57 protein-coding genes, 1 tRNA gene and 1 pseudogene (2 of these 59 cut by a window edge) are annotated in these 57,671 nt (G+C 42.9%); 21 read left to right on the forward strand and 38 right to left on the reverse strand.

The genetic code is table 11. The features are described from left to right. Window positions 1-253 carry the 5' portion of a Mut7-C RNAse domain-containing protein gene (locus tag BROSI_RS04430; RefSeq protein ID WP_052562550.1) on the reverse strand. It extends 215 nt beyond the left edge of the window, so only the first 253 of its 468 coding nucleotides appear in the window; the start codon lies at window positions 251-253; the stop codon falls past the left edge of the window. A 287-nt stretch (window positions 254-540) separates the two neighbouring features. Between BROSI_RS04430 and ribH the strand changes: the two genes are divergently transcribed. From ribH to BROSI_RS04455, 6 genes are all read left to right on the forward strand, one after another. Next, on the forward strand, window positions 541-1,035 hold the full coding sequence (ribH, locus tag BROSI_RS04435) for a 6,7-dimethyl-8-ribityllumazine synthase (protein WP_052562552.1): 495 nt from the start codon (window positions 541-543) through the stop codon (window positions 1,033-1,035). Window positions 1,036-1,128: 93 nt separating this feature from the next. After that, the gene (gene nusB, locus BROSI_RS04440; protein WP_052562554.1) at window positions 1,129-2,409 is read left to right on the forward strand and encodes a transcription antitermination factor NusB; all 1,281 of its coding nucleotides are present in this window, start codon (window positions 1,129-1,131) and stop codon (window positions 2,407-2,409) included. Between the two features lie 123 nt (window positions 2,410-2,532). Then, window positions 2,533-3,873: a signal recognition particle-docking protein FtsY gene (ftsY, locus tag BROSI_RS04445; protein WP_157842377.1), complete on the forward strand. Its 1,341-nt coding sequence runs from the start codon at window positions 2,533-2,535 to the stop codon at window positions 3,871-3,873. A gap of 59 nt (window positions 3,874-3,932) precedes the next feature. After that, entirely contained in the window at window positions 3,933-4,652 is a 720-nt protein-coding gene (locus tag BROSI_RS04450) for a succinate dehydrogenase iron-sulfur subunit (RefSeq protein WP_082059028.1), read from the forward strand. Between the two features lie 33 nt (window positions 4,653-4,685). Further along, window positions 4,686-4,856: a hypothetical protein gene (locus BROSI_RS19680; protein ID WP_157842378.1), complete on the forward strand. Its 171-nt coding sequence runs from the start codon at window positions 4,686-4,688 to the stop codon at window positions 4,854-4,856. Window positions 4,857-4,863: 7 nt separating this feature from the next. Then, a complete protein-coding gene (locus BROSI_RS04455; RefSeq protein ID WP_200891681.1) occupies window positions 4,864-5,466 on the forward strand; it encodes an LOG family protein in 603 nt (200 codons plus the stop codon). Window positions 5,467-5,613: 147 nt separating this feature from the next. Here BROSI_RS04455 and BROSI_RS04460 read toward each other — a convergent pair whose 3' ends face one another. Then, on the reverse strand, window positions 5,614-6,261 hold the full coding sequence (locus BROSI_RS04460; protein WP_285442669.1) for a thioredoxin family protein: 648 nt from the start codon (window positions 6,259-6,261) through the stop codon (window positions 5,614-5,616). Between the two features lie 297 nt (window positions 6,262-6,558). On the opposite strand from BROSI_RS04460, the gene BROSI_RS04470 reads away from it, so the two are divergent. The 8 genes from BROSI_RS04470 to BROSI_RS04490 all read left to right on the forward strand — a co-directional run bounded on the left by BROSI_RS04470 (window position 6,559) and on the right by BROSI_RS04490 (window position 12,565). Next, window positions 6,559-7,482, forward strand: a complete 924-nt coding sequence (locus tag BROSI_RS04470; RefSeq protein WP_052562562.1) for a 2-oxoacid:acceptor oxidoreductase family protein — start codon at window positions 6,559-6,561, stop codon at window positions 7,480-7,482. A 525-nt stretch (window positions 7,483-8,007) separates the two neighbouring features. Then, a complete protein-coding gene (locus BROSI_RS19685; RefSeq protein WP_157842379.1) occupies window positions 8,008-8,184 on the forward strand; it encodes a hypothetical protein in 177 nt (58 codons plus the stop codon). 173 nt (window positions 8,185-8,357) lie between these two features. Next, window positions 8,358-8,507, forward strand: coding sequence for a type II toxin-antitoxin system Phd/YefM family antitoxin (locus BROSI_RS18905; RefSeq protein WP_157842380.1), 150 nt, complete (start codon window positions 8,358-8,360; stop codon window positions 8,505-8,507). Then, window positions 8,482-8,640: a hypothetical protein gene (locus BROSI_RS19690; RefSeq protein ID WP_157842381.1), complete on the forward strand. Its 159-nt coding sequence runs from the start codon at window positions 8,482-8,484 to the stop codon at window positions 8,638-8,640. The genes BROSI_RS18905 and BROSI_RS19690 overlap by 26 nt, the downstream gene beginning before the upstream one ends. Next, the gene (locus BROSI_RS04475) at window positions 8,641-9,078 is read left to right on the forward strand and encodes a type II toxin-antitoxin system VapC family toxin (RefSeq protein ID WP_052562564.1); all 438 of its coding nucleotides are present in this window, start codon (window positions 8,641-8,643) and stop codon (window positions 9,076-9,078) included. A gap of 727 nt (window positions 9,079-9,805) precedes the next feature. Next, window positions 9,806-10,513 (forward strand): SatD family protein, encoded by a 708-nt coding sequence (locus BROSI_RS04480; protein WP_052562566.1) that lies wholly within the window; start codon window positions 9,806-9,808, stop codon window positions 10,511-10,513. Continuing rightward, the gene (locus BROSI_RS04485; RefSeq protein ID WP_082059030.1) at window positions 10,513-11,319 is read left to right on the forward strand and encodes a DUF3307 domain-containing protein; all 807 of its coding nucleotides are present in this window, start codon (window positions 10,513-10,515) and stop codon (window positions 11,317-11,319) included. Before BROSI_RS04480 ends, BROSI_RS04485 begins: the two co-directional genes overlap by 1 nt. 19 nt (window positions 11,320-11,338) lie before the next feature. After that, on the forward strand, window positions 11,339-12,565 hold the full coding sequence (locus BROSI_RS04490) for a pyruvate synthase (RefSeq protein ID WP_082059031.1): 1,227 nt from the start codon (window positions 11,339-11,341) through the stop codon (window positions 12,563-12,565). Window positions 12,566-13,031: 466 nt separating this feature from the next. Here BROSI_RS04490 and ltrA read toward each other — a convergent pair whose 3' ends face one another. Continuing rightward, window positions 13,032-14,393, reverse strand: a complete 1,362-nt coding sequence (ltrA, locus tag BROSI_RS04495; RefSeq protein ID WP_200891682.1) for a group II intron reverse transcriptase/maturase — start codon at window positions 14,391-14,393, stop codon at window positions 13,032-13,034. Window positions 14,394-14,647: 254 nt separating this feature from the next. Between ltrA and BROSI_RS20360 the strand changes: the two genes are divergently transcribed. Together BROSI_RS20360 and BROSI_RS19695 are read left to right on the forward strand one after the other, a co-directional pair. Beyond that, window positions 14,648-15,082 carry a group II intron maturase-specific domain-containing protein gene (locus tag BROSI_RS20360; RefSeq protein WP_052562568.1) on the forward strand — a complete coding sequence of 145 codons (435 nt, stop codon included), beginning with the start codon at window positions 14,648-14,650 and terminating at the stop codon, window positions 15,080-15,082. Further along, on the forward strand, window positions 15,069-15,326 hold the full coding sequence (locus BROSI_RS19695) for a hypothetical protein (RefSeq protein WP_157842382.1): 258 nt from the start codon (window positions 15,069-15,071) through the stop codon (window positions 15,324-15,326). The genes BROSI_RS20360 and BROSI_RS19695 overlap by 14 nt, the downstream gene beginning before the upstream one ends. 125 nt (window positions 15,327-15,451) lie before the next feature. Here BROSI_RS19695 and BROSI_RS04505 read toward each other — a convergent pair whose 3' ends face one another. From BROSI_RS04505 to glnA, 32 genes are all read right to left on the reverse strand, one after another. Then, window positions 15,452-17,407, reverse strand: coding sequence for an ABC-F family ATP-binding cassette domain-containing protein (locus tag BROSI_RS04505; RefSeq protein ID WP_052562570.1), 1,956 nt, complete (start codon window positions 17,405-17,407; stop codon window positions 15,452-15,454). Continuing rightward, window positions 17,404-18,144, reverse strand: coding sequence for a class I SAM-dependent methyltransferase (locus BROSI_RS04510; RefSeq protein WP_157842383.1), 741 nt, complete (start codon window positions 18,142-18,144; stop codon window positions 17,404-17,406). The genes BROSI_RS04505 and BROSI_RS04510 overlap by 4 nt, the downstream gene beginning before the upstream one ends. A 115-nt stretch (window positions 18,145-18,259) precedes the next feature. Next, window positions 18,260-18,892, reverse strand: coding sequence for an XTP/dITP diphosphatase (locus BROSI_RS04515; protein ID WP_052562574.1), 633 nt, complete (start codon window positions 18,890-18,892; stop codon window positions 18,260-18,262). Between the two features lie 142 nt (window positions 18,893-19,034). Then, on the reverse strand, window positions 19,035-19,754 hold the full coding sequence (rph, locus tag BROSI_RS04520; RefSeq protein ID WP_052562576.1) for a ribonuclease PH: 720 nt from the start codon (window positions 19,752-19,754) through the stop codon (window positions 19,035-19,037). 4 nt (window positions 19,755-19,758) lie between these two features. Next, the gene (argF, locus tag BROSI_RS04525; protein ID WP_052562577.1) at window positions 19,759-20,688 is read right to left on the reverse strand and encodes an ornithine carbamoyltransferase; all 930 of its coding nucleotides are present in this window, start codon (window positions 20,686-20,688) and stop codon (window positions 19,759-19,761) included. 12 nt (window positions 20,689-20,700) lie between these two features. After that, a complete protein-coding gene (locus tag BROSI_RS04530; RefSeq protein WP_052562578.1) occupies window positions 20,701-21,882 on the reverse strand; it encodes an aspartate aminotransferase family protein in 1,182 nt (393 codons plus the stop codon). Window positions 21,883-21,979: 97 nt separating this feature from the next. Then, window positions 21,980-22,867: an acetylglutamate kinase gene (gene argB / locus BROSI_RS04535; RefSeq protein ID WP_052562579.1), complete on the reverse strand. Its 888-nt coding sequence runs from the start codon at window positions 22,865-22,867 to the stop codon at window positions 21,980-21,982. 215 nt (window positions 22,868-23,082) lie between these two features. Beyond that, window positions 23,083-25,032, reverse strand: a complete 1,950-nt coding sequence (locus BROSI_RS04540) for a sigma-54-dependent Fis family transcriptional regulator (RefSeq protein ID WP_052562581.1) — start codon at window positions 25,030-25,032, stop codon at window positions 23,083-23,085. A gap of 31 nt (window positions 25,033-25,063) precedes the next feature. After that, complete coding sequence (gene rseP / locus BROSI_RS04545; protein WP_052562583.1) at window positions 25,064-26,875, reverse strand: RIP metalloprotease RseP; 1,812 nt, start codon at window positions 26,873-26,875, stop codon at window positions 25,064-25,066. Further along, a complete protein-coding gene (locus BROSI_RS04550; protein WP_052562585.1) occupies window positions 26,863-28,005 on the reverse strand; it encodes a 1-deoxy-D-xylulose-5-phosphate reductoisomerase in 1,143 nt (380 codons plus the stop codon). Before BROSI_RS04550 ends, rseP begins: the two co-directional genes overlap by 13 nt. A 3-nt stretch (window positions 28,006-28,008) precedes the next feature. Further along, on the reverse strand, window positions 28,009-29,061 hold the full coding sequence (gene ispG, locus BROSI_RS04555) for a flavodoxin-dependent (E)-4-hydroxy-3-methylbut-2-enyl-diphosphate synthase (RefSeq protein WP_052565643.1): 1,053 nt from the start codon (window positions 29,059-29,061) through the stop codon (window positions 28,009-28,011). A 325-nt stretch (window positions 29,062-29,386) separates the two neighbouring features. Then, entirely contained in the window at window positions 29,387-30,115 is a 729-nt protein-coding gene (locus BROSI_RS04560; RefSeq protein ID WP_052562586.1) for a carboxypeptidase regulatory-like domain-containing protein, read from the reverse strand. Between the two features lie 99 nt (window positions 30,116-30,214). After that, window positions 30,215-33,664 (reverse strand): molybdopterin-dependent oxidoreductase, encoded by a 3,450-nt coding sequence (locus BROSI_RS04565; protein WP_052562588.1) that lies wholly within the window; start codon window positions 33,662-33,664, stop codon window positions 30,215-30,217. A gap of 66 nt (window positions 33,665-33,730) precedes the next feature. Then, on the reverse strand, window positions 33,731-34,684 hold the full coding sequence (locus tag BROSI_RS04570; RefSeq protein ID WP_052562590.1) for a hypothetical protein: 954 nt from the start codon (window positions 34,682-34,684) through the stop codon (window positions 33,731-33,733). A 2-nt stretch (window positions 34,685-34,686) separates the two neighbouring features. After that, window positions 34,687-35,478, reverse strand: coding sequence for a TorD/DmsD family molecular chaperone (locus BROSI_RS04575; protein ID WP_082059033.1), 792 nt, complete (start codon window positions 35,476-35,478; stop codon window positions 34,687-34,689). 14 nt (window positions 35,479-35,492) lie between these two features. After that, entirely contained in the window at window positions 35,493-36,704 is a 1,212-nt protein-coding gene (locus tag BROSI_RS04580) for a 4Fe-4S dicluster domain-containing protein (RefSeq protein ID WP_082059034.1), read from the reverse strand. Window positions 36,705-36,743: 39 nt separating this feature from the next. Then, window positions 36,744-37,718 carry an ethylbenzene dehydrogenase-related protein gene (locus tag BROSI_RS04585; protein ID WP_052562593.1) on the reverse strand — a complete coding sequence of 325 codons (975 nt, stop codon included), beginning with the start codon at window positions 37,716-37,718 and terminating at the stop codon, window positions 36,744-36,746. A 500-nt stretch (window positions 37,719-38,218) separates the two neighbouring features. Continuing rightward, window positions 38,219-39,547 carry a universal stress protein gene (locus tag BROSI_RS04590; RefSeq protein WP_052562595.1) on the reverse strand — a complete coding sequence of 443 codons (1,329 nt, stop codon included), beginning with the start codon at window positions 39,545-39,547 and terminating at the stop codon, window positions 38,219-38,221. A gap of 21 nt (window positions 39,548-39,568) precedes the next feature. Beyond that, the gene (locus tag BROSI_RS04595; protein ID WP_052562596.1) at window positions 39,569-40,138 is read right to left on the reverse strand and encodes a c-type cytochrome; all 570 of its coding nucleotides are present in this window, start codon (window positions 40,136-40,138) and stop codon (window positions 39,569-39,571) included. Next, complete coding sequence (locus BROSI_RS04600; protein WP_052562597.1) at window positions 40,138-41,619, reverse strand: c-type cytochrome; 1,482 nt, start codon at window positions 41,617-41,619, stop codon at window positions 40,138-40,140. Before BROSI_RS04600 ends, BROSI_RS04595 begins: the two co-directional genes overlap by 1 nt. Window positions 41,620-41,643: 24 nt before the next feature. Further along, entirely contained in the window at window positions 41,644-43,239 is a 1,596-nt protein-coding gene (locus BROSI_RS04605) for an ethylbenzene dehydrogenase-related protein (protein ID WP_052562598.1), read from the reverse strand. A gap of 85 nt (window positions 43,240-43,324) precedes the next feature. After that, on the reverse strand, window positions 43,325-44,095 hold the full coding sequence (locus tag BROSI_RS04610) for a c-type cytochrome (RefSeq protein WP_052562599.1): 771 nt from the start codon (window positions 44,093-44,095) through the stop codon (window positions 43,325-43,327). Between the two features lie 45 nt (window positions 44,096-44,140). Next, on the reverse strand, window positions 44,141-45,091 hold the full coding sequence (locus BROSI_RS04615) for a c-type cytochrome (RefSeq protein WP_052562600.1): 951 nt from the start codon (window positions 45,089-45,091) through the stop codon (window positions 44,141-44,143). A gap of 178 nt (window positions 45,092-45,269) precedes the next feature. Continuing rightward, on the reverse strand, window positions 45,270-47,435 hold the full coding sequence (locus BROSI_RS04620; protein WP_052562601.1) for a cytochrome ubiquinol oxidase subunit I: 2,166 nt from the start codon (window positions 47,433-47,435) through the stop codon (window positions 45,270-45,272). A gap of 58 nt (window positions 47,436-47,493) precedes the next feature. Next, complete coding sequence (locus BROSI_RS04625) at window positions 47,494-48,246, reverse strand: carboxypeptidase regulatory-like domain-containing protein (protein WP_157842384.1); 753 nt, start codon at window positions 48,244-48,246, stop codon at window positions 47,494-47,496. Window positions 48,247-48,663: 417 nt separating this feature from the next. Then, on the reverse strand, window positions 48,664-49,317 hold the full coding sequence (locus BROSI_RS04630) for a carboxypeptidase-like regulatory domain-containing protein (protein WP_052562603.1): 654 nt from the start codon (window positions 49,315-49,317) through the stop codon (window positions 48,664-48,666). After that, complete coding sequence (locus BROSI_RS04635) at window positions 49,278-49,763, reverse strand: hypothetical protein (RefSeq protein ID WP_052562604.1); 486 nt, start codon at window positions 49,761-49,763, stop codon at window positions 49,278-49,280. Before BROSI_RS04635 ends, BROSI_RS04630 begins: the two co-directional genes overlap by 40 nt. A 747-nt stretch (window positions 49,764-50,510) precedes the next feature. Beyond that, the gene (locus BROSI_RS04640; RefSeq protein ID WP_052562605.1) at window positions 50,511-50,735 is read right to left on the reverse strand and encodes a hypothetical protein; all 225 of its coding nucleotides are present in this window, start codon (window positions 50,733-50,735) and stop codon (window positions 50,511-50,513) included. Window positions 50,736-50,760: 25 nt separating this feature from the next. Continuing rightward, complete coding sequence (locus BROSI_RS04645) at window positions 50,761-51,177, reverse strand: CBS domain-containing protein (protein ID WP_052562606.1); 417 nt, start codon at window positions 51,175-51,177, stop codon at window positions 50,761-50,763. Continuing rightward, on the reverse strand, window positions 51,128-51,943 hold the full coding sequence (locus BROSI_RS04650; protein WP_052562607.1) for a hypothetical protein: 816 nt from the start codon (window positions 51,941-51,943) through the stop codon (window positions 51,128-51,130). The genes BROSI_RS04645 and BROSI_RS04650 overlap by 50 nt, the downstream gene beginning before the upstream one ends. A gap of 6 nt (window positions 51,944-51,949) precedes the next feature. Further along, window positions 51,950-52,741, reverse strand: a complete 792-nt coding sequence (locus BROSI_RS04655) for a carbonic anhydrase (RefSeq protein WP_052562608.1) — start codon at window positions 52,739-52,741, stop codon at window positions 51,950-51,952. A gap of 162 nt (window positions 52,742-52,903) precedes the next feature. Then, window positions 52,904-54,250: a type I glutamate--ammonia ligase gene (gene glnA, locus BROSI_RS04660; RefSeq protein WP_052562609.1), complete on the reverse strand. Its 1,347-nt coding sequence runs from the start codon at window positions 54,248-54,250 to the stop codon at window positions 52,904-52,906. A 310-nt stretch (window positions 54,251-54,560) separates the two neighbouring features. Between glnA and BROSI_RS04665 the strand changes: the two genes are divergently transcribed. From BROSI_RS04665 to BROSI_RS19700, 3 genes are all read left to right on the forward strand, one after another. Next, on the forward strand, window positions 54,561-55,016 hold the full coding sequence (locus tag BROSI_RS04665; RefSeq protein ID WP_052562610.1) for an MOSC domain-containing protein: 456 nt from the start codon (window positions 54,561-54,563) through the stop codon (window positions 55,014-55,016). Beyond that, on the forward strand, window positions 55,013-55,513 hold the full coding sequence (locus BROSI_RS04670) for a MogA/MoaB family molybdenum cofactor biosynthesis protein (protein ID WP_052562611.1): 501 nt from the start codon (window positions 55,013-55,015) through the stop codon (window positions 55,511-55,513). The genes BROSI_RS04665 and BROSI_RS04670 overlap by 4 nt, the downstream gene beginning before the upstream one ends. 97 nt (window positions 55,514-55,610) lie before the next feature. Next, the gene (locus tag BROSI_RS19700) at window positions 55,611-55,781 is read left to right on the forward strand and encodes a hypothetical protein (protein ID WP_157842385.1); all 171 of its coding nucleotides are present in this window, start codon (window positions 55,611-55,613) and stop codon (window positions 55,779-55,781) included. A 132-nt stretch (window positions 55,782-55,913) separates the two neighbouring features. On the opposite strand, the gene BROSI_RS19705 is transcribed toward BROSI_RS19700, so the two are convergent. Both BROSI_RS19705 and BROSI_RS04675 read right to left on the reverse strand, forming a co-directional pair. Further along, window positions 55,914-56,075 carry a hypothetical protein gene (locus tag BROSI_RS19705; RefSeq protein WP_157842386.1) on the reverse strand — a complete coding sequence of 54 codons (162 nt, stop codon included), beginning with the start codon at window positions 56,073-56,075 and terminating at the stop codon, window positions 55,914-55,916. 234 nt (window positions 56,076-56,309) lie between these two features. Continuing rightward, on the reverse strand, window positions 56,310-56,666 hold the full coding sequence (locus BROSI_RS04675) for a hypothetical protein (RefSeq protein WP_052562612.1): 357 nt from the start codon (window positions 56,664-56,666) through the stop codon (window positions 56,310-56,312). A 107-nt stretch (window positions 56,667-56,773) separates the two neighbouring features. Between BROSI_RS04675 and BROSI_RS20980 the strand changes: the two are divergent. Then, window positions 56,774-57,061: pseudogene (locus tag BROSI_RS20980) on the forward strand (tyrosine-type recombinase/integrase); the annotation flags it as partial. A 20-nt stretch (window positions 57,062-57,081) separates the two neighbouring features. Here the strand turns inward: BROSI_RS20980 and BROSI_RS04680 are convergent. After that, window positions 57,082-57,158, reverse strand: a tRNA-Met gene (locus tag BROSI_RS04680). A 212-nt stretch (window positions 57,159-57,370) separates the two neighbouring features. Here BROSI_RS04680 and purD point away from each other — a divergent pair. Continuing rightward, window positions 57,371-57,671, forward strand: partial view of a phosphoribosylamine--glycine ligase gene (gene purD / locus BROSI_RS04685; protein WP_052562613.1) — the start only. The gene runs 980 nt beyond the window's last position; only the first 301 of its 1,281 coding nucleotides appear in the window; its start codon is at window positions 57,371-57,373; its stop codon lies off the right edge, out of view.

Raw genomic sequence — 57,671 nt, forward strand, 5'->3', positions numbered from 1 at the left:
AATGGTTGATAACTTGCCTGAGCTGTTCTGTATAATACGGGCTCTTGATAAGCAGGGAGTTTTTTGCGGATTCACGTTCAGTTAGCTTCCTATCCATCGTTAAGATAACGCGGTGTTCACGAATGGCCCTTGCAATAAGGTCATCATCAGAAATAGAAGATTCATACACAACATCATATCCGATTATGCGCAACCATCGTGCAAGCTTGCCAAGCATGGCATCAGCAATAAACTTGAAAGGTTCCGTAGTCATAGAGAAATAGCATTGTCTTTGGACTCATCCTTTTGGACACGTATCAATCAAAAAGCAGGCCGCACGAACACTGTTCCGAATAGCAATTCCATCAGAAGAGCAAAGAGAAAAGCCTTGAAAGATTTACAGGCATATGCTAGTATTATCATCTTATCGGAGGGAAATTTCCATAGTATATTCGTTCAAACCCCAAAAATGAATGGTTTTTGTATAAAGATCTCTAAAAACTCTCTAGGTTAAAGTAAAAATTGTATCCTGTTGGTAAAACCCGGAAAGGGACTTATGTTATGGGCGTTGAATTTCAGGGTAATTTAATTGGTGCGGGAAAGGTTTTTGGAATTATCATTAGCCGATACAATAATTTTATCACAAAACGTTTATTGGATGGTGCAATCGATGGACTTATTCGGCACGGTGTAAAAGAAGAGGATGTTGATATTTTTTGGGTACCCGGCGCCTGTGAGATACCAGCCGCCGCCCTTAAGGTTGCGCAAAGCGGTAAATACGATGCAGTAATTTGTTTAGGCGCAATCCTCCGTGGCGAAACACCTCATTTTGACTATGTCGCAAACGAATCTGCCAAAGGTATTGCACATGTTGGATTATCTACAGGAATTCCAACCATTTATGGTGTGATTACAACAGAGACCCTGGAACAGGCCATTGACCGTGCTGGCGCAAAGACCGGAAATAAAGGCGCAGAGGCTGCCATATCAGCCATAGAGATGGTAAATCTTTTTGAACAGATGCAATCCGGTATAAAAACAATCAAAAGGCAGTAACCCGCTATCGGCATTTTACCCTTCTTTTTTCGTAATCAGTTATTTCAATTGTAGATTTATTTAAAGTTGCTCTTATTAAAAACCAAATATTCCATGCGCAACAGAACGATTGCCCGCGAACTCGCCCTTCAATCCCTTTACCAACTTGATCTGCGCGGTGATGAAATTATCAATGAGATTAATACCTTTTGCAAAAACAGCACGGAAAAGGAGGATATCTATCAGTTTGCCATAGCACTCGTCAACGGTTGCCGGTCACGGATAAAAGAAATCGACGAAAAAATCTCCAGTGTTACAGAGCACTGGGAATTACGCCGCATGGCTATTATTGATAAAAATATCCTGCGTTTAGGGGTTTATGAATTACTGTACAGAAATGATATCCCGCCAAAGGTATCAATCAACGAGGCCATAGAACTTGCAAAAAAATTCAGCACGAAAAATTCAGGGACGTTTGTAAACGGAATTTTAGACAAAATTTATACCCAGTTTGGAAATGGGAAATTGAAAGACAGCAGGTATACTTCCATTCTCCAGAATGTGGCAGAAATAGATTACGGAAATGCAGACCTGCACGTACACACGAACTACTCCGATGGGACGATGGCGCCAGAAGAGGTTGTGGATGAGGCTATCCGACTCGGTGTTTCAACTATTGCAATTACGGACCATGACACTATTGACGGTGTTACAATAGCCTATGGTTACGGTAAGGGCAAAAATATCCATATCATACCTGGCATAGAATTCTCTTCATATCTCAGCCCATCGGAAATTCACATCCTGGGATATTTTATTGATGTGAATAACAATTTTTTACAAAAAGTAATAAAACAATCCCGCGAGGACCGCATAAACCGTATTTATGCTATGGTAGAAAAATTACGCAAGCTCCAGGTTGATATTAATCCACAGGAAATTTTGACGCTTGCCGGAAAAGGTTCCCCTGGACGTATGCATGTGGCAGAAATGCTATGGAAACACGGCTATTGTGATTCCATTGTAGAATCATTTTCAAAATATATAGGCGATAATAAGCCTGGATACGTTCCCAAAAAAACATTGACACCGCAACAGGCTATTGAGTTAATCAGAGATGCCGGGGGTGTGCCGGTTCTCGCTCATCCAGGACTAACCCAAAGAGATAATGTTATTGAAGATCTGGTAAAATACGGTCTGAAAGGGATTGAGGTATATTATCCGTCTCATACCCCACAGACAGTCGAGAAGTATCTCAAGATTGCAAAGAAACACAACCTGGCTGTAACCGGTGGCTCAGACTTCCACGGTGAACGAAAGATAGACAGTCCTATCGCTAAAGTAATGGTGCCGGGGGATCTTGTTAGGAAACTCAGGCAAAAATGTCCCACGTAATGGAAAGTTCATTTTATCAATTTATCAACACACTCATTGAACGACAGAACGTTCTCAAAGGTCAAAACAGATGTCCTTTGAGGATGGTCGATTTGTAGAAATCTGTCAGGAGATAATAACCTAATGGCACAGACTTCGAAGAAAGACACAAATACATCGGATGAAACGAGAATGGAAACACCGGAAGCCATTCGCAAAAAAGAAGACATGAAAAAGCAGTCTGAAGGATCATCTGAAAACCGGAAAAACGGCAGAGGAAAACCCAAGGGTAGTTTTTGGCACCGATTAAAAAATTTTACAGCAGAAGCGCCAAAGGCTGTCATTATAGAAGGTGATACGATACGGCTCGTTCCAATCTCACAGGAAACTGCAGTTATTGAAGAATTTCTTGAAAAAGAAACTTCTATCCTTTCAGAAATATCGGTTTCGGTCTTACCGGAAACTATTGCCGGTAAAGATGAAGCCGGAAGTCAGACCCTGGCCCCACCGGAAGAGATTGTTTCTGTTTTGCCGGAAACTGCTGTTGTTGAAGAACACATTGAAGAGGAAACTTCCGTTTCGTCAGAGAAACTCAAGAAGGGTTTAGAGAAAACGCGTAGTCGTTTCTGGGCCCGTCTGAAAAACCTCTTTTCTTTCAGGAGAAAAATCGACGAATCTGTACTTGAGGAATTGGAGGATATACTGATTGGTGCGGACATCGGTGTAAAGTCCGTCCAAAAATTAGTACACGAATTACACGAAGCATGGAAATCCAAAACAATAATTGAAACCTCACAGATATATGATTTTATAAAAGACAGACTCAAGGAAAGCCTGCGGTCTCTTCAAGTCGACATCAATTATGCCCCCACTCCCCCTACGGTTATTATGGTTGTGGGAGTAAATGGAGTTGGTAAGACCACGGCCATAGCAAAACTCGCTAACACTTTCATTAAGGATGGCAAAAAGGTCATGGTTGCAGCAGGCGATACCTTTCGGGCTGCTGCCGTTGATCAGCTGGATATTTGGAGCAAACGCATTGGGGCAGAGATTGTAAAACATCAAACCGGTTCTGACCCCGCAGCGGTAGCATACGATGCCCTGGAAGCAAGTATCGCAAGGGGCATCGATGTCGTCATTGTGGATACCGCAGGTCGTCTCCATACCCATGAAAATCTTATGAACGAACTGGGCAAGATGAAACGGGTTATTTCCAAAAGAATTTCCGGTGCTCCCCATGAGGTTCTGATGGTACTCGACGCCACAACCGGACAAAATGCCATCTCCCAGGCAAAGATGTTTAAGCAGGCTGTTGACATTTCAGGAATATTTTTGGCAAAGTTAGATGGTACGGCAAAGGGCGGTTTCGTTCTCGGCATGCGCAATGAAATAAACATTCCCGTAAAATATATCGGGTTGGGTGAAAAAGCAGATGATATAGAGAAATTTGACCCTGACGCCTTTGTGAATGCCTTGTTTGAATAGTATACTATTTTTCCTGCAGAGTACACCGAAAATGTAAAGGGAACCAAAAAAGAAAATACATGATGAGAGGCGATAAGGTTTTTTTTCATATTCTCCGTTTTAATCCAGATACTGATAAAAAGCCGTTTTTCCAGAAATTTGAAATCCCTTTTATCCGGAAAGACCTGACAGTGCTTGAGGGGCTCAATTATATCCAGCAGCGACTGGATAACTCCCTGGCCTTTCGGTCTTCTTGCAGGGAGGCTATTTGTGGTTCTTGTGCCATGCATATCAATGGAAAGTATCGCCTGGCCTGTAACACCCTGGTTTCAAAACTCAAATCAAATACCATTACGATCCGCCCGCTTGCCCACATGCACATACACAAAGACCTCTTCGTTGATATGAAACCCTTCTGGGAAAAGTACGAGCATATCAAACCATACCTGATGCCCGGAAAACCATTACCAGCAACGGGAGAACAGATACAGCGTCCGGAAGAAAGGGTGAAAATTGATACCCTGGCCGATTGCATCCTCTGCTCCTGCTGTCATTCCTCGTGTCCCATTACGGCATCACATGAAAAGTACCTTGGCCCCATGGCTTTCCTTACGGCAGACCGGTTTGTATCAGACAACCGGGATGGCGCAAAGGAGGAACGTCTGGCAATTATTAACGGTGAACATGGCGTGTGGCGTTGCCATACGGTGTTCAACTGTCAGGAGGTATGTCCCCGAGACCTGAATCCGAGTGGTTCTATTGCCCATTTGAAGATGGCAATTGTTAAAAACAAAATTTAGAAAAGAACTTTTATTTAAAGAAGGATGGCAAGTATGGAAGAAAAGAAAAAAATTATTGTCGTTGCAAGGACAGAGGGCATTGAGATTGTTGTGGAAGGTGAAAAAGATACCGACGATTATGAATTGTACCTCTCAAAGTCTCAGGCAACGGAACTCGCTATGAACATTCTGAATACCCTCTATAAAACAGGCGCAAAGATATAGGTAACACATGGTAGGTGATGACCCTATAAAACGCATCTGTGTGTTTTGTGGCTCCAATGCCGGCGCGCGTTCGGTGTATACAGACGTTGCTCAACAACTAGGTAAGGCCATTGTATCACATGGAATGGGGCTTGTCTATGGCGGAGGGAGTATTGGTCTGATGGGAATCATTGCAGATGCTGTTTTAAAAGAAAAGGGGCAGGTTATTGGTGTAATTCCACACGCCCTTGCTTCTAGAGAGTTTGCCCATCCTGGCCTGACAGAACTCCGAATGGTATCGAGTATGCACGAACGAAAGGCCATGATGGCGGAATTATCTGATGCCTTTATTGCAATGTCAGGTGGCTTTGGAACCCTTGATGAATTCTTCGAGATTCTTACCTGGGCACAACTGGGGCTGCACGCAAAACCAATTGGATTACTCAATGTACAAGGATATTTTGATTTATTACTGGCGTTTATAAATCATGCACGAGAAGATCGTTTTATACAAACAAAACATCACCGACTCATGATAACATCTCACGACCCCGAAGAACTCCTGTCGGAACTCATCCGCCGTAAACCCCTTTACAAGGTTCCCCAATTGATCGATTGGAAAGAGACGTAATATATAATCCTACTGCGGCCGTGACCGCAACCCAGAAAATGCAGCAGACAGTACGCAGTTGGCAATAGACAGAGAGGGATGAATTTCCATTACCGATTGCTTACTCAAATCAGTAAACTGAACCGTTATAAAAAACTTACAAAACAATCAATCCTTTACAAAAGAAACCTTCTTTGCCCAAATACTCCCGGGATAATCCTTCTTGATTTTCTTCCACGCGTTTAGTAATGCGTCCACGTTATGGACGGCCTTATATTCCGAAACACCAAACCAATATTGTGCTTCCGGAGCAACATTGCTCTTAGGATATCTATCCAACACCCACTTTAGTTGGACGCCGGCACTCTTGTAATCCTGTTTTTGCAGTGACATAAAGCCCAATCCGAACTGCAATTGTGGTATAAATTCGTCAGGAGGCAAAAACCCATAGAAGCGATAATATTCGGTTCCCAGGGAATCCAAAATAACGATGGTTGGTGTCCAAAATGCCCGGTATTTGTTGAGAATATCCGAACCGCTTTGAACGTTGATTTGCAGAGGAATGAATTTTTTACTGACGTAATCTACAACTATGGCATCAGGGTACGTCACGGTACCCAATGTTTTACAGCCTGTTCAGGTGGGTGCAAAGAAGTCTAACAAGACAGGCTTTCCCATTGTCTTTGCCTTTGTAATCGCATCTTCAAGGGTTTTTTCCCATACAATAGACGGCGGTATGTTTTTGGTTTCTGCGGCAAGTGATACTGCAAGGGGTGCTACGAATAAAATAAGACATGGCAAAACGTATTTTAACATGACCATCCTCCTTTTTCAAAATGTGGCAGGATAGATTAAAAATACATACAGAACCTATAACACAATATTTTTCCAGAGTCAACAAAAAATATTCTGTAGCATACTATGCATAAACAAACACGCATCCTTGTTTGGTGCCTACATACCAATTATACCACTAACAATTCAGGAGAACAATCCTTGCCTCTTCAGTATTTATTATAGTACAATATTTTTCGTTGTATCAGATTTATCTTTCCGAAATACCTTGAATCCTAAATGCAACGGTATAGAAAGATTCGATGAAAAGGAATTTTCATGGTCCGATTTGTAGCTTTCGGAGTTAAAAACATGTTCAGAGTGCGATTCCATGGCAGGGGCGGTCAGGGGGCAAAGGTGGCAAGCAGGGTACTCGGCACTGCCGCCTTTCTTGAAGGTTACTACGCTCAGGACTTCCCACTCTACGGTGCCGAGAGGAGGGGCGCACCGATAGCAGCCTTCACACGCATATCAAAAGAACCCATCCTGGAACGAGGTGTGATTTCCAAGCCGGACATTGTGATCGTAATGGATGAGACACTTCTGGATGATCCCCTGGCGAATCTATTATCGGGACTAAAAGAAGGCAGTGTTGTCTTTATAAATACCACCCACAGTCCGGCAGAGGCAAAGGACAAGTACAAAGTAACAGCACAGGTTATTACCCTGGACTTAACGAAGATCGGCCTTGATATACTGGGATTGCCTGTCCTAAGCACCTTAGCTGGTGGTGTTGCCTCAAGGATTGCCGGTCTCAAAGCGGATTCCTTAAGAAAGGCGGTTGAAAAGGAGACGTCTGAGATATTAACCGACAAAGGACTTCTTGCAAAAAACATAGAGGCTGCACTCTATTGTTTTCGTGCCATTCAGCCTGTAGAAGTAAAGACTACGGAAGCCATACAAAAAGGAAGTCCTGTCATTGATGTACCATTCGAACCTGCTGCGATTTCCAGTCCCACCATAAACACCACAGGGAATACCCCTCTACGAAAGACGGGTAACTGGCGGGTATTTAAGCCCGTCTGGAACTATGAAGCCTGTACCAAATGTATGACCTGTGTCGCCCGGTGTCCAGACGGTTGCATTGCTGTGAATGAAGACGGCTTTCCCTATACGGATTACGATAACTGCAAGGGCTGTATGATATGTGCTGAAGAGTGCCCTGTAAAAGCAATAGAGAAGGTGCGGGAGGTGCATGCATAGTAGGTCAAATGACACAGATAGAGAAACTTCCCGCCACATCGGCACATAGCCATAAGCAATTTTTAAAAAAGGTATTTAGAAGTAAGTTCAAGATTCATCCAAACGCTAACTAACGAATATAAAAACGGGGGATCCCTCTGTGTCCAATTATTATTGACACAGAGGGGAATTCGCCCCCTCAACCCCTTAACTCTTACATTAAAAGTAAGGGAAATTACAATAAGTGGTGGACTTACATGGATTTTTTTGTATCTTGATGTTTCGGCGTGCCCCCACACCGAAACCCATGCACGCCTATTTTGTTTCAGCGAGAGGACTCGCCAAACATCTGAAATATCTTCACGGTTTCAGGTATCGTTACATGGCTTACTGCCATAGCCTGGAGCTTCTTAAATATTCGTCATTTGCCAATATTCTCTCGTTTTATAAGTCCTAAGACTTATACACTGTACTTATAATGGTGAGGACTTATAATTTCAAAAGGTGCCTGGGAATATTTGTTAGAAAACCTCAATGAGAAGGCGCATGAAAAGTTACGGGTTAATTTACAGGATTGGACATCCTTTAGCCCGGCATATTATTGAACAATACAAAAGCTATTTTCACTACCAGACCAGTAACGATGCCCCCCCTTCTGATTGGATGAATGATGTTAAAGTTGCAAATGAACACACCCCCAATCCCCTCTCGAGAGGGGAGTAAAAAATCCCCTCCAGGGAGGGGCTTCAGGGGTGGGCTCTCGTGTTAAGAATCTTATAAATCAAATAGCCCAAAAACAGCAAGCTGAAATACCCCGGAGGTCTTTGAATACAAATTGACACAAAATGTATAAACAGATAAAATGTAGCAACGTAACTACAATTAGGAGGATGGATATGCTGCAAGTTGGATTAAGGGAAGCAAATATGCACTTTTCAAAATACCTGAAGCTAGTCAAAGAAGGGCAGGAGGTTGTTGTAACGGAGAGGGGAAAGCCCGTTGCCGTTATCAAGCCGCTGTATGAAAGAGGGGACGCCAGACGATAAGATCAAAAGTTTGGAAGATCATGGAATATTGCGAAGGGCTGTTAAAGGGAGGTTGCCGCTTGGCAGAGCTATTGCAATTACAGGAAAGCCTTTATCCGAAACCGTCATAGAGGGAAGGGAAGAAAGGTCTTAAATGAACCTGCCCTGGATATATATTGATACAAGCGCCTATTTGAAGATATTCCTGAAGGAAAAGAGTTCCAACAAGGTAAGGAAGCTGGTTAAAAAAAACAGACTCTTTGCTTCCGCTATTCTTACGAGCGAGTGTTTTTCAGCCTTCTCAAAGCGAAGGCAAGGGAAAGAGATAGATGATAAGACCTTTGACAGGTTGGTAAACCGCGTGAAAAAAGACTTGCCGTATATTGAAATAGTCAGGCTTACAGACGATGTATTAAGGAGGACCGAGGAAATTCTCTTGCATTCAGATGTGCAAACCCTTGATGCTGTCCACATAGCCTCGGCACTGCTATTTCAGGAATCAACAGGAATAGCTCTGACATTTGTGACCTCTGATAAAAGGCAGGCTGAATTTACCAATGGTAAAAGGTTAAAGACTGATTTTGTTGGTTGAACTGCTGACCAATGGAAGGAACAGAAAAGTCTTTCTGTATTTCCTGCAAGGGATAGTAGTCGAGCACTTAACCGGGGTCTTATAGACTTTCACGTAGAGGGAGAAAATCCTTTATCTAACTCAGATAAATGGAGAACGCTCCTTGGAGCGAGCGAAGAACTTTACGCGGATTATCCTGGTTTCAGACAGGCTATTCCCCTTGAATGGGTTCTTTTCAGGTTTTTATCTCATTACGTTCGCACGAATTCAACTCATATTCTTGCCGGTACAGGTGGAGAAGTACTCACAACAACTACTTTTAAGGACTACTTGGGTAGGGTAATTACTGATAATGAAGCTGAACAGATGTTGCGTGTTATACTCAGATCATGGGTCCGTGTTTTTCCAAGAGAAAATATAACATTGTATGAAATATATATTTCTACTGATATTCATAGTACTAAAAATCAAGCCAGCCGTCTTGATGTTTCGGTGTGGGAACACACCGAAAATACTGCACATTCTCACGCCGTTTTGTTTCGACGAGAGGACTCGCAGAAACATCTGAAATATTTTCCGCAGTCTCAGGTGCCTTTACCAAGATAGAGGCCCGATGTCTATAGTCGGAGATTCTTAAATTTTCAGCCGTTTGCCAATATTATCTTGTTTTATAATCCCTAAGGCTTATATACTATACATATAATCCTGAAGACTTATAATTTCGGAAAGGCGCCGGAGAATATGGGGTATGAAAAATAGTGGGCTTTATGCAGTGATAACAGGTGATATCGTTGGATCTTCAAAACTTACTGCCAGCCAGCGGAGCCATTTATTATCGGTCCTAAAATCCTCGTTCAAAACCATCAAAGATATCCTGCCTGACGGAATACGCGCACCTTTTGAAATACATCGTGGGGATAGTTTCCAGGGGGTGTTATCAAAACCAGAAGCGGCCCTCCGTATAGCTATTGTTATTCGTGCTGGTTTGCGACACGGTTTTGAAGCAAAACAGCGTCGCTATGCACTGGATGCACGGATTGCCGTGGGGGTTGGATCAATCGACTTCCTTCCAGCAGGTCGCGGGTCTGAAGGAGATGGCGAGGCATTCCGCCGTTCCGGACCGATTTTGGATAAGATGAAAGGAGATCAGCGATTACTCATCCGAACTCCCTGGCAAGACATTGATACAGAACTTGGCATAGAATGTGCTCTCCTCGATGCCCTGATAAACAGATGGTCTGCCGAACAGTCACAGGCAATACTTGGGCAAATCCGGGGTTTAACGCAAGAGAGGGCTGCGAAGGATTTCGGTATCTCCCAACCAGCCGTCCGCCAGCGTTTGAAAAGCGCTGGTGGCTGGGCCATCGAAGAGCTATGCCGCCGATATGAACAGCTCATTGCTGGAAATAAAGCACAGGGGCTTATAATGAAACAAAATAAGCACAGAGGCTTATAATGCACAGTTCATTGAATCAAAATGATTTGTTACCACTCCTCCGCCTTATTGTAGCCCACATGATTGCAGACTTTTTGTTTCAAAGGGATTCCTGGGCAGGGCAGCGATTCGGAGGAAAAAAGATACCCGGCTGGCTTTGTGCGCATGGGGCATTTGCCGGGATGCTCGCATATATTTTTGTAGGATTCTGGCATGCGCTTTGGCTCCCGCTCGTTATTTTTATTTCACACGTTTTGCGAGATGGTTTAAAATCGAAAGGAGATGACACCGTCCGGTCATTCCTGTTTGACCAATCAGGACATTTGATCATTATTTTGGGATGTTGGATATTACTGATACATGGTAATATATCAGGCATCGTTACATTCCTGGTCTCACGCACAGCAAATGTAAAATTTTGGGCAGTAATCTTGTCCTATATTGTGGTAATCTGGCCAGCAGGTGTTTGGATCGGCAGAATTACAAAACCGTGGCGAGAGGAAATAAGAGAAATGGCTTCCCAGGGTTTGGAGAAGGCTGGGCTATGGATTGGACGTTTGGAACGCTTCCTGATACTGACGTTTGTCCTGCTCGGACACTTTGAAGCCATCGGTTTCCTGATTGCAGCAAAATCGATCCTTCGGTTCGGCGAGATTCGAACCCCAAATTGCCGAAAAGAGGCAGAATACATATTAATCGGCACCATGATTAGTTTTGTTATAGCAATTATTTTGGGGGTATTCACGAGTTGGATACTGCAATACCCATTGGTACCGGAAAATAGTAATTCAGACCATGTCGACTCCTGGGGTCTATTTGAAATTTAGGATTTGAAAGGAAGATACTGTGGGAATAACAAGAGAGATGCTTACGGGTAATGCATCGGTTGCCTGGGGTGTGAGGCTGGCCAATGTCGATTATATACCGACATACCCCATAACACCACAGACAGAGATTATCGAGACACTAGCAAGGTGGATTTCTGACGGGGTTATGGACGCCAGCTTTGTCTCTTTAGATTCAGAACATTCCATGATTACTGCGGCAGGGGCCGCATCAGCAACGGGGGTAAGGGTTTTTACTGCGACGTCAAGTCAGGGGCTTTTGTATGGCTTTGAGATGCTCTATACCGTAGCTGGGTGGCGGGCGCCCCTTGTGATGGTAAACGTTTCAAGGGGCTTATCAGCCCCGATAACGCTGGAACCCGACCATAATGACATCCTTGCAGCCAGGGATTCGGGGTTTTTGCAAATTCACTGTGAAACATGCCAGGAGGTGCTGGACTCGATCCTGATGGCATACAGATTGGCAGAGGATGAGCGCGTCCTTCTCCCCATTTTTGTAAATATGGACGGATTTCATCTCTCCTTTACCAGGGAACCTGTAAATATACCGGATAGAGATGAAGTCCGGAGGTTTCTGCCACCTTACCAACCAAAACATGCATTTTTCAAGGCAAGCCAGCCAATGGCACAGGGCCTGGCAGTCATTGGAGGTTCCTCCTATTCGTATTTTAAATACCAGATGCATCTGGCCAGCATGAAGGCACTGGATATTTACAAAGAGGTTTCTCAGGAATTTGAAGAGATATTTGGCCGAAGATATAATACCATCGAAGGGTATATGATAGACGATGCCGAATATATCCTGATTATGTCCAATTCCTTTTCAACCCTGGGAAAGGCCGCTGTAGAAAAGGCACGGGAGAATGGCATGAAGGCAGGGCTTTTGAAGTTGAGGCTCTTGAGGCCATTTCCGGAGGCAGATATAAAGGAGGTGCTGAAAGGAAAGAAAGTCGTGGCTATCTTAGACCAGAATATCAGTGTAGGGAAGGGAGGTATTTTGTATTCGGAGATTGCCGGTGCACTGTTTAATGAAAAAGAAATGCCTCTTTTACTATCTTTTATTGGCGGACTTGGGGGGAAAAACATAAGCCCCCAGGAGTTTGAATTTATCTTCGATAGCATGATTAAGGCAGGAGGGACAAGAAAAGTTGAGGCGCCCCGGCTCCTTTATACAGAGGGGGAATGGAAGGATATGGAGAGATTAAAAACTATGGCTGGAAAGAAGTAAGAATTGTAAATTGAAGAAGTCGACTTATCACAATTGACAAAAGTTAAAATAAATGAGGAATAATCTTTGCATTTTTATATGTATTTTCACTAGTGAGCGAGGATAAAACCAATCTCACGAACTTCAAACAAGGCTTCAGGTTTCTCGGATACGATTTTTCTGGCAAATACAAGGGTATAAGCACGAAATCATTGGACAAACTCAAGAGCCTGTCCTGATGAAAAATCAGGAACACCATCAGAGACATCACCAGACGCACACAAGGCGTCAACCTGCAAGCCGGTAGAGTAAAACACTGGCGTAGTAGCTACAGGCTGAAGTTAGTGTTCCCCGTTTCTCTCCGTTTCCTTTGAGAGTGTCACAATATCTCAACCATACCCTATTTCCAGCATCTTCTCGTCAAACCGTACGTGAGGTTTTCCCTCATACGGCTTTCCTGTTCCCTTCTCAGCAAGGCATTATACACCTATCGACATGAAGCTGTTTTCGGGTGTAAGTATTGTATTCGATAATCATTATACAATCCCCATTCCTGATATATTACCTCCCTACTCCACCGCTTCCAGCCGAAGCCTTTGCGTTTCTTCCTCTTCGTGACAAACCGTCTCACCTTCTTCTCAGTATAATTCCTCACTTTACAGAAAGTACTGTTGCTATTGCCTATCCGAAAGTAATTCACCCAACCTCGTATTACTGCATTTACTGCCTGAATTACTTCTTTTAAAGGCTTGTTCCAGTTTGCCTTGAGCACTGCTCTTATTCTCTTGCCGATTTCAATGCACTTCTTCTTCCGCGGCGTCTTGCTGACATAGATCTTGCTTTTCCAATTGCGGTTCAGGCGTATATCAAATCCCAAAAAGCTGAAACTACCTCCCTTTTTGAGGTCTACTACCTTCGTCTTCTCCAGATTCATTTCAACCTCTAAGTTGTCCAGCTCTTCCTTGAGTCGTTTCTGTACTTTCTGGAGCAACCAGTCCTCTTTCGGATGCCCGTGCACGAGTATGACCATATCGTCCGCACTCCGTATAAAGCCAAGGTTATCATATCCTTTACGTCGGGTTACTTCCCGTGCCCGTTCCATCATCTCATCCACTTCGTTCAGGTAGATGTTCGATAGTAGCGGAGATATCACTCCACCCTGCGGCACTCCCTTCCGCCCGTTCGCATTGAGGATGAGTTTTAAAAGATGCAGAATGTCATCATCCTGCACCCTCCTGGCTATTTTTTCCAACAGTTTGTGATGCCTTATGTTGTCAAAATATCCGCTCAAGTCTACATCCACTACTCTGGTCAATCCGTGGAGTATGCCTTTTGTCACCCGATCTATCGCCTGATGTGCATGACGCTTCGGTCTGTACCCATAGGAACAGTCCTTGAAATCTGCCTCAAATATCGGCTCAAGTATGAGCTTCAGTGCCCCTTGGACTACCCGATCTCTTATCGTCGGTATTCCAAGGGTTCGGGTCTTGCCGTTGCCTTTCGGTATCTCTACCCGTCTGTTGGGCAACGGCCGGTACGTCCGTTCGAGGAGTTCCTGCCTTATCCCTTCCAGAAATCCTTCCAGTCCTTCCCTCTCGATGTCCTCAAAGTCCTTCCCATCGATTCCAGGTACTCCATCGTTGGCCTTTGCCAGTCGATAGGCTTCTCTCAGAAGTTCATCCTTGCTGATATGACAGTATAATCCCCAAAACCTCCCGTGCTTGTCGGTCTTCGCCTTGATGTATATCTTCCTCTCAGTTCCTGCAGACTTATGGAAGCATTTGTCATTCTTCCCTGCCTCACCTCTAAAGAAAGATTTAGATACAGCAGAGCCCCTTCGCTCCGGCAAGGTTATGCTGTCCTTGCCATCTTCACTACTACGGACTCATCCGCCACCCTCTTGTCTTTCTGCCCACTTCGCCTTTTAACTTATAAGGCATACATTTGCTCCTTACGTTTCCGCAAGGGACAAGGAGGGTTTCCCCAGTTGATAGCTCCTCTTTCCATCCGTGTCGCCGCTGCTACCCCGCCACCGCCTTTGTATCGTCACGCCAGTATCAATACATCGGTTCTGCCTTCACCTAAATTGAAGAGGTTCGGCCAGTGGATATCAATCTTTACGAGGCTACTTCTACGTTCACTCTCGTTACAACCCGGATAGTTGCTCATGCCGCCTTGCGACACTTTGTCGATGGGCTTCAAAAGGTAACGTTTCCATCACCCCATGCCATCCAAGCTACATGGCTTCCGGCTTTTGCCATGACGGGACTTGCACCCGTTAGTAGGCACTACCCTTCGTTGGGCACGCTCATTGATAGATTAAACCCTGTGATACGGGGACATGTCAATTACTTTCGGCTGGGCGATGTGAAGAAACTTGATCGCTCATTAGACTGTTGGGTACGAATGAGGCTTCGATGCTTCAAGTTCTCAAGAAAGTGGAGAACAGACAATAAACGTTTCCCTACTCACCGTTTCTTCAAATTGGGGTTACTCTCATTTGAACGAGAATTTCTTAAGGTATGTGCTAAATCATGATAGGGTACTTTTCTCTATTCGAGAGCAACGCTGTGGGGTCGCTAACTACGAGAAAGACGTATGGTTAAAAGGGAGCACTGCACGTTGTCCAGTGCTTCCGGCGACGATTGTGGGCTGGAGGCTAGCGCCTCCAGTCTACCAGCTTAAGGAAACGCTACAGTTGTTGTTGGAATACGGAGTAGATTGCGCCCAAGGATACCATATTGGCCTGCCGAGTGCAGTATCTGAAATACAGATAACGTGAAACAAGGTTGCCTTTGCGAAAACAGGAATCCATGATTTCCACTTACTTCCTGGATTCCCATTTTCGTGGGAATAACATTCAAATGGTAGAATGTCAATTTACTTGCGAAATTTACTATAGTTCTGTCATTCGCCACAATTATCGCTTACAGATTCTAATTCCGTGCGGGCTATCTCCCATCTGCTATAAAGGGTGTTCAATTCCTGAATAATCGTTCTGTGCTGCTTGTTAATTTCGACAGACTTTTCTTTGTTATTATAAAGTGTGGGATCTAAAAAAATATGGTCCAGTTCCTTCTTTTGTGTTTCCAATAAGGCAATCTTTGCCTCAATATTTTGAACTTCTTTTGCGAGTTTCCGTTTCCTGGCATTGTGCTCTTTTTTTAGCAAGTACTGTTTTTTTTGTGAACCGCTTTCTTCCACTTTCGACGGAGATGATGCCTTTGTCTTGACTTCTCCAGTTTCTCTATGTAAATCAGACGTCTTCTTTTCGAGAAAATCTTTAAAACTTCCCAGGTGGACGTGGATATTGCCATTTCTCAGTTCATAAACTTTGGAGACCAGACCATCCAGAAAATCTCTATCATGAGATACGATCAACAGACTTCCTGCATATTCCAATAAGGCATTCTTGAGAATCCTCTTGGTGGTAATATCAATATGGTTTGTGGGTTCGTCAAGGATTAAAAAATTCGTGGGCTTTAAAAGCATTTTGGCAAGGGACAGGCGAGACTTTTCTCCACCGCTCAGGACGCTGACGGTCTTGAAGACATCATCGCCGGAAAACAGGAAGGCCCCTAATATGTGTCTGACCTGAGGAATCATGGAAAATGGAGCGACCGATTCGACTTCCTGCAGCAACGTATTGCCACTATTTAATTTTTCAGCATGCTCCTGGGCAAAATAATCAAAGAGGACGTTATGCCCCATCTTGATAGTGCCTGAATGCGGCTGTTCCAGACCGGCAATGATACGCGACAGCGTGGACTTTCCCGACCCGTTTTGTCCTACGAGTGCCACTCTTTCCCCCCGTTCTATCGAAAGGCAAATATCGTGGAAGATCAACCGTCCGCCGTATTCATGAGAAACATCTTTTACATCAAGTACGGTTACGCCACTTTGTTTTGATGTGCGGAATTTAAATTTTACCTGTTCTGTGGTATTTTCAGGCAATTCCTCCTTTTCCATCTTTTCGAGCATAAGGATTCGGCTCTGCACCTGTGATGCCTTCGTATTCTTTGCCCGAAATCGTTCTATAAAGCGTTCCACTTCTTTAATTTTTTTCTGCTGGTTGACGTAGCGTGCCGTTTGCATTTCTGCCCGCTTTTCTTTTTCGGCCTCATAAAAGGAATAATTGCCATGGTATTCATAAATCTTTCCCTTTTCCAGTTCCCAGACCTTGGTAATGTTCCGGTCGAGAAATGTCCGATCGTGTGAGATGATAATCAATCCGCCTTTATACTCTTTGAGATACTCTTCCAACCAGAGTATTGAATCAATATCCAGATGATTTGTTGGCTCGTCTAAAAGGAGCAGATTGGGTTCCTGGAGCAACAACCTGGAAAGGGCCACCCGCATTTGCCACCCACCGCTAAATGTGCCTATGCTCTTTTCGAAATCTGATTCTTTAAACCCCATTCCTTTCAAAACCTTGCTTGTTTCTGCATCAACTTTAGCGCCGTTAATAACCTCCAACTGATGTTGCAGGTGCGCATACTGATCTAGGAGCAATTGATGGTCCTCGCCTCGTATGGAGAGATCGTCCAACCGGGTGTGAATCGTATCAATCTGACTTCTTAAGTGAAGAATGTCTTCAAATGCTGAACTGGCCTCTTCGAAGACGGTCTTTTTCTTGAAGACAAAACCTTCCTGAGGAAGATAGCCGATATTTGTATCTTTTGCACAAACAAGATCGCCTGCACTGGGTTCAATAAACTTACAAATGAGTTTGAATAGTGTGGATTTGCCTGTACCATTGGGACCGATCAAACCGATCCGGTCGTTTCTCCGTATGTGGAGAGAAATATTATCGAAAATCGCCTTGCTACCGAAGGCCAGACTAACATCATTCAAACGAATCATTTTATCCCGCCGTACACTGCTTCCCGATATTCCTTCCAAAAACACTCCGCAGTGCGGAATCCCGACTCTGCAAGGAGCTGAAGATCGTCCGCAAGGAATAAAAGATGATCGCCGTCCTTTTTCTCCTTATCTGTCAATTCTGATGAGATTTGGTCGAGGGTCTTCTCCTGGCGCTTGATCTTTCGCGTCCTCTCTTGTATCCCCTGATGATGTAAACGCCTGAACCTGGCCTCAAGCACGGCATCAGCAGTCTTAAAAACATCACAATTTACAAACCAACCGTGTGGCTTTAATTTTGAATGAATATACTGGAAAAGCCTGAGCTTTTCTTCTCTATACAAATGGTGGATGGCAAACGAAGAGACTACTGCATCCAAACCAGAAATAGTATTTATTTTATCAGGTAATTCCTGGAAAGTAGAGATTTGAAATGTGACTTGTCCGAGGCGGTCTTTGAGCCTTAATTTAGCCTTGTCCATCATGAGTTCGGCAGCATCCACGGCTACAATTTTTGCATGGGGAAACATTTCAATGATCTTCTGTGAGAGGTAACCGGTACCAACACCCAGGTCTAATATGCTTAATTTTTCTGCCCTATCAAACGGCAATACCTCACACACAATGGATGCCATTTTGACGCGGTTCGGATGCCAGACATCCATGTCTATGTCATAGGTCGCAACAGTATCCGTATTATTAAAGGCATAGACTGTCTCTCTCAGAGTATCTTTTTTCATATCAGCCACCGTACCGCTCATATGGTATCCTTAACATTAAATCAGGCTGCCTTCGGCAGCATTTTTCGCGTGTCATTGCTAGTTCCCAATCTCCGGATATGATTTTAAAAAACAACTAGATTTTTTGAACCAGGGGTCGTATTCGTTCCTTGAATTGCTTCAGGGCATTGGCACGATGGCTGATTCTGTTCTTAATTGAAGGTACTAATTCTGCAAAGGTTTGATGATACTCAGGTACAGAAAAAACAGGATCGTATCCAAAACCGCCTTTTCCACGGGGACCCTCGGTAATAAATCCTTCACAACGACCCTCGACAATAAAAAACAGTCCATAAGGATCAGCCAGGGCGATACTACAGATAAACCGGGCAGTGCGCCTTTCCTTCGGAACACCTTTTAGTTCTGACAATACTTTTTCTATATTTTTTTCATCAGTTGCATTCGGACCTGCATACCTGCATGAATAGATGCCAGGACGTCCATTCAGGGCATCGATTTCAAGCCCCGAATCATCTGCCATTGCCCATGTATTGCAGGCCTTAGCCAGAACGGTTGCCTTTTTTATAGCATTTTCCTGATAGGTATTTCCGTCTTCTTCCACCTCTGGTAGAAAAGGAAAATCATCAGGACCCCGAAGCAGGATCCCTGGCATATCCGCAAGGATTTCTTTTATTTCTGCCCTCTTTTTTTCATTTTGCGTAGCTACTAAAATGGTCTTTGCATGAATTGTATTTACGAATGAAGTCATATTTACTCTCCTCTTGTTTCTCGAAATATGAGCCGGCATAAGATCAGATTGTATTATCTCTTTGATATTTATCACTATGTCTTTTTAGCCACGGGGATATGGCCTCCGTCTCGGAATTTCATTGTATAGGAATTACATTTATTTATACAATTCCCAATGCCTTTTTTTGAATTTCAATAATCTCACGAATGCCTTTTTTTGCCACCTTCAACATCTCCGTTAATTGTTCGTCATCAAAAGTATATTCTTCCCCCGTACCTTGTAATTCAATAAATTTACCATCCCCGGTCATTACTATATTCATATCTACCTGTGCAGCTGCATCTTCTGCATAGCAGAGGTCTAGCAAAACAACACCATTCACAATCCCGGCACTTACGGCTGCAATACTATTAAGGACAGGGTTTTCTTTGATCATATCTTTATTCCTGAGCCATTGGATAGCATCCATCAATGCCACGTAACTACCTGTAATAGCGGCAGTGCGTGTACCGCCATCAGCCTGGATAACATCACAGTCAATCCAGATAGTCCGCTCCTTCAATAAGGAAAGATCAACAATGGAACGCAAGGAACGGCCAATGAGCCTCTGTATTTCGTGGGTTCTGCCTCCTACTTTCCCCCTGGTAGATTCTCTTGGAGCCCTCACAGGGGTGGAACTTGGCAGGAGAGAATATTCTGCCGTAATCCAACCTTCGCCGGTATTTTTGATATGAGGAGGAACACTTTCTTCTACCGAAGCGGTACAAATGACCTTGGTATTCCCGGTCTCAATAAGCACAGAGCCCGGGGCATATCTGGTAAAATGCCTTGTAATGATTAAAGGACGCAGCTCATCGTATGCGCGATCATCGACTCTCATAGTTTTATTTTCGTAATAAAAGTTTCAAAAGTGCTTTTTCTACATGGAGTCTATTTTCAGCCTGATCATATACGATAGAATGTGGACCATCAATAACTTCATCTGTGATTTCTTCTCCGCGATGAGCTGGGAGGCAGTGCATTACCTTTACATCATCCTTTGCTAATTTCAAAATATCGTTATTGATTTGAAACCCTGCGAAAGCTTGTTGGCGCACCTCTTTCTCTGCCTCCTGTCCCATGCTGACCCATGTGTCTGTATAAATAACCTGCGCATTTTCAGCTGCTTTTTTTGGGTCTTGATACAAATGTATTACCTCATTTCCATCTGTCATTTGTTTGGTCCTAGAAATAAAATCCGGTGTGAGTTCATAACCTTTTGGCGAAGCAATGTGGAAATGGACGTCCAGTTTTGCACAGATCTGAGCTAAAGACCGTGCAACATTATTTCCATCCCCTATAAAGACTATTTTTGCCTGCGTATAAGTGCCAAATTTTTCCTTAATGGTATACATATCGGTGAGCGCCTGGCAAGGATGAAGATAATCTGACAAGGCATTAATAACTGGCACAGTCGCATATCGGGACAGTTCCTGGATAGTCTCCTGGCCAAATGTGCGGATTACGATCCCGTCCACATAGCGTGACAGCACCCTGGCGCCGTCTTTTACCGCCTCTCTTTTGCCAAGGTTGATATCACTTTGGGTCAGGTAGATGGCGTGACCACCCATTTGTATCATTGCCACTTCGAAGGAAACTCGTGTGCGCATAGAACTCTTCTCGAAAATCATCCCCAGGATTTTCCCATTAAGACACTTTTCATCATATCCCTTGTTGTGCCATTCCTTGAGTTCTGTTGTAGCATGAAATATTTCCTCAATGTCAGCTTTCGAAAGATCTGCAATTGAAAGTAAATCTTTGCATTTCATAGGCATTCTCTCACAAATTTAAGGTTTAGAAAGGATGGATGTTAAAATATTCAGTCCTTCATCGATATGTTCTTTCTTAACATTAAGAGGGGGCATAAACCGAATAACTGTATCATGGGTACAATTGAGGAAAAGCCCTGCCCTGATGCAATTTTTGATGATTTCAGCCCCATTTACATTGAGTTCAATCCCGACCATGAGACCAACGCCACGCACCGCTTTTATAATTTTATGTGTTTTTTGGAGCAGTTTCAATTGCTCTATGGAATAACTACCCATTTTTTTAACATTATCCAGCAGACCTTCTTTTTCAATCGTTTCAAACACGGCTACTCCAGCAGCGCATGCTAAAGGATTTCCACCAAAAGTAGATGCATGGCTTCCGGGAATAAGGCTTTTTGCAATTTCTTTTTTTGCCGTCATAGCGCCAATGGCTACACCACCACCGAGGGCCTTTGCCAATGTCATAATATCAGGTTCTATATCATAGTGCTGATAAGCAAAATATTTTCCAGACCTCCCCATGCCACATTGAACCTCGTCCAGGATCATCAATAATCCTTTCTCATCGCATAGTCTTCTTATACCTTGCATGAATTCTCTGGAGGCAATATTAATACCACCTTCTCCCTGAATAGGTTCGAGCATGATGGCACAGGTCTTATCGTCTATCGATTTTTCTAACGCTTCCAGATCATTAAATGGAACATAGGAAAATCCTTCAACAAGCGGCGCAAATCCCTTGTGATATTTTGGTTGTGCAGTTGCAGTAACTGTGGCAATAGTCCGGCCATGGAACGAGTCGGAAAAAGTAATTATCTTGTATTTTCCGGTGTTTGAGTTATGGATACGGGCAAGTTTGATCGCTGCTTCATTGGCTTCAGCGCCGCTGTTACAAAAAAAACACTGCCCACCAAATGATTTTTCAGAGATATGTTTCGCCAGCAATCCTTGTGGTTCCGTAAAATAAATATTCGGTGCATGCTGAAGTTTCGCGGCCTGGCTTTGGATGGCGGCAACGACATTGGGATGGCAGTGTCCCAACAGGCTTACCGCCCAGCCAGAAAAGAGATCAAGGTATCGCTTTCCCTCAGCATCCCACACATCCACACCACTGCCTTTGACCAGTAAAATAGGATTCCGAATATAATTAGGGATAACATAGCGATCATAAATTTCTTTAATCTCTTTCGTATTCATGATTTTTGGTTCCTCAAAAATGAAAAAAGGGATTGAAATAACAAACCGATTTCAATCCCTGGATTATACAATATTCATTACCAGATACAATGATCTTCTACACGATAATCTGCGTTCCCACGCCTTTATCAGTAAAAATTTCCAATAAAAGTGCGTGAGGAATCAAGCCATTAATGATATGCGCCTTTTTCACCCCGGCTTTAACCGCAGTAATACATGCTAATGCCTTAGGAAGCATTCCCTCTCTGATTATCTTTTTATCGATGAGCGCATGAACCTCATCTTCATGCAACGTAGAGGCAAAAGATGTTTCGTCGTTTGGTTTCGTCATGATGCCGTGTGTGTTTGAAAGAAAAACGAGCTTCTCTGCGCCAAGTGACGTTGCAATAAATGCCGCAACATTATCCGCATTGACATTGTAGATATCTCCATTCGTGCCTTTTGCAATAGGAGGCACAATAGGGATTGTACAGGAAGTACACAATTTCAAAAACCTATCCCGATCAATAGAAGTAACTTTACCTACAAAACCAATGTCTAGTTTTTTTAACTCACCATAATCTGTCTTCGTTTCGACATAGTGTTTTTCTGCCTTTAATGGACAGTATCCATTTTCCCAAATGCAGGCCGCTTCATTACCCAACTCGGAAATTTTCTTTACTATAGAGGCACTGATTTGATTGATCAGGACATCTTTTGCTATCTCCAGAGTCTCACGGTCGGTAATTCTATGTCCCTCCACAAATCTCGGATCCAAGCCCCTCCTTGCCATCTCCTGGCTGATGTGAGGGCCTCCCCCGTGCACCAGGATGGGCATAATACCAACAGTCTTCATAAAAACAATATCCTGAAGCACACTTGTCAACACTTCATCGTTTGACATGGCCCCTCCGCCAAACTTGATTACAACCACCTTATTTCTAAATGATCGTATATAGGGAAGGGCTTCTATAAGGACGCTTGCCTTACGTATGGCATTTTCCATAAACTTAATTATGTATCTGTTCTATTACCGAAAATCATGATAAGAATAAAAGAAGTCAGAATTATAACAAAAGAGGTTCTTGTGTCAAGAGTAAACATGGTCTGGCAATCTAAAATCCAATGTGTAGTACCGTCGAACAAAAAGAATACTGAAAAGGGCTTAAGGAAAATAATCACATCTCCTGATTGAATAAATTTATGAATATTTGGAAAGCTTTACTCTGCTAAATTGTTATGAATTTTATAGGTTTCTATCTTCTCGTATAATACCTTCCTACTGATTCCGAGCAGTTCTGCAGCCTTGGATTTATTGCCTCCCGAGGATTTAAGCGCCTCCAGGAGCATCTCGATCTCCAATTGCTTTTGAGCCTCATAAAGAGTTCCTGTGGATTTATACTTTTGCAGCCGTACGGCAGATTTATTACAAACCTCCTGCGGCAGCATCTCCACCCCGACTATGCTATCATCCGGAACGAGGGTGACAATCCTTTCAATAACATTTCTTAACTCCCGCACATTGCCAGGCCACGCATAATTCGAAAGAAATGTCAATGCCTCTGGAGTAAAACCTTTGACACGCTTACCAACATCGGCACAGCTCAATGCCAGAAAATGTGCTATAAACAGGGGGATGTCTTCCTTACGCTCACGTAATGGCGGAATATGGATAGGTACAACATTTAACCTGTAAAACAGGTCTTCCCGAAATTCCCCGCTACTCATAGCAGCCTTCAAATCTTTATTGGTCGCAGCAAGAATACGCACATCGACCTTAATTACCCTGGTTCCTCCTATTCGCTGGAATTCCTTTTCTTGTAAAACACGCAGAACTTTTGCCTGGGTATAAACATGCATTTCCCCAATTTCATCAAGGAAAATAGTGCCGTTGTTTGCCACCTCAAAAAGTCCTAGCTTGGTTTCCATCGCACCAGTGAATGCCCCTTTTTCATAACCAAAGAGTTCGCTTTCGAGCAAATCTCGTGGAATTGCAGCACAATTTAAAACAACAAAAGGCTGCTCGGACCTCGATCCATTGTAGTGAATGGCTCTGGTGATTAATTCTTTTCCTGTGCCGCTTTCACCCGTAATAAGGACGCTGTAAGGAGCGTTACTGACTTTTTTCACTAATTCCAATGTTTCTTTGATTTTTACACTTGTACCAACAATATTACTGAAAGAGGAGTGTATCTTTTGCTGTCTTTTGAGGTTTTTATTTTCAAATTCAATACGTTCCTTCGCCTTCTTGAGATCGTCAAGAAGTTCGGCATTATAAATTAATAATGCCACCTGAGACGCGATGCCGGTAACAAGATCCAGGTCTGCCTTGGAAAACTCGTAGTTTTTGCTCTTGCTTTCTATTTGTAATATACCTAAAGTTCTTTTCGGACAGAGAAGGGGAGCACATAGGATGGAATTAGCGCCAATTATCTTTATACTCATACTGACCCTGGAATCCATTTGTGTATCCATAATAAGCAACGATTTTCGTTCTTTGATGGCACGCTGAGCAAGTGTTTGGCTCAGGAGATTCTCTTCCCCTGCCAGCGCAGGGTCTTTTGTTTGAATCGTTCTAATTGTCAATTTAGCCTCCCCATGATCTTGTAAGGCCACAAAGCATCGTCCGGCATGGGGAAACACGGTAAAAAGAATCTGTATAATCTCTTTCAGTAATGCATTAATATCAAAAATATTATCGATAGCCCTTGCAATTTCCTGGAAGACTTTTAAGTTTTTTTGTAATTTCTCAAATTCCTCTTTGCCAGCGGTCTCATGGTAAATTTTCTCATCAAGAGTTCCAACTGGTAACTGATCTTTTGTAGCAACAATAAGCTGTGTGTACTCATTGTGTGAGTATTCGGCGGGACATGAATGTATTGACTCGGTATTCCTGAAGATTAACATATGCGGGCCGATACAGATCTTGCATCCATCAGTTAATGGATGGGGAGAAGTTATGCGTTCGCCATTCAGAAAAACACCATTCCGGCTGCACAAATCTTCAATAAAATATCCCTCGTTCGATTTGCTAATCCTTGCATGATGTCGTGAAACCATGAGGTCTTCAAGTTGGATATCGGTAGTGGATGCCCTGCCAATAATGGCAATATCTTTTAGCGAATAACTTATGTTCTGCCCCGGAGTGGTGATATCAATTAGTTCAGTCATATTAAAAAGGACAGATTTTGGTGGTTATTTTCTAAAGCGTCAGCAACCGCATGATGTCGTTACGTGTGGCGTAAATGACCAAAGTAATAATAAGACCAAAACCTATATATTGAGCTATGGAGAGTGTTCTTTGACTCACAGGGGAACCTTTGATCCGTTCAATAGCTAAAAACAATAAATGGCCTCCGTCCAATACGGGGACGGGTAAAATATTCAAAAGCGCGAGCTGGAGGCTCAATATACCGAGAAAATATACCAGTTTACCGAAACCCACCTTTGCCGATTCGTAAGATGCCTGGGCAATAAGGATAAATCCCCCGACATTCTTTGTCGAAAGCCTTTGAGAGAAAAACCCCTTTATCGTAAGATACAGTCTCTGCACATTAACTATTGCCTTTTTTGTGCCTACAACGCACGAACCAAGCAGACCATATTGCTTTATTACCGTTTTTTCCCTGAATTTTACCCCGATACTGCCAATTGCATTCTTTTCGTCCTTTTGGGCCTCAATGGTAGATACAAACCGCTCATCACCGCGCACCCATTCAATTACCATCGGTTTTCCCTGGCTCATCATCACCATCTGCAGGAGGGCATTCCAGTCTTTTAGCTCCTTCTCGTCAAGTGAGATAATCTTGTCGCCTGGTTTTAGTCCAATTTTTTCTGCAGGAAACCCTTTAACAAGCGAATCCACCTTCAGTCCATAGAAAGGGGTAAGCCCACTCAGAAATTCCTCCTTCGTCTTTTCGTCATCAAGCGGGACAGAAACGAGGGTTACCGTGTCATTCCTTTTAACGGTGAAGATGCACGTTTTTTCTTCGGCATCAATAACCAGATTCCTGATATTAGTAAAACCTGTTACAGGTATTGAATTAACTTCGATGATCTCATCCCCTTTCTGGAAACCTGCATTGCTTGCAAGACTATTATTTTTTACACCATCAAGGATTGCAGTTGCGCAGGAAAGACCAAACATCCACCTGGCAGGCTTAAACGGAGTAACTTTAAGCTCCATTTCTTTATTATCTCGCAGTACCGTAAGTACAATCTCTTTTCCGGGACTTATACCCTCAATCTCACGGAACTCATCCTCTGTGGAAATCCGCTTACCGTTTACGGCAACTATGGTGTCTTTGACCAGGATACCTGCATCTCTGGCAGGGGAATAATTATTTTCAAAGGCAAATATCTTATCAATTTCCAGGCTAGTAGCCGGCATAATTCCTATGCGCTGGATACCATGCTCAGTATCGTACTTAGGCGTGACATTTACATCAAAAGTCTTATTATCTCGTTCTACTTTAAGAGTTACGCCGGCGGACGGATTACTCAGGGCAACAATCGTAAAAAGGTCTTCAAAATCAAGGTCTTTGCTTCCATCAATCTCAACGATCTTGTCCCCCCGCTGAATTCCCGCATCCCAGGCTGGCCAACCCGGTGCAACCTGCCCTACCTCAGGAGCAATAAAAGGCACACCGATCTGGAAGGCAACAATAAAGGCAATAAAGGCTAAAACAGCGTTTAATGCTACTCCCGCCACAAGCACAGAAGCGCGTTGCCCTGCGCTCTTGGAAGAAAACTCCCATGAGGAACCAGTCTTTTCTTCTTCCGGACCTTCACCAGCCAGCTTGACATAGCCACCCAGCGGAAAGAGGGAAAGTCGATACTCAGTTTCTCCCCACTGCTTTTTCAATATTGCTGGCCCAAAACCCAGCGAAAATGCCAGTACCCGGACTCCTATCTTTTTGGCCATAAGAAAGTGACCAAGTTCATGGATAAAGATAAGCAAACCGATACCGACAATTACAAGAATGACATTGGCTGATACATTTACATAAGGCATTTTTTTATCTCCTGTCTTGCCCAGACGTCTGCCGCAAGGATATCCTCCAGGCAAGGATTTTTAATAAAGTGGTGATTATTTATCACCTTTTCTACATATGACGTAATTTCTGTAAATTGAATTTGACCGTTCAGGAATGCTTGTACTGCCACCTCATTGGCAGCGTTGAGCGTCGCCCCCATCGTACCTCCTTCCCGGGCTGCCTGATAACCCAGCCTCAGAGCGGGGAATTTTTCCATATCGGGTTTTTTGAAAGTAAGACTTCCTATACTTGACAAATCCAACGGCCGAACACAGAGAGGACTTCTTTCCGGATATGTTAAGGCATATTGGATTGGCACCTTCATGTCCGGCATTCCCATCTGAGCAATAACCGACCCATCACAAAATTCAACCATAGAATGGATAATCGATTGTGGATGTATAACAACGTCTATTTGTTCAACCTTCAGATCAAAAAGCCATTTAGCCTCAATAATCTCCAGCGCCTTATTCATCAAAGTGGCTGAATCTATGGTAATTTTTTGTCCCATCTGCCACGTAGGATGCTTTAGGGCCTGTGCAGGCTTTACATCGGAAAGTTTATCTGCAGGGTAGTCATAAAAAGGACCACCTGACGCGGTAATAATAACCCGCTTAACCTCAGCTGGCTTACCGGAATGAAGGGACTGAAATATTGCGCTATGTTCACTATCTACAGGTAATATCTGATCTTTTCTGGCCAGTGACATCACAATATGGCCAGCCATAACCAGTGATTCCTTATTGGCCAGAGCAAGGGTCTTTCCCTGCTCTATTGTCGCAATAGCAGCGGGTAAGCCCACCGCCCCCACTACGGCTGAAACTACAATATCCACTTCAGGGTGCAGAACAATTTCTTTAAGACAATTGCCTCCCATTAGTATTTTCAGTTGATTGTTCTGAAAGCGGTATTTCAACTTTTCAGCGAATTGACAATCATTTAAGGCAACATATCTGGGTTTGAATTCCTCGACCTGGTCTGCCAGTAATTCCCAGCGTGAGTTTGAAGACAAACCAATCACCCGAAACTTATCCTTTAAATTTCGAGCGACTTCCAGGGTATTTTTACCGATAGAGCCTGTGGAACCGAGGACGACAATATTTTTCATTATTTACGCCATGTGGGCAATTTCTTCTAAAAGTTCATCTACCATGCGGTCTTCCGGTATCTTTCGTACCTTTTCGCCTTTCTTGAAAAGAAATCCAAACCCCTTGCCACCAGCAATACCGATATCAACTTCCCGAGCCTCTCCAGGACCATTTACCACACATCCCATGATAGCAATTTGCAGGTGCTTCTTATCTCCTGGCAAACGTTGTCTAACCTGTTCTACAATGCGCACCAAATCGATTTCACACCGTCCACACGTAGGACAGGAAATGAGTTCAGCCCCCTTGCGCTTGTAAAGACCGAGTGCTTCAAGGATATCATATCCAGCCTTGACCTCCAATTCAGAGGCACCCGTGTAAGAAACCCGCAAGGTATCGCCAATACCTTCGGAAAGCAAACCTCCGATACCAATAGCGGACTTGATCGTCGCCAGGCTCGGTGGTCCCGCCGCTGTAACACCTAAATGCAACGGGTAGTCACACTGGGTTGCTATCGATCTATAAGCATCCAGGGTTGAAGGAACGTCTGATGCCTTAAGCGACAACACAATGTCTCGAAACCCCAGTGATTCAAAGTGCTCACAATATTTTAAGACGGTTTTTACCATCAGTGTGGTTAGCACTTCGTGTTCGTCTCCTTCGCCACGCACAGAGCCAGAATTAACTCCGATACGAATAGGAATCCCCTTATTTTTAGCCGCAATTACCACCTCTTCCAGCTTTTTCTTGTCCTTCATGTTTCCCGGGTTGATTCGTATCTTATCGGCCTCCTGGGCGATAGCCTCCAGAGCAAGGTGATGCCCAAAGTGTATATCAGCCACAAGCGGAATGCCTATCTGCCTCTTAATGGCACCGAGACACCTGGCAGTAACAATCGTCGGCACTGCTACCCGAACTATATGACATCCGATCGCCTCAAGTTCTTTGATCTGCTGCACTGTGGCATCGATGTCCTCGGTATGGGTCTTTGTCATGGTCTGCACAGAAATGGGATTATCTCCCCCAATCAGTACACCACCAACATTAACCACCCGTGTTTTACGTCGTTGAATCATTAATTTGGTAATAAGTTTAACAAAAACCGATACATTGAGAAACGCGGCATCATTCGAATACAGAAAAAGGATTGACACTTCAAAGCTCACAGTATCAGCCCGGAGTCTCTCACCTTTCCAAAAAATAAATTATATTGGTATCCAGCTAATTTTTCAAATGTTAATTTCAAGGCAAACGTGCTGCCCTCATGACTATTGCTGTTGAAATAGTATTATCCTATCAGTTTTTCAGCACAAAAAAAATTCCAGTGAGATACCAACATCTCACTGGAATTTTAAAACATACTATTTACCCTATAAAGACAGTATATCTTTAAAGTTACGCCTATCTTCTTCTTTTCAGATCAAAATTTGCAGTAGCAGCCTTCCCTGCCTCTACCGTAACTTCCTGTGATAGTTCCTTCAGTTTTTCGTGCCATGTTTTTACTACATACTTGCCGGGAGGAACCCCTTCGATGGTATAGTTTCCATCCTTATCAGTCATTGCAAAATAAGGATTTTCAAAGGAAACTGCAAAACCAGCCATTTCACTATGAACATTGCAAAGGAGCGGAGTCTCACCAACAACATCAAAAAGCACTTCTTTTACAACACCTGTCGGATACGTCCCCAAATTAAATTGCAAGGCTGCGGTAGGAGGTGAAAACACATTGTGTCGCACTGCATCGCTGTTTGGGAAATCTACGGTAGTACCTTTCTGCATAGCAACAACGCGAGGCACATACGTAAGATTAAGCTGATCAACAATCGCATGCTCTGACGGAGGATCGAACTTATTATCCCCTACTTTTTCTATAAATACAATAGCATCGGCATTATTCCTCATCTTTTGACAAGTGACAACGCCGGTAATAGAACCCGCATTATCCACTTTTGGCAAGTTTCTGATTACCCTTTTTAACTTTTGCTGTGCATCTTCTAATTTTTTCATCGCTTCGGCAGCTTCTTCAGCCGTTAACGCCTTCTTTTCCTCCGCTTGAGCCCATACAAGCGAATTGGAAGAAAACGCTACGCACGAAATAGCAAGTATACCTGTAATAAGATATTTTTTCATAAATCCTTTATCTCCTCCCATCCTAAATAAAAATTTCTAAAAACAAGCGAGCTAACAAATGGTTTCCATCCATCTGTTAGCTCACTTTTATTACACGTCTTAAGCCTTTTCCACTTTTATCAACTCACCATTAAGATACTTCGTCATGAAGTCGTTTTCATTTCCGGTTGTATATCCGGTTTTTGCAGGATCCCATAATCCTTTACCGCCAATACCACCATCCTCTGCCTTGGTAATCTTAACCAAAGTCTCCTTGGGAACCGTATTGATTCCATGGTTATCGGCCTCAAAACCGAATACAAACTTCATACCAATCTTGGCTTTATGGAACAGGCTATCAAGTTGATGCATTGGCATTGACCAGTCTCTGGTAATGCTTTGCTGGGAACCATAACGGAAACTGGATTGGTACCCGGTTCCGGCTGACAATGCCCTACCGTCCGGCCTTGTTTCATGAGCCTTTACAGACCTTTCCGTTGCAATCCATGAAGAGTGTTTAATCATCGTTACCCCGTAAGGATAGGATGAATTATACTTCGCTCTTAGCATAAGCCTTGAAACCTTATAGAAAGGATCACTTGGCTTCCACCCTTCATAAGGTCTATCTGCTGGGTTAGCATCGACGTAAACATAATCGCCGTCGTTAATGCCCAAATCTTTCGCCGCCTGCGGGTTTATATTAATTTGATGTTCACCAACACCGGGCATTCTTTTATCCATTCTGTATGGATCACCGAAGTTGTTATTCCAGATAAAGTTCCAGTCAGTCACGGCCCATTGAGAATGTACCGTATGTCTTGATTTTGGCGTTACACAAAAGAACTTATACCCTTTCTCCCACAGAAAATTCTTTGTTTGTTTTGTCTCAGCCCATGATTTCTTAATATTCCTTACCGTTCTCTCGTCCCAGTGCTCTGCGCTCTCTGGAATTCCATAATCATCAGGACGGATATACGGATTGGTGCTTACAATTACGTTTGGTAAGTACTGCGTTGCCTCAGGACCTTCACGATGCACAATAAAATTTTCACCATACTCAATGATCTCTGATTCATCATTGTATGCTTGCAGTCTTCCTGTTGGTGTATAGAAAGGAAGACTTTCGTGCACCTGTTCCCAGAATGGCTGCCTTGGATAAGTCCTGTAATTTAACAAGGCCACACCAGGCTCACCATATTTACCAGCTACTATATCATCAAAAGTGTACCCCTTTGAGGTCGTACTGCCATCCAACAACCTCTGGATATAGACTTCAGGTCTTCCCTCCAAAGCAAATTTCCAGAAGTCCCTAAATCTCATATCCCTGAGCAATTCTCCCAGTTTAGCCGCCATACCGGCAAGGATCATCACATCATCCTTGGAGTCGTTCACTGGCCTTATGCCACCCTTCCAAATCTGAAAGAACGGATTTGAGCATGAACTGGTAATCTCATGTGTCTCAAACTCCATCCAGCTATTTGCCGGGAATGCAAAATCTGCATACTCGATAGAACCTGTCATTTCTATATCATTAGACATAATCTGCTCGATATTGGGGTTGACATTCTTCAGCATCTGGTACACATGCTTTGCATTATTTACCAGGTTTACGTTGGTAAACCACATGATTTTTGTCGGTGTTGGCATGTGTGTCTTGCCTGTGAAACATTTACGTCCGTACTTAGGCGTATTCACAATCAAAGGCCTGTCATTATGATTCCAGTATGCAACTTCTTCATCGTAGGCACGACCTTTTATCTTTAAATCCATTGCAGGCGCATCTGGATCCAAGTTTGGATTGAATACATCCTCAGCCACCCATCCATAAAATCCAGGACCACACCATTTTGCTGACTGGAAATTACCAGCCTTGTAATTTCCTGCCCAAGTATGTGAACCTGAACCCATATAGCCGACATTACCCGTCAACATTAAAGGTAAGTATGTCGACCTATTCATTAGTGTTGCATGGAAATAGTGATTAATACCTTCCCCATAATGAATTGCAACGGGTTTTATGGTCGCAATGTCGTGCGCTAACCGTATAATTAACTCTTTTGGAGAATTGGTCATTTCAACTACGCTGTCAATGTCGTAATCTTTTAGGTGTATTTTATACATCTCAAAGAGAGGCATGACCTCGACCTCTTTACCATCAACAGTTTTTACCTTGAATGTACCATCGAGTACAGGGTCAATCCCTTTCGCCACCAGTTTATCACCAACATCATCTCTGGTAATCGGTTTTGGACCATTCGTCTTTGCATCCCAAACGACAAAGTCCCCTATGATTTCTCTCTGGTCATCGTGTAAACCATGAAGTTTATAACTAGCTCCATGCGAAATATCTTCTAATTTGTAATCAGGAAATATATCCTTGGCCTGCAATCTTTTCAAGGTATCTGTCCTAACGAGCAAGGGGAAATCGGTAAACTTCTTCACATAATCTGCATCATACAGCTTCTCGTCCATCAATATTTTAGTCAAACCCAAGAAAAGTGCTGTGTCGGTATTACACTTTATCGGTATCCAGTAATCGGCCTTTTGAGCAGATGGACTATATTCAGGTGTAATAACAACGAGTTTTCCACCTCTCTCCATAACCTGGGTAAGCCAGTGCGCCTCAGGCATCTTATTTTCAATCAGATTTTTCCCCGTTTGGATAACCAGTTTCGAAAACCGAATATCATTCATATCGACATCAGAGGTCTGCAGACCATGAGAGAAAGGATGACCAGGGGCCTGATCACCGTGCCATGTGTAGTTCGACCAGTTCCTTCCACCAAGCGCCTTATCTGGCCCTACCCCTCTATTATGGCTATCAACCAAGGAAAGCATATTGTTAAATCTGTACATGCCATACTTCCCTATGACGCCAAGGAGGCCCATACCGCCACGACCCTTAAAGGTTCGTGTGCCTGCACCCTTCATGGCATCCACCATCTCTTTCGGATATCCCTGCTCTATCAATTTTTTTGCACCTTCTTCACCGCTGTATTTCTTAGTAATGTGGAGAATCCCCTTTGCAGCATATGTCCACGCATCGTCCCATGAAGCCTTCAATAGTTCATCCTGGCCTCTGGCATCAAACATATACTTTGATTTATTTTCCGGTGTCAATTCCGGGAACCCATCATCTGCCCATTGCTTCCAACCTTTTCTGATAAGCGGATATCTTAACCTATACGGACCATAAACCCTGCGGTGGAATGTATAGCCTTTTAAGCACATCCTGGGATTCCAGTTCCTCGTCGCCTTATTTCCGTACAGGTCCGAGTAATTCTGATGGTCATAATTCTGTTCCACCCTCATAACCACTTCGTTTCTTACAAACGCCCTTACCCTACAAGCATGGGTGTCATTCGGCGAGCAAGTAAAGGTAAATGTCCGATCATACCTATACTGGTCGCGATATACACTTTCCCATGCACGATCAGGATAGGCATCCAATGGATTTCCTACCTCAACAGCAGGTTTTAAGAGCCTGAACGCCATTGCTTTATTGGCAAGGGTAAAGGTCGCTCCCGTTGCACCCGCCACTTGTAGGAAAGTCCTTCTTGTAAGCTTCATATTTCCTACTCCTTTCTCAATGTAAAACCATTTATATAAAAAGTTTTGCCTAATTATTATAGAATATTAACAAACAATTTTCCTGACTTTGTAAGCCTCTATGCATTGCCCACACACGCCATCTTCCGGTTCCCATTCGGGAAAATCCCTTTTTATTGCATCCACAAGATAGGCATCTTGTTCAATATTTTCTATCCAATGATACGTACGAAATTGGCATAAAGGACATTGAGCGCCAGGTAAGATGGTTTTTTTCTTCTTAAGGGTATGTTTTATGGGCAACCCCTCAGAGATTTTTATTAATTCATTCACATCTTTTGCCAGCCTCAGTATCTTATCATGCGTTAAATTCTCATCTTGCCACAGGATATCAAAAATAGCGATTTTCACTTCATCAGGTATCTTTTTATAAAGAGCTTCAAATTCCTTATATCTTCCCTCTTTATCAGAAAGCGTTTCTTTCCCTTTCCTGATTAATCTGCTATCAACATAAATATCCCAAAAAGCACAATACCGTTCCTTAACGATACTTTCTTCCATAGGATTGCCACCGAGGCGTTCATCACGATAGCCGTACGTTTCGCTGAGCATATCAGAGGCATGCATCAATTCATGCCTGACTAACTTTCTTAGGTACGGAATTTCCCGGAAACGGTCTGGCAGTAATTTAACAACAATCTTCTTTTGACCAGACTCCTGGTTCATCCCTTTTGTGAGATAGGCACCTTCATCAAAATTATTCGCTGCCTTTGCAATCACGCCTCCGCAAGCATTTTCTTCCAGATCAGGAAATTCATCAAAAATCTCTTTTATTAACTTCGGAAGCTCAAGTTTTTTAAAGAAGTCCCACTCAATCTTTTTAAACTGCAAAGGTCTTTCATCTAAGGGAAAATTTTCGTAAACCGGATCAATACAAGAATGATATTCGAGAGTAAAAGAAAAATCACCCTTTTCCTCCCTCGCCTTTAACTCTCCAAATATTACTTCCTCAATCAAACCTGGATCAAATTCCAACTTCATAATCATTCCTCACTGAAATCTTCAGAAGATGCGCAGGACAAACATTCATCTGAAGCTCCGGCCACCGCCTCTTGATTGAGATCAGATTCCTTATACATTTCTGTTTTAACATCCATGAGTTTCATTTCCAATCGCAAAAACTCTTTTGTCAAAGCAGATACGGCACAATAAAAGCCTTCTCCAGCTTTCCTGCCAAAGAGAACTGAAAAAAGGGGTACCCATTTCCCCAGATGCTCTTTCAAGAATTTCTTCTGCGCATCCACGCATATCTGCGATTTTTCATCTCCATGGTTTTCCAGGGCGTAGGCTTGCTTGTATAACAAAAAATGCATAAACTCAAACTCTACACTAATGTGGTCGCATCGTTCCTTTTCTATGTCGGAAACATCAAGCCCAAAAGCTTTATAAAAGCCTTGAATATCACCTAACTCATGCACTTGCTGATACACATGCGCCGCGCCATATTGAGTCTCATACAAAGGACATTCTTTCGACATGGTATGCCCGACAACGCACTGATATACTCCCTGCAAGCTTTCAATGTTTGTAATTCTAGACAACTCCCGAACCTCATTCAAACATCTTCTCAACTCTGCACCATCGTCTACACCTTCGTAACAGGGTATCAACTCTTTCTCGTGTTCCTGAAAATCAGGACTTCTCAATATTGACAAATTTTTCTCTGCCGGATAAAGAAAACAGGCAGACAAAATCTGGTACATTGCACTTCGCGCAAGCAAGTCATCCACTCTGGATGCAACTCGTTGATCTAAAAGACTACTGTCTACTTCCATAATAAACCTCAATTCTAAATTGAATTGTAATGTTTTGGGTCTCTGATATGAACAGGCTCTTCTATCGTTGTTCTTACAATTTCTTGCCCATCTTCACCATACCCAATAACGGTGTCATTGTACAACTCAAACTTCTTACCGTGAATCATCGTCTCAAATACCTTTGGCCCTTCCTCAATCTTGTACTCAAATATAATGGATTGAGTCATCCTGAACAACGACATCACCGCCAATCTTTCTCTGGAAGGTACCATAAATTTATCAATCGCCTCATCAACACCTGGACCAAACATCTGTCTCAGGTAAGACCTTGGTGCCCACCTCGGTGGTATATAGTATATGTTAGGCTCTGTTCCAAACTGGGGGTAAAGAGGCAATGCTAATTTGTCATGCCTAATTAACCACGTGACCGGATTCTTCGGATTATCATCCAGAAATCCCTGCAAACGAATCTGTCCTACACACGCAGCCATACACCTCGTTTCCATCGGACGCCCCTTCGTTAATGGATCTTTCCCCTCAATTCTGGGGTAACAGGCGATGCACTTTTCACTTACCCTCGTTAAACCCCGGTACATGGGTTTTTTGTACGGGCATTGCTCTACACACTTCCTGTATCCCCTACACCTCTTCTGGTCGATAAGAACTATTCCGTCTTCTTTTCTCTTATAAATAGCCTTTCTTGGACAGGCAGCCAGACAACCCGGATACGTACAATGGTTACAAAGTCTTTGGATATAAAAGAACCAACGACTATGTTCCGGCAACGATGAATATTCGTCAGGTTTATTACTTTTTGCTACGTCTTCACCAAAATTTGGCGCCCGCCATTCCTTATCCTCTGGAATGTACCCTACCGCCCACTGATTAATATTCTTCTTCGCGGCCGCTTCAAATATCGTGTCACCCTCGTATACCCCATAAGGAGATAATTTCTCGTCCTTTTCATCGGTATACCAGGTATTTTCACCATTATCAATCAACTTTAACGTTTTAACGTCCCAAGATTGCGGATACCCACCATACGGTTTTGTTTCCACATTGTTCCACCACATGTGCTCCTGTCCTTTGTTATAAGTCCATGCACTCTTACAGGCCATGGTACACGTCTGACAGGCGATACACCGATTGATGTTAAAAATAGCCGCAAATTGGCGCTTCGGTCTGGATTCAAAATAGGGATACTCCATACGTCTCCCTAAATGCCAGTTATGTACTAATGTCATTTTTTAATCCTCCTTAAACTTTATATCCTACAGAGTAAATTATTGCCAAGCAACTCTTTCCAGCGTCGCGGGATGCCATTGAGTAGATATATTTTTTTGCCCGTTCCTATCTTTTTCATTACCATTCCATACCGCCATGTTGAAATACGTAGTTCCGCCGGGAACAAATTGTACATCATGAGGATCTTCCGTAATTAGCGAACGATAGATAATTACCGTCCACACCCCATCCTCATACTTGCTGCACCCGTTCACATCCTGGTGGGCTTGCGTAGTCAGGGTACCAAAACCCTCTGCATTTAAATCTTCTACCGTTCTCCCTCTTCCTGGCTGAGACAACAAGTTATTTGCAGCCCTTCCACCCGATAAAACCTCCACACTGGTTATCAGTTCCCGATGATAATATGCGCTGTAAGGATTTAAATTAAAATCATCATGCATATTTGGATATTGCGCCTCTACGTCTTCCAACTCACCTTTAACGAGCAAATCTGCCTCCCAGTCTGCCTTCCAATGCCAGAGATTTGTTGGTTTTTCTCTATCCCCCATCCTCGGGCTAAAATGCTCCGCTGGTGTTATCTCAACTGCGCCTAACGGAAACATTAAAGCCACCGCATCCCTAAACTCCTGAACTGCAATTGCCCTGGCATTCTTTGTAGGGTCACTCCATGATATCTTGAAATAGATTGCAAGACCATCATGAATACCCTTTACTTCCGCATTCTTCACCGATCCACCACCATTGGGAAATGCCTTATCCTGCATTTGGAGCGGAACAGTAACTGCCTGCGCGTCTTTAAAAAAACCTTGCAATGATTCCACATCCATATGATACGGCTTACCCACTTCCACGTATTTTACCGCCAACACCTCTTTGGCTGGAGTAAATTCCTCTTCAGACACCCCTTTAACCCCCTGCGCCGTCTCTTCAGCAGCAAATAATGTAGCGCTAAGAAACGCACAACTCAAGAGGGCTATACCATACCTTTTAAACAACACATACACTTTCATCATTCCCCCCTCCTCCTTATTTGTAATGATCATACCATACACAATAATAGATTCACGATAGCTAAATTATATCAGAAATAAGACATCAACAGCAACAAATTAACAGCCTTCCACCAGTCATTCATAAACACCCATTCCAAATTCACAAACTATTCACACACCACAAACCACCCCTCTTGTCACAATAGTCAATGATTTAGCAAATCACATTCCATCCACAAAAACTACTCACTATAAAAACAAACATAACGTAGTTTTTTTATTTACATTACATTACAAACTTCAGTCTCCATATTTACCATTAATATTAAACAACGAAGGTATTTCTTGTTTGAAATGAGCAGTTCGCAGATGAAATGGGCATTAAAATGTCGACACAAAAACAGAAATGAGTACTTAATATTTCTTAAGATAGAGAACGACTGGACAGTAAGGCTTTCTACACCATTCACAAGTTTTAATACTTTTTTTATTTGAGCAAATAGCAGTCTGTTTGTCAAATCTTAGTGAAACGAACCATCATTCATAAACGCGGTCCTTGCTTCATTGACTATCTGTGTGGTTATTTCTCTACAGCCCTTCTCATATGCATACTCCTCAATTTTTTTTCTAACCATATCTCTAACAAAAGAAGGAATACGCTCTGTTTGCGTTTGCGCTTCCTGCGTCCAAGCGGGGATTTGCGCTCGTATGAGCGGTTTTTCAGAAGCCTTTTGGTCACCCTTGACAGTTCTCAAAAAACTATCTTCCATATGCGATTGATCGTGTGCGCTCCTAGCTACTTCTTTTTCTTTCCCGGACACCTTCGAAAATTCCTGACAATCTACCAAAGCATCAAGCCTTGCCTCCTTGTTTCCCCCTGTAAGCAACACATTGCAAGATGCCAGCCTCAACAAATTTTCTGTTGTACTGCCAAGATCTAACCCATTGGTGTTATGCACTCCCGTGCGCCCCAAGATTACCGTTGTGGGTTTTTCGTGCAGTATGTATTTTAATATTTTATCATACGGTTTGCCGTCCATCAGAACAATATCTGTTTTCACCCCGGCGTCTGCTGCCATTCGATTTACCCGATCCAAATGTCCCTGATATATCTTTGCAAGGCCTTTATCAATAATCTCCTCATGAAGCGTTTCTTGTTCCTTAAACCTGAAAACCTGCCCTGCCTCCTTAGAAAGTACATTTGCGATGCTTTCAAAGGCAACACGATGATAATGTGGATCAAATACAGATACCGCAGTAAGTTTTAAGTTAAACAATTTAGCGAAAGAAATAGCTGATTTGACTCCGGCAAAAGATTGCGCGCTTCCATCTACTGCTATTACCATCTTTCCCTCTAAACGCATATTTTTTACCACGAGGACATCTGTCTTGATGCGCCTGACCACACGCTCACAAACACTCCCTATTACATTCTCATCCACAGATGCCAACCCACGCGCCCCCAGAATCACAAGATCATATTGATTCCCCTGCACCTCTTTAATAATTTCATAATAGTTTTTACCTTCCAGCAGAAGGCACTCGTGAGGTACAGATGCTTCCCCGCACTTATTTTTAAACACGTCCAAATAAGATTCTGAAATCAACTTAAGACCGAGATTGATCAATGAACTATGGAGGTCACGCTGCCTTTGGAGTACGCTTTCATCCTGATATTGTGGCGGCAACCCCTTTTCCATGTCTCGAAACCGTCTCTGATGCAATGCGGCATCATAGACATGACATCCCACCAATAGTGAACCAAACTTTTGCGCAAGATCAATACCAAGATCAATGCAAAAATTAGAGTGCCACGAGTTATCAATTCCAATTAATATTTTTTTATACATAGGAACGTTTATAATTAACCTCTAACACCGAGACGATTCATTCCTGAGTTTCTTCCACTCAGTAATAGCTCCTCCAGCCAACGCCAGAGTAATCACACCGATAAATAACCATCTTACCGACGATTTGAAGACACCGTCTTTTTTTTCTTCAACGATAGCCTCTTTTGCAGCAACTACAGGCTTTTCTGTTTCCTGTGCAGAAAAGCTTCGTATGTAGACAACCAGTTCCTTGATTCTTTTCTCAGTAAGCGTCTTTCCCCAGGGAGGGCAAAGATTAGATTTTTCTACTGCCTTAGAACCTTCGGTAATAGACTTGATGAGCTGATCATCTGTCCTCTTTTTCATGTATTCTACATCGGTAAAATTTCGAGGCTTCGGTTTTAAATCAATGGTGAAGAACGTACCGTCTCCCTTCCCTTTTATCCCATGACACGGTGAACAATAATATTCAAAGGTCTTCTTAGGTGACAGCAAAAAAACTTGATCCCGAGGAGAAACGTCTAACGCCTGTGCCGCTGAATAGACACCAAAGACACCCAGCACAACAAATGTGCATATCAGTAATTTTTTCCCAGATAAAAAATATCCCATTATTTACCCTCTTTCTTCACATGGTCTACCAAGAAACCTACCAGTTGCTTCAACTCATCTTCCGACAAACCAAAGTTTGGCTCAACACCCTGCGGGTTAACTTGCTGCGGATTTTTCAAATGATAGAGAATATATGCTGGTTGCAACCTTTCCCCCACAGTTGCAAGGTTAGGACCAACGACACCACCACCTTTTGCAATACTTTCAGAATGACAGGTATTACAACCCTTTTCATAAAACACCTTTTCCCCGGCAGCAACTACTTCAGCAGAGGGCATCCCATCCTTATAGATATCCGGAAGAGCTTCTTTGGTAATAAGATTTTTTTCAATATATTCAGTGGCTGCCTTTGCTTCCTCCCCAGTCAAATTAAACTTTGGCATCTGCTGACTAAGGGGACGGATAATATCAGGCGTCTGTAAAAACTCGTGCTCCCACTTCATTTTTATTTTACTACCTGCGATTGTCAGATTGGGCGCGTAGGTACCGCCTTTGTCCTGTATCCGATGACAAGTCAAACAGCGTATCTCGTATAAAAGCCTTTCAAATCCAGATGTTCCCTCACGTTTTTTCTCCACTACCGGCATTAAATCAGGAATTCCTTTTATATCGTGGCAAACAAAGCATCTTGCTTTTTCAACGATATCCCTTCCTTTTTCAATAAGGGCGCTATCCTTTCTTATACTGCCAAATTCTTTTTCTGTTAACACCTTAACTTCTGGTTTTGCGGGTTTAGCCTCCCCCTCTTCCTCTTCTTTCTCTTCGGGTATGAACTGCGTATCCCGTAAAATAAACTCTACAATTCCCCTCACATCCGCGTCATTAAACCGGTACTGAGCCATCATCGTATCAGGAAAATGACTCTTCGTGTTGCTCAGCCAGTCATATAACCAATTCCTGTTTACTTTTGTTGTAATCTCGCCGAGATCTGGCCCAACTCCCACATTGCCGCCGACCCCTTTTATCGGATGGCAAATTGTACAGCGGGCACGCCCCCATACGCCTTTCCCGTTATTATAAACCTTATCCATCTTATCATACTCATCCTCAGAAAGCTCCTCCTCTTTCTTTAATAAGAAGGCGTCCCATGAAACCTGTGGCACTTCTTTTTCGGCAATACTGCCAAGATAGGCAATAATAGCCTTGATCTCCTCAAATTCCAAGCCGAGATTAGGCATCTTCGCGTTTGGTACTACCGCTCTTGGATTAGCGACCCATCGGGAAAGCCATTCTACCTTTGCCTTATGGATAATATTAACCAAAGGAGGCCCATTTTTGATTCTCTTATATGGATCTTCGAGCTCAAATGGGAGTACAGTCCATTGTTCTGGAATCCGATACTTTTTATCCAATTCCAAATAAAGGGCATCTATTTTTCTCTCCTGTCCGGAAGAAATCTTTCCAATCACCAGTAGAGATAAGCCCACCATAGCCATTACAAATGTTACTTTCTGCAAGCTAACCATAAACCTTAACCTCATTAAAGACTCCTTAACAAGATATTGTTATTGTTGTTCTTCTTCTAACTTAGGTGGAAATCTGCGCAGCCTGGCAATAAACCACAATTCAACACTCGCGCCCATAACGATAGCGATCAACACATACGCAAAAACTGTCTTAGGAACGGGTTTTTCCAGCATAATGTAATACCAAACCGATATCGATTTCTGACCAGCGACATCACTATTCGAACCATCCCATACAGCAAAAGCTGCAGGGATAAGCTTACCGATTTCAAATTGCAGGTCTTTGGCATCTTCGGTTTTCAGAGTTCTTTTCAATAATACCTTCCATCTTCCATTCTGGTACACACCTTTTCCCGTAACATTTTGACTTTCGGGCGGCTGCATTGTAACATTCTTAAATCCCTTAGCGTTCATTTCACACACCATACCCGCCTCAGTTTCTGGGGCTTCCGTTATCTGTCCAAAACCTTCCTGCCAATGTGCCTTCCAACTCCAAAGATTAACAGCCCCACTAGAGTCTCCCATTGCAAAATATGGTTTCTTTAGTGATTCTGGAATTTTTGTCGGAAACTGTATGGAAACGGCGTCTCTGAATATTTCTTCTTGTTTATTAGTAGAATCATCCCATTCCAATAAAAATACAATTTCCTCCTCATTGTACATTGCCCTGATCATAATCGCATCTATGGAGGGAGTCCAGTGTCGTGGACTTGCAATAATTTGACCTGCCAGCGGAATTTCCACCGGAGCAGCCTTGCTCCAGCTCTCATCAAGAGGCTCAGACGGTAGCCGACCATCTTCAAGCAACTTTACCTTTACTACGACGTCAGACGCCATGTCCTTTGCCAGACTTTTCACAAAATGAGCGACATGCCACCGATCTTCGTCTGAAAGCTTTTCTAAGTATGATCCCATAGGGGTCTCATTGAAACCCGTTGAAATAGTACGATAAATATCCTCTATCGCATTGCCACCCTTAAAGTTCCACCCCTTTGTCAAATCCCTGGCCCGATAAGGCATATTCCACTCAGTTTGCAAAGCAACAGTCAAAGGCCCATTTCCCCTGCCGTCATCCCCGTGGCACTCGAAACATTTCGTTTCCTGAAATAATTCCTCACCCCTCTGCACACTTTCCGGTGATGAGGCTACATTTCCCACAGGAACCACTTTAGGCGCAGCATCTTTTTTAAACTGTTCGTTAAAGGTCTTAAGATAATAAAGCACCTGCCACCGTTCTGTCTCGCTGATTGTGCTCCAGAAAGGCATGGCCGTCCCTTCTATGCCGCTGGTGATTATTCGAAACAAATCTTCATCCGTAGGAACTGATCCAAACGCAGTAGAACGAACCTTATATTCATTCCTGGTAAAATTCCTTGGCTTGGGGAACATCGTGATAGAGGCGGGACCATCACCCTTTCCCTCAATTCCATGACAGTACCAACACCTTTTTTCGTAAACTTTTTTTCCTTCCGCAACAGCTTCTGTCGTTTCTGGCAGCTTCTGAGGTACTTCATGTTTATACGTTCTAAACAAATGAGATGCTTGCGCGGATACATCCTCACATACCCAAGAAACACCGCCAAACACAACGATTAATCCACAACCAATCAGTCCTTTTTTTAACGCTTTTATCATAGTATTACTTGCTCTTTTTCCTTGCTGTTTATAAATTAATCATCGAAAACAGTGAAGACTAATCCTGTTTTACATAAACATACCACTACTCAAGCTTTTCTCTTTGCCTAGGCATAACGCCGGCCGTGTCATACTCACCCATGATAATCTTCCAGATTTCGTCATCCTTTAAATCGTCTTTCCACGAAGGCATCGCTGAATCCCATGGTGTAGACTCTGAAGGCAGACCAGGCCCTCCGTCTTTAATTCTCCAAAAGAGATAATTATCTACCACCGTTGCAATTGTCCCCGGATCCTGAAAGTTAATCGGTCGCAGGCGGAACGAATTCGCAAACGGGCCGTTACCATCTGCCTTCGAACCATGACAGGGACGACAGTAGGTTTGGAAAAGTATCTTTCCCTCCTCTATGCTTTTCCGCTGGACATCTGCATCTGCCTGTCTGAAAGGATTTTCAAGTTTTTCAAAGTCTTGCGGTAATGTTGGATGCTGAATCCTCAGCTCGACAGGTGAAGCAGCGCCAGGAATCGACCATGTATACACGAACCACCCTACAAGGACAGGAAAACCAACGAATAGCGTCTTTTGTAGAAAAAACTTTATCATCGGCCCCTGATCCGGAAGCAGAAAACTTAAAAAATCTGCAAACTTCTTGTTGCTGGTAGTCGCATAAACCAGACCAGCCAATATCCCCATAATCATATACCACATCATTAAGGTACTCGGCGTGGGCATGGGGTGACCTTTTCCCATTAACATCTGAAAGATCTTTGGCGAAGCATATTTAAGAAACAGAAATAAACAGACAACGGCTGTTAGTATCCAGATAAACAAAAATGTCTTGCGTTTATTAGCCATTCATAACACTCCTAACAATTATTCAATCGCTATGCATCACGTAATCTATTTCAAACTTTGCAAAAAGGAGACAATCCCGTAAAAGTCCTTTACACTCAGAAGTTCACCAATATTTCCAGGCATAATGGATACCTCCTGCTTTTTCATTTCAGCTACATCTGATTTTGGAATAACGACCTCTTCGACCTCACCGCTTTCTTCCAAGAACAACACCAGCTCTTCATCGGTCTCACTTTTGATCAATCCGTTGTAAGGTATGCCATCAGAAGTTATTACATACATCGTTTCGTAACCTTTCACTATTTTTGCGCTGGGTTTAAGGATAGACTCCACAAAATATTCAGGCGTCTGGATTGCGCCAATCCCGGTAAGCTCAGGCCCAACCTTTTTCCCTCTCCCATTCACAATGTGACATTTTCCGCAGGTAACCGGACGTGTTTCATCAAAAAACACCTTTTCCCCCTCCTTCGCATCAACCACCACAGGAGGCACCCACGGCTTCACTTTCTTCTTAGATGCCTCGGGTATCTTATCCTTATATTTCATTAGGGCGCCAATATCAGATTCCCCACCCAACGTCTGGAGATAGGCCAAAACAGCCAGTATCTTTTCACGCGACAGCATAATAGGAGGGTCATATACCCTAGGCATAATTTTATCATAACCTTTCACAATATATTTTTCCGGCTCTACGATGGATTCTACAAGATAATCGAGCCCGTTTGGCATACCCAACTCTTTTGCTCGTTCCTCCGCCCGACTTGCCAACCCTTCCTGGTCAGGACCCCTCGTAGCACTCCCGCTTGTCCCTATCTTATGACAGGTACCACACTGTCCATCCCCCCAGAATACCTTTTCACCAGCCTCCGGGCTGACTCCTCCGGCAGACTCGCCCCCACCCGTGCCAGAAAGCCCCGCCACATATATTGTGATATAGATATAAAATCCTATAACTGCAATTCCAAAAGCTGTAATTTTTAGCATGCTCTTATTCATAAGTTTTTCCAGGCCTTCATTTTACCATAGTAAAATTCAATCATATTAATTACTCCGCTAACTTACTTCAAATTCACGAACCACTCATCACGGTTTTCACAACACCTTTAACCCCTCAGCCTTTTACCTATCATTAATTCGAGTACTGTTTTGGTATCAAGTCTTGTTTTCAAGAATACTACGTATAATGCTCCGGATGAGGCTCTGTTAACTCAAACTCTTCTTTCAAAACACCTTTCTCCTTTTTTTCTCCCAGGTTAGCCAACCAAAATACGAATGCAACCAAACCCAGGAAGAGCGCTACGATCAAACCAACAACCCTTCCCATAAACGATAATGTTGGCGTGTATGCCCACTGCGAGGTATCCTGCAACACACCATAGATGTGCCAATCCATTCTCAGACCAGAACGTATAAAGCCCATAAGCCCCATCAGTATAACAATAACCACACACAGGAGAATCAACGCATACTGGGATCTCACCGGCATCTTTCCCCACACGATACCACCCACAATTTTAGCTTTACGAAACATAAAGATATCTATAACAGCATTCATGATCAGACAACTCATCACAACCGAAACCTGAGTTACAGACAAGTACCTCAGCACCAGGTTGGCCTTCTGCATGACTTCAAAACCATAATACCAGAAATAGAGCACAGCAATACATGCCGTGACCGCAAACAACAGAGACTGCGCCAGCTTCCCTTTATTTTTAAACGTCAGGAATACCGCCAGACAGACAACGAATGACTGGATATAAAGCGCGCGTATGAGCGGTTTCACGAAAACCTTTATATTCGCTTCCAATTCCACAAAATTGAGCGAAATCGCATAAGAAACCAGCATCAATAAACAAAATATCAGGGCAGAAAATATCCCTATCTTGCCGACACGCCCCTGTTCAGAAAATGGCACCATCTCCCCCTTATTGCTCCGCCTGTAAATCAAAAAGGAGAAAAAGGTCGCTAAAATGATCAGATTCACCACGGCATTTTTCGCCGCCATAACTCCGAAATATTTAGAGAAAGGATGGTACTGCTCACCAATCATAGCCCTTTCTTCTCCACTTAGCGGCAGATTATGAGGGGTAAGCCACACTGCGAAACACATAAAGATAACAAAAATAAGATATTTAATGAACTTTGTGTAGCGTTCAGACCCTTTAATCCTTCCCATTCCAAGCCACAGGTAGTAATTAGCACCAATAAAGAGCATGCCAATCAGGATTGCCTGAATAATAAATGTCCAAGAGAATGCCCCCCCCATCATGATATTACCCATCACAGGACTGGCGCTATATACTTCTCGTCCCAGCCAATAACCAGCAAAGGGAAGAGGAATCAATGCCCCTACTCCTATAAAGTTTCCGACATAACCCATCCAATCATAATGTGCCTTTTCTTCTTCTGTCTTTGCACCCAGAAATTTGACCGCAGCGTAGGCTCCCACCACAAAACCGCCAAAACACACATTAGCAATCAACCGATGAATGTTTACAGGCATCCAAAGCGGATTATATATGGCATGATACAAGCTAAGAACCTTTCCCGTCGCCGGCACAATCCCTGCCGGGCTCATCATGTACGTAGCCCAAGAGTTGGTCAAAAACATAAGCCCTGTACCAAAGAGATTGAGGAGAACACCCAGAGTGATGTGGAACCACTTCTTCGCCGCTGTCCCTTTTAGGAGTTCCCACGAATAATAGTACCCATACAAGGTAAATGCCTCACCGAAGAACATCAGCGCATAAACATACATGGTCGGCGCAAAGACGTTCGTCATGTGGCCCATAAATTCGGGATACAAACCGAACAAGCAAAACCCAAGCAAACCACCCAATGACGCAGTCGTGGCAAAGGCCGCAGAAAGTAACTTGGTAAACTCCTTTGCCATTTTATCATATTTGATGTCACCACCTTTAAAACCCACAATCTCCACAATCACCGCAAAGATGGGAACACCAAGCACAAAGGCAGCAAACATAAGGTGCAACTCAGACACGACCCAGACAATCGTTCGGGGGTCCATACCAAAAAATGTCCGGTATTGAACCGGGGCCATTTCCTCTTCTTCTATCGCCGCAGTAACGGTTCCTGCACCCTCCACAGGTTGCCCCTCAGGCAATTGAGATGATGCCGATGGCTGACTCGCCTCAAATTGAGGCAATTCTACGCCAGTTGCCGGAACCTCACCTTCTTTTGTCGCTTGCGCTGGCACATCAGCCGCAACCACCCTTTGAGAAGAAGAAAAAAACGAAACAAGAGAGAGAAAAATTAATAAAAAAACAACAAAAGCACTTCTTTTTGCAAATCCCAACAATATCTTCAAATTATTCATTAGTGGTGCGCCTTTTTATTCGAGTAAGTTACACATTTCGATAAAAGTATAATCACAGTTATTTTTTTGCATAGACAAAGTCTACCGTAGTTTCTTCTTTAGGCTTTACAGCCACATCGCTTGTCTTTTTTCCAAGCTTTTCCTGCCAGGCTTCAATCTTATACGAACCTGACGGCACATTCTCTATCTTAAAACGCCCATTCTCATCCGTAACAGCGAAATAGGGGTTGGCCTTCACTACTATAAATGAACTCATCCATTTGTGAACATCGCACGTTATCTTAACTACTTCAGCGATATCAAATTTCTTCGTCAGTTTTCCACCGCCGGATACCCCCTCATTAAAGCCTGGATTTTTTATTGACCAGGAATGGAGATTGTGCATCACATTGTCACTATTCAGCAGATCAACGCTGGCACCGGCAGATACAGCAAGCACGTGGGGAGTAAACAGACATTCTTTCTGATCCAACACAGCAGCGGCTGTTGCCTCCGCCTTCTTACCCGCAGCAATATCGACTAAGGAAACTACAACGTTTTTGATACCCCTGGACTCTCCATTTATCACCAATTCCTCTGATTGTTTATTTTCATGACCACAGGTCTGCTCATCTTTATCAACCTTTAATACTTTCACAGCTGGAACATCACCATCATATTTAACTATCCCAGTAATCGTTCCACCATCCTTCACATCGATCTCTTTGTAAGCCTCTGCCTTTGCCGTATGACCTACCCATACCACATTGGCCATTACGCCAAATACCAAACCACCAACAATAGATACGTATCGCAAATTTTTCACCATCATTACCTCCCTATTCATCTTTTTTAAAACACGAGAACTTTGCTTAGTATAACCAACACAAAGACGCGCATAATACATTTACGAAGAGAATTTGTCAACCGCAAATTTAGTCACAGCACAAACAGAAACTAGGAATTCTGTGCTTTTTGAAAAAACTTGGCAATTGGGAAACTAGCAATAACAATATTTATTCCTTTTTGGAAAAAAACAAGAAAAAACAAAAAAATTACATAACTAATTAAATTTCAAATTGTTAGTTTTTGATATCACTGGATAAAAAAAGTACTCTCCAATTTTAGCAGTTAAGACCTAATTTCAACAATGCAACAATGGTTTCAATAAAGTATTCCAAAATTATTTATATTCACTAAAATATCTTTATTTTCCCTTTGCGATAAAATCCAAAGCCATCAATTCACATTAATTTAATGTCCTCTTCAACGTTTCAATCTCTTTAGGATTTGTAAGCCTGCCGGATTCCACTATCACATCTGGCTCCATCTTGAACCGCCTGACCCACGTAGCCTCTGACGGATGTTTCCAATACAGCTTGTACAGTCCAGGCGACACATTCATAAAATGATATACACCATCATTATCTGTTATAGCCTCAAGTTCAATGGCCCCTTCCACGGGGCGGTACCCTTTGGTTAACACCCCTCCCTTTTCTAACATTTGCAACTTTACCTGACAATCTGGAAGAGGTTTTCCACTGTGCAATATTCTCCCTTCAACCTTGCCAAGATTTGGGTCCTGAACAACAGGTTTTTCTTTCTCCAGACCTTCTTCAACAGTATCTGCACTTCCCTTATTCAATGATTCACTTGTCGGTTTTTGTTTCAGTTCAGACGTTTCGGTATCGGGTCCATGTATTTTTTCCTCTGCAACAGACTCATCTTCATCTACACCCGTTGTCACACTTTCTACTTCCATCTTCGGCAGACCGCTTTCCACCGACGCCCTTTCCACTTTCTTCTTTTTAGTCTTTAGCCGATAGTATTTTCCCCCGATTGCCTTTTCGGCAGGAGACGTCCTTATCTCATCTGCAATCCTACTTTCCCCGCTATTTTCCACTGTAGAGACAGAAATCCGCCCGTCGGTTTGTTCCTTTTTTCTTTTTTCACATCCACATCCATTGCCTTTGGTTTGCTTTCGACCTCATCGGGAACCGCCTTTACCTGCTTCTCCCCAGGCAACAAAGACATCTTAAGCGAAGAAATCACAGAGGTGGGGATGAGTACCTGGATGGCATCTTCTGTAATCTCTTTGATCTTGCATTCTATGGCCATATCCGTGCCATTAAGAGAAATTACATCAGGGTAATTTTTGGTATCCAGAAACTGCATCTGCAAAAATTTTAGATCTTTTTTTACTATTATGGCACTGATATGTTCCTCCTTAACATCTGTTACCCTGAGATCGACATCCTTACCATCATTCTTTAACGTTATTGTATCCCCATTCACAATGATGGAGAAACCCGCGAACATGCACAATACAATAGTCACGAATTTTGTCATCAACAACTATTCCTGCGATAAACCTATATTAAATTATTAAAATCAATTAACCTTATCTGCTTACAGGATCTGGGTTATTTCATGTCGGAAATTCACAGTATACCGAGAACGTCCTGATCAAGACCGATTCCTAAATAATTGCAATAGTTTAACATCCGCTGGTCTCCTATCAACTAAAAAAGAAAGGATACCTCGCCTTTGGACGCGGCCCCCCTGCTTTTAAAAAATTCTCCAACTGCTAATGCTGTTACCTTACAACCTTTACCTTTGCTGTAATTATCTCACCTTCTTCTGGTGGACGACAGCCTTCAGCAGGTATCAGGGTTACCACTATTCCAGCACTTTTCTCCCTCCCGAGTCCTTCTCATCCAAAGAAGCAGACGGCGTTGGCGTTGGTACAACCTGACTTATATCTCTCGTCGTTGTGTAAATATAATCACCCTTATTTGTAAAGTTTCCGTTCGCCTCATTTCCCGCTGTATAGAAAGCAATTGGGCATGGAACTTCAGAAGAGGGGCACAGTCCATGTTACATTCCAGGAGGCATTTCCGGATTGATTGCTGCCGGCTGAGGTGTGTTTTATGTAATTTCCTTTTCCGTCATCAGTTTGAATCTTGTTATCAACACTGCTGGATACACCAGCATAGTTATCGTCCGCATTAAGCGCCGACGGTAATAGCTATTGTTTTGAAATCACTCTTTTGTCGCTGATTGAGTCTTTTGTATACATCCCTATGTTAGCAAATGTCATCGCTTGAGAGCACATGGCGATAAGCAATCCATGCAGATACCCTCTTCCCATTCTTCCTGAACAAATTCTATCCAATCTTCAGGGGCATTACGGCAGGATAAACATATTCCGAGATCACAAAGTCCTCCGGTTGTATTGTCTGAATCCTTTATTGCTGCGCCACAACAAGCACATTGCCACGTAATCATGTCGCTACTTATATGACCACCAACATCACACATGGGATTCTCCTTTTTACTTTAAACCTCATTTCTTCTTTCCGCTCTCATCCACAAAATATTGCAATACGTCAGTCTCAGTAATCATACCAAGTAACTTGTTCTTGTCTTTTACCACGGGTAGCCCCCCCACCTTCTTGTCGATCATAATCTGGGCTGCTTCCTCAATTGTTGCATCGGGGGCAATGGTAATCACATTTTTCGTCATTACATCTGAAACCTTGATGGAATCCAGAAATTCCTTATTTTCCTTCCAGTTCGTAAGGATAGACGTCAATGATGCACGATAGAGGTCTCTTTGTGTCAAGATGCCAACCACATTCTCTCCTTTCACAACAGGTAAATGCCGTATCCTCCCCAAATACATGATGTCGTTTGCAAAACCAAGCTTTGAATCAGCATTCAAGGTTACCAGTTGCGTTTTCATCACATCTTTTACAAGCATCTTTTTCCTCCATTTCTATGGCGTTTTTAAGTTTCTCTTCCCACTCCGGTCCATAATGATTTTCAAGATTTTTTTGTATCTTCTCTTGCCATTTACGATACGCCTGCTTTATCGTATTAATAGGTTGATGCTTTTCCGACAAATACAGGATATTGCACGTTTGTCTGGGTACAGGTATCAAAATATAGTCCGATGCTTCCGTACCATCTGCCGATAACGTCACAAGGCGAACATCCTTTGTTTTTAATATTTTTTCTCTCGCAACGGACACATCACCATTGTTAACAAATATATTCCGGATCGCTTCCCCATCGTCTCTAATTGCAAAAAAGGCTTGCCACTCCCTCTTGTAAACAAGCTTCTTATATGAACTGGCTGCAGTGTATTCATTAAATATACACGGGCCGCTCATTTTCTCATACAATGATTCACCTGCCTCATCAGGATATCCCATACATTGCCTGGGACGATGTTTATAAATGCTGCAGCGCAAGTCCATCTTCAGAGAGGCATCTGTAGTACCCGCAAAAATAGTGAAATCCAAAAACTTACAAGAATCGTACAATTCGTTATTGTATCCTTCACTAGCCACCAATAACTTAACATAAGGATAACCGGTACCTTTTTTCCACAGGGACTTAAAAAAACCAAGATGTCCGTTGTTCGACGGGATGACGCAGGTAAAACAGCACATCCCATCCGAACATTCATTTTCCGCAAAGGTTATATTGCTGTAATTTTTATGTACCGGGCAAATGATACTCATAAAGTTCTATACCGTTATCCGGGTTACCTTTTCGTCAATTAATCCGCTAACAACCTTATATCCCTCACTCTTCTCATCATAATTCGGCATTCTCTTTATAATGTTTCTTGCATTATTCTGAAGATCTATAGGATTAATGATACCGTTAATATTAGTAATCAAAACTCTGCCCAGTTGTTTCGAATACGCACCAACAAAGTCATAAACCCCGCCAATAATTGTCAATTTATTTTCTTTTACCCTGTCACCGTAATATTTTAATGTCTTTTCTATCTGGTAGTCCACGTTGATTTGACTCAGATAAGCCAGTTCCTTCATTTCATTTTGAATTTTTCTTAAATCAGATATCCCCCGCTCAATGGGTATAGTTAAAGGAAGCATCTCGGACTTTATCTCGTGAGTAAGCAATGAATAATCCGTCTTCATCAGCTTATCAAAGGACTTTGCCAGATTCATAATCTCTTTGGACTGCGTTATACAGGCATGGGTAGCAAATTTTACTGCCCCACAATCGGTATGCCCTAGTACAAGCATGACAGGGGTATTAAGGACAAAGAGTGAATATTCGATGGAACCTCTATTTACAGCAAACTGGTTACCGGCATTCCGAATAATAAATACCTTGTTAAAGATGTCCCTTCCCAGGATTTCACCCTGAACCCTGGAATCGGCACACGTAAGGAGAGTAATGTAGGGATTCTGGTGTGTGGCATATGCCAGAAACTTCGTCTCTTCTGTATTTTTTACAAACGCCTCATTATGTACGAGCAGATGACGAAAAATATTTCCAACTTCCATAATATCCTCCTTAACAAAATTAAACTATTCATATATATTAAAGTTTTATTCATTCTCACTGTACTGAGACTCTATTGTTCTCAATGTAATAAGCTGTTCTCAAAGATACGGTATCTGAAGTTTAAAAAACGTACAACTTTAATATATTATATTTTAATTCTGTTATGTCGTCTCGAAATATTTTTTATGTTCCCACTCGGTTACCTGTATCCTGTATTCATCCCATTCAGCCACTTTTGCATGGATATACACCTGGTAAGTATGAGAACCTAATGCAGCTTCCATCAGTTTGCTTTTCTTTAATTCCTCGATTGCTTCACCTAAGGAGCCTGGAAGGGTGGCGATATTGCGGTATGCCAATTCATCCTTATCAAACTCGTAGACATTCTCTTCAACGGGATTAGGAGGCGTAACGCCTCTTCTAATACCATCAAGCCCTGCTTCCAGCATTACTGCAAGGGCAAGGTACGGATTATTACTGGGGTCCGGGCATCTCAACTCTGCCCTCGTTGCTTGTTCCCTCCCCAGAGAGAATCTTGGAATTCGTATCAGGGCAGAGCGATTCTTTTGCCCCCAGCAGATATACACCGGCGCCTCATACCCAGGCACCAGTCTCTTGTAGGAATTTACTGTTGGAGATAAAATAGCGCTCATCGCACGGACATGCTGAAGTTGCCCCGCAACAAACTGTTTTGCCACCTTGCTGAGCTTATATTCATCCTTTTCATCGAAAAATAGATTCTTTCGTGTCCTGATATCGAAAAAACTCTGATGACAGTGCATCCCGCTGCCACATATCCCAAAGATGGGTTTTGGCATAAAAGTGGCATATAAATCGTGTTGATGCGCAATGGACTTTACTACCTGTTTAAAAGTCAAGGCATTTTCAGCCGTCTTCAATGCCTCGGCATATCTGAAGTCAATCTCATGCTGCCCGGGGGCCACTTCGTGGTGGCTCATCTCAACGTTAAGGCCCATTTTCTCCAGAGTAAAAATAATATCCCTTCTTACGTTTCCTGCAAGGTCTCTCGGCGAAAAGTCAAAATAACTCCCCACGTCGTGTGGTGTGGGTTCCACCTGGCCATCGCTCTTGGGCTTGAACAAGAAAAATTCCAACTCGGGTCCCACATTATATTCAAAGTTCATTTCCCGTGCATTTTTAATTGCCCTTTTCAAAATATATCGGGGGTCTCCTTCGAAAGGAGAACCATCGGGCATATAGACGTCACAAAAGAGCCTGGCCGTGGTCTCTTCTGTCTCCCAGGGAAGCAAGGCATACGTGCTCGTATCAGGCTTCAGATACATATCGCTTTCACAAATTCTTGTAAAACCCTCGATTGAAGAGCCATCAAACCAGATCCCCTTTTCGATGGACTCCGGAAATCTCTCCATAGGTATCGTAACGGCCTTGATATTTCCGTTTATATCAGTAAATTGCAGCTGGACAAGTTTTACATTGTCTTCTTTTGCCCGATTGATAACTGCCAAATCTGTATGCTCACTGGTCATGAAAATTTTCACCTTTCTATAACATTTCGGAAGACAGAAAATCTGGTGTGGTTTTACCGCACTTTGGCTCCAACAAACACAGACTGTTTATCTACAACAAGACGATTAATTCTAATCATATTGTTGTAAAAAAACAAGTAATTTATAACCAGGCCAGTACATGGTTCGTACTTGACACCACAAATACGTCATGCTAAACTTCACCTTGAACTATAAAATTTTGAAACGTTCTCTTTTCTCTTAGATTTGCGTTCCGTGTTCGGATAAGAATGCTGGATAATTCTTAAAATAACCTCTTATGGAGACTATTATGGGAAAGGTTGTTGCCGTCTGCATAAGCGAAAGAAAGGGCACCCAAAAACGGGATGTCGGTACGTGCAAGTTAATCGAGCATTTTGGCCTGGAAGGGGACGCTCATGCCGGAAAATGGCATCGTCAGGTCAGCCTGCTGGCCAGAGAAAGTGCAGATATCATGCGTAAAAAGGGATTAAACATCAAGGACGGCGATTTTGGGGAAAATATTGTAACGGAGGGCATTGAACTAAAATCCCTCCCCATCGGAACCGTTTTTAAAATTGGCGATGAAGTCACTATTCGGGTAACCCAAATCGGCAAGCTCTGTCATGACCGTTGCGCTATTTATTATAAAGCAGGCGATTGTATTATGCCAAGGGAAGGTATCTTTGCCGAAATTCTTACCGGTGGCACCGTTAAAGTAGGGGATGAAATTACGATGCTTGAAAAGGGTGCAGAAGTCACGGTATGATACGAGCAGCCATCTTAACGCTAAGCGACAAAGGCTCAAGGGGGGAGCGGGAGGATAAGAGCGGAGAGGTCATCCGCAACATGCTTCTGGGCATTGATGCCACCATCACGGCCTATGAAGTCATCCCTGATGAAAAGGAACTTATCACAAAAAAACTCTTTGAATTCGCCGAAAAAGCCGATCTCATTGTTACCACGGGCGGAACAGGTGTAGGTCCCAGGGATGTAACCCCTGAGGCGACACGAGCAGTTATAGAAAAGGAATTACCCGGTTTTGGAGAGGCCATGCGCATGGAGGGGCTCAAACATACCTCCAGGGCTATGGGCTCAAGGGCTATCGCCGGAATTTACAAACAAACACTCATCATCAACCTTCCTGGCAGCCCAAAAGGTGTTGCAGAAAACCTGGCCGTTGTCCTCCCTGTCATTCCCCATACCGTTGGCCTCATCAAGGGCACAGTCACTGAATGTGCAAAAGATCGTGAAAAGCACGCTTAGTCAGTTGAATCGGATGTTCACTCCAAGGTGAAAAATAAAAAGGTCGTAAAAGCCTTATATTTATTGGCTTTTACGGCGAACAGGAAGTTTTTTTCTCGTGACTACTCGTATCTTCCGGCATGGCAATGCCTCCGGCAGCTTTATCTGCAATGCCTCTAATAATTCACGTGATTGTTGTCGTGGGCGTGGTATCTTCTGGCAATGCGCATTTTGGCCTTTAACAGTCACTTCCATTGAACAAATAGTTGCCAAGGCAATTCTGGGATAATTCCTATCAGGGGTTTCTGAAATTCATGGAACGGCTTAAATTTAGCCATGTGATTGATTCTCCTCGGTTTTTTAGTTTTAATTTTCCCGCCGAGAAGTTCCCTTCCCTGAGCAAAGCAAGGATTGTGGCAGTTTACACATCTTCATTTAAAAACATCCTGTCAATTTCATCGTCCGAAAGATTCAAGTTTGATTTTTTAAAATCTTTTTCCATTTTATCGGTACCTTCAACAATTTTTCTTCCTCCAAGAAAACCAACAACGAAACTAGCAATGCCAGCAATAATTGGTAGCATTTTTTAAATACCTCCTTCCCCTGGTAATTCTTTAATACTTCTTAACGATTTCCCGGTTTTTTGTAATTCACTAATTTCTAACAGGTAACCATTTAGATAAATTGCAAAATTTGACAGTATATCTGTTTCCTTATATGGAAGTTCCCCCCCCAGGACCAAGTTTTTTAGGAATCAACGCATTCCTTGAATCTATCCGCCACTTGGTGTAGTCTCTATAAGTTTTATATGCATCGCTTATAAATAGTTGCAAATCCCATATGTCCTGGCGCGCCCGTAAATACTCGCCATTCCAGAGATTAATTCTGGGCATCCAACTTTGTGTTTATATCTTCGAACTGCTTTTTTATATTTTTCAAAATTTGCATACATGTATGCAAAGTCAGCAGCGGCAAGCGTTGCCCTTCCAAGCGACGACAATGTGACAATTATTTTATGTCCTTTTGTTATAGTTTTTCCTTCTCTTAACCAATGAACTACATTCTTGCTGGCAGTTTCTCTTATTACCCCGCCTACTCTTTCGTACACACCACTATCCAGTCCTTGTTTTACAAGTTCCGGAATAATAAACGACACATCAATTAAATCAAACATATTAATTGCTTGCAGAGAGTTCCTGTTTGCAAAAAAAATGAACTAAATAAATATAAGGAATGGGAATGGATCGATTCTAACCCTACTAGAAAAGCGGGAACAGGTTCGATCCGGACAACCTGCCGAGGTCTTTTCGTGCCCTGAGTAAAAAGGCGGGCATTGAAAAGTTCAGGTTCCATAATTTAAGGCATACCTTTGCAACAAGGCTCATTCAGTGTGGGATTGATGTTTATACCGTTCAGAGGCTTGGCAGATGGAAGAGCATACAGATGGTCCTGCGATATGCACATCACCATGCAGAAAGTTTACGAAGCGGAATAGCAGTGTTGGGCAGGGCAACGGAGAAAATTAGCACAAATTTAGCACAATCACATGAAGAGCGGGCTACGGCATAACCGCAAACCCTTGATTTTATTGGTAGCGGGGGTGGGATTTGAACCCACGGCCTCCGGGTTATGAGCCCGACGAGCTACCAGACTGCTCTACCCCGCGTTATTGTGCAAATATTTACCTGCCTGTATATTCCGCATATCGATAAGTAATCTTTTATCAGTATATCAGTCTGCACTGAACTGTCAAGGATAAAAAAACTTTCCTTTTTTCCCGTCTGTTCTGTTACAATAGTCGTGTTTCTTCAAATCACAAAAAAAGAGAACGGGATATTCCTATTTAACCATTCCTCAAAAATTAAGGCAGAAAACCAAATGAAAATATTGATTATTGGAAGCGGAGGACGAGAACACGCACTTGCATGGAAAATTGCACAATCACCACTGGTAAAACAAATTTTCTGCGCACCGGGAAATCCAGGAATTGCAGAAGTTGCTGAATGCATCGATATTGAGGCAGAAAATATTGATGGTCTTTACAATTTTGCCGTAAAACAAAAAATAGATCTGACCGTTGTTGGTCCGGAAGATACCTTGATGGCCGGCATCGTTGACAGATTCAGGGACGAACATCTGAATATATTCGGACCCACCAAAAGGGCATCGTTCCTTGAGG

The sequence above is a fragment of the Candidatus Brocadia sinica JPN1 genome (genome assembly GCF_000949635.1).
Taxonomy (GTDB): Bacteria; Planctomycetota; Brocadiia; order Brocadiales; family Brocadiaceae; genus Brocadia; species Brocadia sinica.

What these genes read in the sequence shown, in the direction of transcription:
- ribH (WP_052562552.1), top strand. Translation starts at nt 541, where the DNA reads ATGGGCGTTGAATTTCAGGGTAATTTAATTGGTGCGGGAAAGGTTTTT.
- nusB (WP_052562554.1), top strand. Translation starts at nt 1,129, where the DNA reads ATGCGCAACAGAACGATTGCCCGCGAACTCGCCCTTCAATCCCTTTAC.
- ftsY (WP_157842377.1), top strand. Translation starts at nt 2,533, where the DNA reads ATGGCACAGACTTCGAAGAAAGACACAAATACATCGGATGAAACGAGA.
- BROSI_RS04450 (WP_082059028.1), top strand. Translation starts at nt 3,933, where the DNA reads ATGATGAGAGGCGATAAGGTTTTTTTTCATATTCTCCGTTTTAATCCA.
- BROSI_RS19680 (WP_157842378.1), top strand. Translation starts at nt 4,686, where the DNA reads ATGGAAGAAAAGAAAAAAATTATTGTCGTTGCAAGGACAGAGGGCATT.
- BROSI_RS04455 (WP_200891681.1), top strand. Translation starts at nt 4,864, where the DNA reads ATGGTAGGTGATGACCCTATAAAACGCATCTGTGTGTTTTGTGGCTCC.
- BROSI_RS04470 (WP_052562562.1), top strand. Translation starts at nt 6,559, where the DNA reads ATGGTCCGATTTGTAGCTTTCGGAGTTAAAAACATGTTCAGAGTGCGA.
- BROSI_RS19685 (WP_157842379.1), top strand. Translation starts at nt 8,008, where the DNA reads ATGAAAAGTTACGGGTTAATTTACAGGATTGGACATCCTTTAGCCCGG.
- BROSI_RS18905 (WP_157842380.1), top strand. Translation starts at nt 8,358, where the DNA reads ATGCTGCAAGTTGGATTAAGGGAAGCAAATATGCACTTTTCAAAATAC.
- BROSI_RS19690 (WP_157842381.1), top strand. Translation starts at nt 8,482, where the DNA reads ATGAAAGAGGGGACGCCAGACGATAAGATCAAAAGTTTGGAAGATCAT.
- BROSI_RS04475 (WP_052562564.1), top strand. Translation starts at nt 8,641, where the DNA reads ATGAACCTGCCCTGGATATATATTGATACAAGCGCCTATTTGAAGATA.
- BROSI_RS04480 (WP_052562566.1), top strand. Translation starts at nt 9,806, where the DNA reads ATGAAAAATAGTGGGCTTTATGCAGTGATAACAGGTGATATCGTTGGA.
- BROSI_RS04485 (WP_082059030.1), top strand. Translation starts at nt 10,513, where the DNA reads ATGCACAGTTCATTGAATCAAAATGATTTGTTACCACTCCTCCGCCTT.
- BROSI_RS04505 (WP_052562570.1), bottom strand. Translation starts at nt 17,407, where the DNA reads ATGATTCGTTTGAATGATGTTAGTCTGGCCTTCGGTAGCAAGGCGATT.
- BROSI_RS04510 (WP_157842383.1), bottom strand. Translation starts at nt 18,144, where the DNA reads ATGAAAAAAGATACTCTGAGAGAGACAGTCTATGCCTTTAATAATACG.
- BROSI_RS04515 (WP_052562574.1), bottom strand. Translation starts at nt 18,892, where the DNA reads ATGACTTCATTCGTAAATACAATTCATGCAAAGACCATTTTAGTAGCT.
- rph (WP_052562576.1), bottom strand. Translation starts at nt 19,754, where the DNA reads ATGAGAGTCGATGATCGCGCATACGATGAGCTGCGTCCTTTAATCATT.
- argF (WP_052562577.1), bottom strand. Translation starts at nt 20,688, where the DNA reads ATGCCTATGAAATGCAAAGATTTACTTTCAATTGCAGATCTTTCGAAA.
- BROSI_RS04530 (WP_052562578.1), bottom strand. Translation starts at nt 21,882, where the DNA reads ATGAATACGAAAGAGATTAAAGAAATTTATGATCGCTATGTTATCCCT.
- argB (WP_052562579.1), bottom strand. Translation starts at nt 22,867, where the DNA reads ATGGAAAATGCCATACGTAAGGCAAGCGTCCTTATAGAAGCCCTTCCC.
- BROSI_RS04540 (WP_052562581.1), bottom strand. Translation starts at nt 25,032, where the DNA reads ATGACTGAACTAATTGATATCACCACTCCGGGGCAGAACATAAGTTAT.
- rseP (WP_052562583.1), bottom strand. Translation starts at nt 26,875, where the DNA reads ATGCCTTATGTAAATGTATCAGCCAATGTCATTCTTGTAATTGTCGGT.
- BROSI_RS04550 (WP_052562585.1), bottom strand. Translation starts at nt 28,005, where the DNA reads ATGAAAAATATTGTCGTCCTCGGTTCCACAGGCTCTATCGGTAAAAAT.
- ispG (WP_052565643.1), bottom strand. Translation starts at nt 29,061, where the DNA reads ATGATTCAACGACGTAAAACACGGGTGGTTAATGTTGGTGGTGTACTG.
- BROSI_RS04560 (WP_052562586.1), bottom strand. Translation starts at nt 30,115, where the DNA reads ATGAAAAAATATCTTATTACAGGTATACTTGCTATTTCGTGCGTAGCG.
- BROSI_RS04565 (WP_052562588.1), bottom strand. Translation starts at nt 33,664, where the DNA reads ATGAAGCTTACAAGAAGGACTTTCCTACAAGTGGCGGGTGCAACGGGA.
- BROSI_RS04570 (WP_052562590.1), bottom strand. Translation starts at nt 34,684, where the DNA reads ATGAAGTTGGAATTTGATCCAGGTTTGATTGAGGAAGTAATATTTGGA.
- BROSI_RS04575 (WP_082059033.1), bottom strand. Translation starts at nt 35,478, where the DNA reads ATGGAAGTAGACAGTAGTCTTTTAGATCAACGAGTTGCATCCAGAGTG.
- BROSI_RS04580 (WP_082059034.1), bottom strand. Translation starts at nt 36,704, where the DNA reads ATGACATTAGTACATAACTGGCATTTAGGGAGACGTATGGAGTATCCC.
- BROSI_RS04585 (WP_052562593.1), bottom strand. Translation starts at nt 37,718, where the DNA reads ATGATGAAAGTGTATGTGTTGTTTAAAAGGTATGGTATAGCCCTCTTG.
- BROSI_RS04590 (WP_052562595.1), bottom strand. Translation starts at nt 39,547, where the DNA reads ATGTATAAAAAAATATTAATTGGAATTGATAACTCGTGGCACTCTAAT.
- BROSI_RS04595 (WP_052562596.1), bottom strand. Translation starts at nt 40,138, where the DNA reads ATGGGATATTTTTTATCTGGGAAAAAATTACTGATATGCACATTTGTT.
- BROSI_RS04600 (WP_052562597.1), bottom strand. Translation starts at nt 41,619, where the DNA reads ATGAGGTTAAGGTTTATGGTTAGCTTGCAGAAAGTAACATTTGTAATG.
- BROSI_RS04605 (WP_052562598.1), bottom strand. Translation starts at nt 43,239, where the DNA reads ATGATAAAAGCGTTAAAAAAAGGACTGATTGGTTGTGGATTAATCGTT.
- BROSI_RS04610 (WP_052562599.1), bottom strand. Translation starts at nt 44,095, where the DNA reads ATGGCTAATAAACGCAAGACATTTTTGTTTATCTGGATACTAACAGCC.
- BROSI_RS04615 (WP_052562600.1), bottom strand. Translation starts at nt 45,091, where the DNA reads ATGAATAAGAGCATGCTAAAAATTACAGCTTTTGGAATTGCAGTTATA.
- BROSI_RS04620 (WP_052562601.1), bottom strand. Translation starts at nt 47,435, where the DNA reads ATGAATAATTTGAAGATATTGTTGGGATTTGCAAAAAGAAGTGCTTTT.
- BROSI_RS04625 (WP_157842384.1), bottom strand. Translation starts at nt 48,246, where the DNA reads ATGATGGTGAAAAATTTGCGATACGTATCTATTGTTGGTGGTTTGGTA.
- BROSI_RS04635 (WP_052562604.1), bottom strand. Translation starts at nt 49,763, where the DNA reads ATGACAAAATTCGTGACTATTGTATTGTGCATGTTCGCGGGTTTCTCC.
- BROSI_RS04640 (WP_052562605.1), bottom strand. Translation starts at nt 50,735, where the DNA reads ATGTGTGATGTTGGTGGTCATATAAGTAGCGACATGATTACGTGGCAA.
- BROSI_RS04645 (WP_052562606.1), bottom strand. Translation starts at nt 51,177, where the DNA reads ATGCTTGTAAAAGATGTGATGAAAACGCAACTGGTAACCTTGAATGCT.
- BROSI_RS04650 (WP_052562607.1), bottom strand. Translation starts at nt 51,943, where the DNA reads ATGAGTATCATTTGCCCGGTACATAAAAATTACAGCAATATAACCTTT.
- BROSI_RS04655 (WP_052562608.1), bottom strand. Translation starts at nt 52,741, where the DNA reads ATGGAAGTTGGAAATATTTTTCGTCATCTGCTCGTACATAATGAGGCG.
- glnA (WP_052562609.1), bottom strand. Translation starts at nt 54,250, where the DNA reads ATGACCAGTGAGCATACAGATTTGGCAGTTATCAATCGGGCAAAAGAA.
- BROSI_RS04665 (WP_052562610.1), top strand. Translation starts at nt 54,561, where the DNA reads ATGGGAAAGGTTGTTGCCGTCTGCATAAGCGAAAGAAAGGGCACCCAA.
- BROSI_RS04670 (WP_052562611.1), top strand. Translation starts at nt 55,013, where the DNA reads ATGATACGAGCAGCCATCTTAACGCTAAGCGACAAAGGCTCAAGGGGG.
- BROSI_RS19705 (WP_157842386.1), bottom strand. Translation starts at nt 56,075, where the DNA reads ATGCTACCAATTATTGCTGGCATTGCTAGTTTCGTTGTTGGTTTTCTT.
- BROSI_RS04675 (WP_052562612.1), bottom strand. Translation starts at nt 56,666, where the DNA reads ATGTTTGATTTAATTGATGTGTCGTTTATTATTCCGGAACTTGTAAAA.